Below are 57,671 nucleotides of genomic sequence, written 5' to 3' on the forward strand. Positions count from 1 at the left end.
ACGGTGGATGCCTTGGCAGCTGGAGGCGATGAAGGACGTAGGAGCCTGCGAAAAGTCTAGGGGAGCTGGCACACAAGCTTTGATCCTAGAATGTCCGAATGGGGAAACCCACCTGTTTTACAGGTATCCATAACTGAATACATAGGTTATGGAGGCGAACCCGGGGAACTGAAACATCTAAGTACCCGGAGGAAAAGAAATCAACCGAGATTCCCTGAGTAGCGGCGAGCGAAAGGGGATTAGCCCTTAAGCTCTTTATGTTTTAGTGGAAGGTTCTGGAAAGTACCGCGATACAGGGTGATAGCCCCGTACACGAAAAGGCATTTAGAGTGAAATCGAGTAGGTCGGGACACGTGTTATCTTGACTGAATATGGGGGGACCATCCTCCAAGGCTAAATACTCCCAGCTGACCGATAGTGAACCAGTACCGTGAGGGAAAGGCGAAAAGAACCCCGGAGAGGGGAGTGAAATAGAACCTGAAACCGTATACGTACAAGCAGTAGGAGCCCTTCGGGGTGACTGCGTACCTTTTGTATAATGGGTCAGCGACTTATTGTCTGTAGCAAGGTTAACCGCTTAGGGGAGCCGTAGAGAAATCGAGTCTTAATAGGGCGTTTAGTTGCAGGCAATAGACCCGAAACCCGGCGATCTATCCATGGGCAGGTTGAAGGTTGAGTAACATCAACTGGAGGACCGAACCCACTAATGTTGAAAAATTAGGGGATGACCTGTGGATCGGAGTGAAAGGCTAATCAAGCCGGGAGATAGCTGGTTCTCCTCGAAAGCTATTTAGGTAGCGCCTCGCGTCTCACCCTCGGGGGTAGAGCACTGTTTGGGCTAGGGGGTCATCCCGACTTACCAACCCCATGCAAACTCCGAATACCGAGGAGTGCAATCGCGGGAGACACACGGCGGGTGCTAACGTCCGTCGTGGAAAGGGAAACAACCCAGACCGCCAGCTAAGGTCCCAAATACCAGTTAAGTGGGAAACGATGTGGGAAGGCCCAGACAGCTAGGAGGTTGGCTTAGAAGCAGCCATCCTTTAAAGAAAGCGTAATAGCTCACTAGTCGAGTCGGCCTGCGCGGAAGATATACCGGGGCTAAAACTGGTAACCGAAGCTGCGGATGCTCTTAGGAGCATGGTAGAGGAGCGTTGTGTAAGCCGTTGAAGGTGGATCGGGAGGTCTGCTGGAGGTATCACAAGTGCGAATGCTGACATGAGTAACGACAAGGGAGGTGAAAAACCTCCCCGCCGGAAGACCAAGGGTTCCTGTCCAACGCTAATCGGGACAGGGTTAGTCGACCCCTAAGGCGAGGGCGAAAGCCGTAGTCGATGGGAAACAGGTTAATATTCCTGTACTCGCTATTGCTGCGACGGAGTGACGGAGAAGGCTAGGCCAGCATGGCGATTGGTTGTCCATGTTTAAGGTTGTAGGCTGGGGACTTAGGCAAATCCGGGTCCCTAAGGCTGAGAACTGATGACGAAGCCCACTTGTGGGTGAAGTGGTTGATGCCCTGCTTCCAGGAAAAACTTCTAAGCTTCAGGCAATAGTGAATCGTACTCTAAACCGACACAGGTGGTCAGGTAGAGAATACCAAGGCGCTTGAGAGAACTCTGGTGAAGGAACTAGGCAAAATGGTACCGTAACTTCGGGAGAAGGTACGCCGGTTTTGGTGATGGGACTTGCTCCCTAAGCTGAGGCCGGTCGAAGTGACCAGGTGGCTGCGACTGTTTATTAAAAACATAGCACTCTGCAAACTCGTAAGAGGACGTATAGGGTGTGACGCCTGCCCGGTGCCGGAAGGTTAATTGATGGGGTTAGCTTCGGCGAAGCTCTTGATCGAAGCCCCGGTAAACGGCGGCCGTAACTATAACGGTCCTAAGGTAGCGAAATTCCTTGTCGGGTAAGTTCCGACCTGCACGAATGGCGTAACGATGGCCACGCTGTCTCCACCAGAGACTCAGTGAAATTGAAATCGCTGTTAAGATGCAGTGTACCCGCGGCTAGACGGAAAGACCCCGTGAACCTTTACTACAGCTTTGCACTGAACTTTGAGCCTACTTGTGTAGGATAGGTGGGAGGCTTTGAAGCAGTAACGCTAGTTACTGTGGAGCCGTCCTTGAAATACCACCCTGGTATGTTTGAGGTTCTAACTCTGGTCCGTTATCCGGATCGAGGACAGTGTATGGTGGGTAGTTTGACTGGGGCGGTCTCCTCCCAAAGAGTAACGGAGGAGTACGAAGGTGCACTCAGCATGGTCGGAAATCATGCAATGAGCATAATGGTATAAGTGCGCTTGACTGCGAGACAGACATGTCGAGCAGGTACGAAAGTAGGTCATAGTGATCCGGTGGTTCTGTATGGAAGGGCCATCGCTCAACGGATAAAAGGTACTCCGGGGATAACAGGCTGATACCGCCCAAGAGTTCACATCGACGGCGGTGTTTGGCACCTCGATGTCGGCTCATCACATCCTGGGGCTGAAGCCGGTCCCAAGGGTATGGCTGTTCGCCATTTAAAGTGGTACGCGAGCTGGGTTTAGAACGTCGTGAGACAGTTCGGTCCCTATCTGCCGTGGGCGTTGGAAATTTGAGAAGAGTTGCTCCTAGTACGAGAGGACCGGAGTGAACGAACCTCTGGTGTTCGGGTTGTCACGCCAGTGGCATTGCCCGGTAGCTATGTTCGGACGGGATAACCGCTGAAAGCATCTAAGCGGGAAGCCTCCTTCAAGATTAGATTTCCCTGACTCCTTGAGAGTCCTAAAGGGCCGTGGAAGACTACCACGTTGATAGGCTGGGTGTGGAAGCGTTGTGAGGCGTTGAGCTAACCAGTACTAATTGCCCGTGCGGCTTGACCATACAACAGAGATGGTTACTAACGACTAGCTAAGCTAGCGGATTGTGGAATGAAAGACACACAATGATCGCTTGCGGTGTATTACTACAGATTGTTTTACCGACTTATTTGGGGTTATCGCCGGTCACCAGACCGAGGCAAACAGCGATAACACGGCAGGCCAAGCAGATTGCTTATAAGACCAACGCCAACCCAAGCCAGTTTGCCTGACGACAATAGAGTTGTGGAACCACCTGATCCCTTGCCGAACTCAGAAGTGAAACGCAACATCGCCGATGGTAGTGTGGGGCTTCCCCATGTGAGAGTAGGTCATCGTCAGGCTTCTAATCCGAAAAGGGCCACCCAATAGGGTGGCCCTTTTTTTATGTGTAAAAATATTTACAGAAAAAGATAAGATGGGCTGAAGAAAATTGAGTTCTTAATTTGCTTGGTCAATCTTCTGGTTCAAGCTAGCAATACTTCAAATTAAAACTTAAATCCGGCATTGATCATCAATCTGAACTTGATTTTGTTTTCCATGACAATAACAAAGGGTTCGACTGCTAAGCAGGCGGGCTTTTTTTGGGTATGAAAGAAATATCAGCGAATTGCGATTGGGAATTAAAAATAAAGAAGGGGAGATTAAAAGCTTCTGCCAAATTTATTCTCTCAATAATGTTGCTGGATAATCAATGAAGCTTTCTTTGTCCTTTGTTTATGCTGAAGTAATAACTTGAGCTTGGTGTTTTTATAAGAAATTATTTGATCTAAATCTCATCTTGGCCTCATTTTTGTGAGACAGTCGTACAACATAGGCATAAAGAACTTGATTTTAATATAGCGATTCAGGATAGTCGCCCGTTGCCTTTTCTTGTGGGTTGAAGGGTTTTTATCTGCTCTTATACGCAACACGATAGAGGCACGTTAAGGCTTCTCACTTGTATGAGTGGTCGATGATAGCTAAAGACGTATTCAGCCGTGTCGGGGAAGACTATACATACCCAGTTTGGGCAGTGATGGCTGTTGCTGCCATTGGGCGCTAAAGATATTGAAGGATAGTTAGATGCACATTCTTACGCTGTACCAATCAATTTCGCGATGGTTTCTATTGCTGGCCATTGCAGTTTCACTAGCCGCCTGTGGTGGTGGTAGTGGTGGTAGCGATGACGGGGCTTCTTCCCCGGATCCAACTTCACCAGAAACAGACTCCTCTTATAGCATTACTGTAGAGCTACGTGACTTAGGTACGGATGAGTTGGTTGAAAACCCCAATCCAGAAGAACCTGTACGCGTCCATGTGACGGTAAAGAGTGACAATGGTGATCCTATTGCCTCAGATAACATAACCGTCACAACAACCTTGGGTGAGTTAAGTCCTAAAAGCGGAATAGTTAAGACCAATGACAGTGGTGTTGCCACTCTGGAACTGGATGTTGAAGGGCAGCAAATTGGCAGCGCTGGAGAGATTGTTGTTGCCTACGATAGCGTTAGTACAGACCAGGCACCCTACTCGCCACTACGATTTAGTATCGAAGAGCCTGCTTTGAAGCTTGGTTATTTGGATAATAATCAGCAGTTTGTGTCGGGTGCGCTGGAGATTCTTGCTCAGAACCTATCTTCTAAGGGGACTACGCCAGTTAGTGTTTATGTACAAGGTCCTGACGGCAATCTTTATTCTAAGAGGATGCAAGTAGAATTTTCCAGCAATTGCAGCTTGAGCCAACCAGCAGTAGCTACTCTTGATTCTCCGGTTACCACAACGGAAGGTAAGGCAACCTCGACCTATACTGCCGAGGGCTGTGAAGGTCAGGACAGTATCACTGCAGCGTTAGCGGCTTACCCAAGTATTTCCGCCATTGGTCAACTTACTGTAATGCCTCCAGAGGTAGGCTCCATTGTGTTTGTGAGTTCTCAGCCTGAGGTAATTCATATTCAAGGCTCTGGGGGCTATGAGACCTCTACAGTAAGTTTTCAGGTCTTTAGTAAGGAAGGCCTACCAGTGAGTGGGGTTGAAGTTAACTTCTCTTTGAAGCAGGGGGATGGAACTGTAAATCTCGCAAGCAGTTCTGGAACGACCAATGCAGAGGGTGAAGTGAGCACCGTGGTTTCTTCGGGAAATGTAGCTACATCAGTTCGCGTGATGGGCTCACTTACTGATGAAAACGGAGCGTTTTTTAGTGCCGTATCTAGTGATCTGGTGGTCTCAACTGCGATCCTTGATCAGGATTCATTTTCTTTGTCTGCAAGCACCTCGAACCCGGGAGGAGACCGCGTTGATGGTGTAACAACGGAACTCACTATTAGGGTTGCAGATAAAAACAATACTCGTGCGGATGGTACCGCAGTATCCTTTACAACAGAGTACGGACGTATTGAAGGATACTGTACTACCGTAGATGGAAATTGTTCCGTAGTTTGGAATAGTCAGAGCCCCCGTGGATCTCATGATAAGGTTCGAACAATTGAGAATACGAGATGTCTTGCCACCGGCCTTATGAATGCCCCCTGTCCGCTAACTGATGATTATCCAGGTGGCCTAGGACAGCCCTATGGTGGACGATCTACTATCCTGGCCTATGCCTTGGGACAGGAGTCTTTCACTGATGCGAATGGTAATGGGCTGTTTGATACTGGCGAGGCGTTTGTAGATTTACCGGAAGCATTTTTAGATCACAATGAGGATGGCGCTTTTGGTAACTCCAAAACTGTTGGGAGTTGCTACCCTGATTGTCCTGAAGCAGGCGGTGATGAGGATTTGCTTATCCCATTGAATAATAATGAGCGTTACGATGGAGGTAATGGTATTTATAACGGCCTTAACTGTTCTGCGGCGGCCGAAACAGAGGGAACCTGTTCTAAAGAGCTAGTTCATGTACGTGCAGAGCGGGTAATCCAGGTCGCGGGAGAGGAGCCCTATGGAATATTTGCTACGGATGAGGGTTTCTTTGACGAACCTAGCATCGATGTTTCTGTAGGTGGTTCTAAAACATTTGGCTTCTATCTATCTGATATCTATAACGGTCCCTTGCCTTTTGGTACGAAGGTAGAAATTGAGTCAGACAAATGCGAGGTGGAGCCAGAGGTAGCTGCGGTGGCAAATACTTCAGACTATGGACCAAGTCAGGTCCCTATCACGATCAATGTTCCGGATGATGCAGAGAGAGGCTCTGAATATGTAAAAGTTAGAGTCACTGTCCCGGCTGCTGAAGGAAGCTCTGGTAATGACATTACTAGGTCCTGGCAGTTTAAATGCACTATTAATTAGTTCAGCTCGTCTCGAGAAAGGGTTGAGCGCTAAAACTAATTTTGACACCAACCGGGCCACATAAGTGGCCCGTTTTTTTCACTAGTAAATTTCAGGCCCGTAGAGACCGATGTTTTATTTTTTGTAGTGAGTGGCCTGAATAGATACTTTTGCGGTTTGGATAATGATTAGAAAGCTTGGGTCCTCTAGAGAGTACTGTAAATGAGTAAAAGTATAATCAATCCTTTCTGCCGTGTTTGTGAATATCTTATAAGTTAAAAGCTATAACTCAGAAATATTTTACGAATACACTCAACTGTTACGTTAATTTTTCATTCTCAGGGTTATCCATAGGATGGATGACCACATAAACTGCACATGCAGCCAGGACAATAGTTTAGTGCAGGAAGTTGACATGTCTGTGAGGGTTGAACTCTAAATCTATTTTCTACTTGATCAGCCCATAACTGCTAACGGCAGTAATTAAGATGGCAAATGGGATAATTTTACGAACTGCAGTTTCAGTTCCTTGAGAATTCATCATAAAGCTGCCATCACCCATCACCCATCACCCATCACCCATCGCCGACAGTGCTCTACGCTCGGGGTAGGCCAGTTTGATATCAATAGCACCAGGTAGGACAAAGGCCATGGTGGTAGGCCCACTAGGAATTAGGACGGCTGGGTATAGGGACGTGATCCATATTTTCACTACGCCAGTGTCTGAAAGTACAATACCATCTGCTTGCAGCGTATTCTTAAATGTCTGCGACCACCGTTTGGGATTTTATTGGATAAGCATTGGAGACTTTGCCATTGTTAATTTATCTGAAAAGAAGTTTTTGCATTTTGTAATCTTCGCTGACCAGACTTGGCTTTTGTATATTTGCTCAACTTTTGTAAAGAAAGGGGGTGTTGGCTTCTATACCATGGCTAATGTTAAAGTAGGTGTCAGCATCTGCTGGGGAATTATGGATATAGATAATTTTTTCTGCACTTGGGTTTATACGAAATAGGGCATCTCCTGCAGCTCATAGTCAACAAAGATAACAGCATCGGTAGTATCAAATCCAAAATTGACATAGTCGTGAACTATAAAGTCCATAACTCCTAGTGAGTTTGGATGGTCCTCTGGTATTGTGCCTTTTTCAGGGAATGTACTGGCGACAGCCATATTTAGATCCTCGGAGAATTGAATCTAAGCATTTTAGGTGTTGGCTTGAACTGTTCCATGACCTACAAGGATAAGAGGTCTTTTGGTGCTGTTTAATATTTCCATCGAATTTTAGATGTTTGCGATTGGTGGGGTGGGATTTAGTATGGTGTCAACAAGCAGGGCCACTTATTATTAGGTGCCACCATATCTACAATGTCTTCGGGAACACACACAGATAATAGGCTCTTGGTTGATCTTCCTGTGAGGTTTTGAAAGCTGCACGTATGAGCTCGGAAGTGGATTCTGGATTTATCATCATTTTTGATGAGTTGGTGATGAGCCCAAGCATCTTTATTAGAGCAATATATTGATACGTTTCTTTATAAAGCCCGTCGATACCAGCTTTAGCACTGATGGGAACGAGAGGCGTGCTATCCGCTTACGTATCGGCGATTTCCACTGGCATATTAGTAGCTTCTGGTCCAAGTGTTCCATAGCAGACACCGGGGTTCCCAGTTGCCAGGCCATACATAACTGTCATAAATAAATTTGCAAGCTGGAATCTGGCCAGATTTTCAATAAATGTCGATCAGTTTGTAGATGTTATCTGAAGACGCTGACAGTGATGGCGTTTAACTTTACCGTCCTATTAGGTGCCGCGCCCTAAAGAAATTGTTGATGGATAAATGAATAAACATCTCAGTTTTAGGGTGATTTTGGCGCTTATTTTGTAATTATTAGGTCGTGGGCTAGGAGCTTGTTAGGATCGACATGGGAAATGGGGAATTATAGTGAAAAAAGTTAAATTACGATTCCGAATGATTTTACTAATGAGTTTTGCATTTGTTTTTTCTTCATGTGGAAAAGACGAAAGAAAGGCTGCGCTAAATGCTAAACTAGATGTCGACTCTGAAGTGGTGGCGCGTATTGGTCGTAATAATATTACATTACAGGATTTGGATAATGATTTACAGCTGGCTTTTTATGATATTGCAGAGCAAAAATATAATTTGCGTTTGGCTAGGCTGAATGCCTTGGTGAATGAAAAAGCTAATTTCAGCTCGAAGAGGGGTGATATAGAGATTTATCTGAAGTTGCCCGAGCCGCCACGAATTCAATTGCCCGAGAGTTCTAAATTTATTAGGGGTAATCAGGATGCTCCAGTCACCTTGGAGATGTATTGTTCTTTCCAATCTCCACATTGCAAAGCGATACAGCCTGTAATACGTCGTCTACTAGAGGTTTATAAGGGGTGGGTTCGTCAAACGCACTTTGATTTTCCGCTTAAATTTCATCGTGAAGGAATTCAAGCTGCATCTGCAGCGCGTTGTGCGGCGGTGCAGAATAAGTTTTGGGAGTATCACGATGCCTTGTATGTTCTAACTCCTGAGTTTGATAGTGATACTTACCTTCAGTTGGCCAAGCAATTGCAATTAGATATTCATCTTTTTGAAGATTGCTTATCCAGTGATAGCCCAAAAGATTCCGTAGTAGGGTCCCGGGATCGTGCACTAGATCTTGGTCTTAAAAATGTACCGGTCATTTTTATTAATGGGTTGTATCTGAAAGGGATGCGTAACTTTGAGCAGTATGCTTTTTGGGTGGATAAAGAACTGCAATCTATGGGGATAAAATCAAAAGAAAAGTATAGATGGAAGGATAGCGAAACGATTGATGATAGAAATTTGCCGACTACCAGATTGCCACTAATGTTACTGGGGGTTAGCGAATCAACTGTAGAAGGTAAGTCGAAAGCTTTGATTGCAGTAAAGGAAGCTACTGCGGAGTATTTCAGTGCAGGGCAAAAAATTTCAGACAATATTTTATTGTTGCGCATCCACTCTAATTTCGCAGTGATAGAGAGTAGAGGCGGACTGGAAAAGTTACCCTTAAAGGGGAGAGAGGGCGCTGAGGTTTTACTCACCTACACTCATGGACAAAGTGAGGAGTTGAAGCGACGTATAGAGCAGCCATTGGGCCCTGGAACCCGCAAGTTGATAGCCTCTTCTGGTGTGCTGACTCTAGGGCAGGCTTGGTTAAGTCGTCACTTGGAGCAGCGACAGGCTTTGGAGGCTAAGTTTACCGAGGCCGAATTGGAAGTTGAGGGACACCATTTGATGCGACTTGAAGGTGTCGCAGATAATGAGTTCTTCACTGCCTTGGGTTTTCAAGAAAATGATGTATTACTGAGAGTGAATGATAGTTGGGTACATAGCGGTCAAAATAAATTGTGGGATGCGCTTTCTAGTGGCCAGCTTATTGATGTGGTCTTTATGAGAAAGGGACTACCACAACGTATACAGTATGTAGTTGAAGAGTTTAGCTACTTTGAGAAAAATTCAAACACAGAAAGAGAATAGTTTAGGCTGTGAGATAAACTTGGGCACTCATGAAAGCTCTAGTCAGAGAGCCCAATGTTCACCGATTAGGGAAGTTATTTACTTATCGGGATTACCCTGCCAAAAGATATCGGCAACGATATTTTGGCCTTGTACACTGGGATGGAAACAGTCTCCACCACCCACATCGTCCTTTCCAAACTGGAAAGTCCCAGCATTTACCTCATCTTCACCAGTGTATTCCGCTATAACCTCAACACCATTAACACCATTGTAACTTTCGGCTTCTTCGGCAAGAATCTCGTTGTAACGCCGCTGGGCTGCAGTAATCGCATTATAGCGGGTGGTGAAGTCCTCTCCGTTCATGATACCGCCGTTGGTTGCAATTCGGCAGATACCAAATGTTGACCAAACGTTTTCACAGTCTACTCGGGAGTTTTCCGCCTGCTTTTCCAGGCCTGCTCCACGAAGATCCTGTACCCTAGGTACAGATCCGAGCAGAATGGTGGAGCCATTGGGAAGGCCGTCGACGAGTTTATCCAAGCCGGCTTGAACAGCTGAGCGCCATTCATTGTCGGTATATAGTGGGTTATTACAGTTGGCTGGATCGGCACAATCTCGGTTGCAGATGTCATTCCCGCCAAGAACGATTTCAACATGATCTGCCACATTGGTTTGTGCCAAAATGCGATCGGCCTGCACTGCAAAATTCTTATTACCTCCACGCATCTCGGCACCGGATTCAGCCGCTTTTTTATTTGCAGCGATATTGGGTGAAATAATTTTATATCTATCGTAAATACTTTCTACAGAATTATTGTCACCATCAAACCAAGAGTGTTCCGGTTGATCTCCACCCAGGAGGCAAAATAGGTCCCAAAAATACTTATTGCGTGTACAGTCTGCACCGAATGCCATGGTAATGCTGTCTCCTGCAGCGACAGATTTTGACGGGGCTGCCATCACTGATGGCAGCGACATAACACTTAAAAAAAAGACTGCTATAACTCCGTATCTTTTCCACATTGTGATTTCTCCCACACCGACTCTCGTCGTAGATAGTTATTGTTTTAAAGCTATATCGGTGAACCTGAGGAGTTTAGGTTGGTGGGTGAGAGGTGCTACTGCGAATACGCCAGACTATCCGGTCAGATTTTAATAAGTTGAAGCATGTTGAAATTCTGTCGTCGAGAACATTAAGTGATTTTGGTTTCACTTCAAATGATGGTTGTTGTCAGACCTAGATACGGCTCTTTGATAGACCACCTATTCATATTCGATGGCTTCCTCTATACTGCGCATTACTTGTCGGAGTGCCTGTGGGCTGAGATCGCTGTTGCGAGATCCGTTGAACCTGATCGGGGTAACCCCCGCGTAGGGAACAAGATCTGAAGTCGCCTGTTTTTTTACAGTTTGGCGTCTTTTCTCTTTGTAAGTGCCCTGGATGCTGCGACCTTTAAATTCCCAAGTTTTAAGGTTACGCATGTCTGAGATCATTGAACAATCCGGTAAAGCCGGAAAGTCCTCCCGCGCTGCCAGTCGCGATTCCGCTAAAGAATTTCTTGAGAATCTCACGGTTCAGTCTTTTCCCAATTCTCGCAAGGTGTTTTTGCCTGGTGAAACCCCTGGTATCCAGGTTGGCGCTCGCCAGATTTGTCTTGGGGATAGTGTGGTAGGTGGAGATGCCGATAATCCTATTCTAGAGCCCAACGCGCCTCTCACCGTATACGATACCTCCGGGCCATATTCAGAGCCCAATTTTAAAGTCGATGTACGCCAAGGTCTGCCCAAGCTACGCAAAGGCTGGATAGAGGCACGAGGAGATACTGAACAGCTGGATTCCCGCCAGGCGGCCTATAGTCAGCAGCGTATGGCGGCCCAGGGACTGGATCACATTCGCTTCGAAAAGCTTCCCAGTCCGCGCCGAGCCAAGCAGGGAAGTAATGTATCGCAAATGCACTATGCCCGCCGTGGCGTTATCACGCCGGAGATGGAGTTTGTCGCAGTCCGCGAAAATATGGGACGCGTAAAGTTAGCGGCGGAGATGAGTGAGAGTGAATACCAAAAAGCACGTGATGGTATTTACATCCCGGAACAAATCACGCCGGAATTTGTTCGTAGGGAAGTTGCAGAAGGACGCGCAATTATCCCAGCGAATATCAATCACCCGGAAGTGGAGCCGATGATTATCGGGCGCAACTTTCTGTGTAAGGTGAATGCAAATATCGGCAATTCCGCTGTGACCTCTTCCATTGAAGAGGAAGTGGAAAAACTGGTTTGGTCTACCAAGTGGGGGGCAGATACGGTAATGGATCTGTCTACCGGAGCCAATATCCACGAAACTCGCGAGTGGATTCTGCGCAACTCACCAGTCCCCATTGGTACCGTACCCATTTACCAAGCATTGGAAAAAGTAAATGGAATTGCTGAAGACCTCAACTGGGATGTTTTCCGAGATACCTTGATTGAGCAAGCGGAACAGGGAGTGGATTATTTCACTATTCATGCCGGTGTGCTCTTGCGCTATGTACCACTCACAGCCAAAAGAATGACCGGGATAGTGTCTCGTGGTGGTTCCATCATGGCGAAATGGTGTCTCGCTCATCACAAGGAGAATTTCCTCTATACCCACTTTGAGGAAATCTGCGAGATTATGAAAGCTTATGATGTGAGCTTTAGTCTTGGTGATGGCCTGCGTCCGGGCTCCATCGCCGATGCCAATGATGAAGCTCAGTTCGGTGAGCTGCATACGCTGGGTGAATTAACCGAAGTTGCCTGGAAGCACGATATACAGACCATGATCGAAGGCCCTGGCCATGTGGCTATCCATAAGATCAAAGAAAATATGGATGAGCAGTTGAAGCACTGCCACGGTGCCCCCTTCTATACTCTTGGCCCATTAACGACAGATATTGCTCCCGGTTACGACCACATCACTTCCGGCATCGGTGCAGCACTTATCGGCACTTATGGTTGTGCCATGCTCTGCTATGTGACACCGAAAGAGCACCTGGGCCTACCCAATAAAGAGGATGTTAAAGAGGGTCTGATGGCTTATAAGATTGCGGCCCATGCCGCAGACCTGGCCAAGGGGCATCCATGGGCACAGAAGCGCGATGACGCTCTGTCAAAAGCCCGCTTTGAATTTCGCTGGGAAGACCAATTCAATCTCGGTTTGGACCCGGAGCGCGCACGCTCTTATCACGATGAAACCCTGCCGAAGGAATCCGGCAAGGTAGCGCATTTCTGCTCCATGTGTGGGCCTAAATTCTGTTCTATGAAGATTACTCAGGACGTGCGTGATTACGCAGCCAAACAGGAGGCGGAACGCGGGATGGAAGAGATGGCAGTTAAATTTAAGGAAATGGGCAGCGAGATTTATCACAAGGGCTGATCGGGTGTTGGGGGAGGGTAACTCCCCCAGCATATTAGAAATACAGTGATGTAAAAGGAGCTTGCTATCGCTGGTATCCAATTGGAATTGTGAAGATAGGTAAGCTGTGTCAAACGAAACCAAAGCCAAAGTGGCTATTGCCGGTGGCGGCCTGTTGGGGCGATTACTCGCCTGGAGGCTCTGTCAGCTTGATGTAGATATTACCCTGTTTGAGGCCGGTAACTTATCGGAATCAAAAGGTGGAGCCTGTTGGACAGCTGCGGGAATGATCTCGCCTTTATCGGAGCTGGTACATAGTAATAAACACATTTATAGCCTGGGGTTAAAAAGCCTTGAGCTTTGGTCTGAGTGGGTCCGGCAGTTGGAGGAGCAGAGCGGGCAGGACGTGGAATACCGCCGAGCGGGCTCAGTCCTGGTGGCGCATGGCAAGGATAAAAGCGAGCTGCTGCAATTTCTGCGGGAACTACAGGGTAAGCTTGGCGAGTCTGCCAGGGGGCAGCTGGAGCCACTAGATAGCAATACTTTAGCGAAATTAGAGCCCTCCTTACATGGCTTTGAGCAGGGGCTTTACCTGCGGGGTGAGGCGGATATCAATAATCACCGCCTATTGCCTGCGTTACTCAGGGTGTTGCACCGAGGTGCTGTCACTCTGCGAGAGCACAGCAAGGTAAATTGCGAAGCCGGGTATATCTCTGTGAACTCGGAGCGCGAACAATTTGATTGCGTGATCGACTGCCGTGGTCTCGGTGCCAAGGGACAGATTGAAGGCTTGCGCGGCGTCCGTGGTGAGGTGATGGTGGTGGAATCCCGGGAAGTGGTTTTGCAGCGTCCAGTGCGCCTGCTCCACCCACGCTATAAGCTCTACGCTGTACCCCGTAGCGATGGACGCACCGTGATTGGTGCCACGGAAATTGAGAGCGAAGACCAGTCGCCCATTTCCGTGCGCTCCAGTATGGAATTGTCTTCTGCGCTTTACTCCCTCAACCCGGCTTTTGCCGAGGCTCGTATTGTTGAGACCCGCGTAAATTGTCGCCCCGCCACTATGGATAATATGCCTTATATCCACAGCGAGGATGGGCTGATTAGGGTGAATGGCCTTTACCGTCACGGTTATCTTTTAGCGCCGGCAGTCGTGGAGCAAGTGGAGAATCAAGTGGCACAACAACTGTTACAGGTGGCTTGATGCAGGTACTAATTAATGGGGAAACACAGAGCCTTGAATCCCCGCTAAAACTCTCTGCGCTTTTACAGCAGCTCGGCTATCGCGGAGAAACGTTTGCCGTTGCGATCAACGGTGGATTTATTCCCCGTACGGAATATAGCAATACACAGATAAATAACGGCGATAGCCTGGATATTGTTGCTCCGGTAGTGGGGGGGTAAAGGTGAGCGATCTATTAACACTTTACGGAAAAACATTTAACAGCCGGCTTTTGGTGGGCACCGCTCTGTATCCCTCCCCAGCGATTATGCGCGAATCCGTGCAAGCCTCAGCTTCGGAAATTATTACTTTGTCTCTTCGCCGGCAAAATCCGGCACAGCAGCAGGACAATCGATTTTGGGATTATATTCGCGAGTCCGGTTGTCAGTTGTTGCCCAATACCGCCGGTTGTAAATCGCCGCGAGAAGCGGTGGAGCTGGCAAAAATGTCCCAGGAAATTTTCCAGACCGATTGGCTCAAGCTGGAAGTGATTGGTGATGATTACAATTTGCAGCCAGACCCCTTTGGTCTGGTAGAAACTGCGCGGGAATTAATTCAGTTAGGCTTCAAGGTTTTGCCTTATTGCACAGATGACCTGGTTCTGTGTCGAAAACTTTTGGATGTGGGTTGCGAGGTATTAATGCCCTGGGGGGCTCCCATCGGTACTGGGCAGGGACTACTCAATAAATATAACCTGCAAACACTGCGCGAGCGCCTGAGTGATGTACCGCTTATTATTGACGCGGGAATCGGTGCGCCATCACAGGCGGCAGAAGCACTGGAGATGGGCTTTGATGCGGTGTTATTGAATACCGCGATTGCAAAAGCCCAGGATCCGGTACTGATGGCTAATGCTTTTAAACTGGCTGTGGAATCCGGGCGCGCCGCCTTTAATGCCGGCTTGATGCTCAGGCGTCAAACTGCCAGCCCCAGCACCCCCACCCTTGATATGCCTTTCTGGCAGCAGGCAGAGAGCATATTGCAGGATTAGTATTTTTATGCGCGATCAACTCCAATTGAAAAAGCCAATTGTCTGGACCATTGCCGGCAGTGACTCCGGCGGTGGCGCCGGCATTCAGGCGGACCTGCTGACTTTTGCCGACCTCGGCTGCTATGGTTGCAGTGCTATCACGGCCAATACTGCACAGAATACGGTGGAAGTTACTGCAATTAATGCAGTTTCCCTAGAGGTCTTGGGTTCTCAGTTACAGGCTTTACAGCGGGATCTATTTCCTGCCGCAATTAAAATCGGTCTGCTAGCGAATGCTGAACAAGTTGTTGCGGTGGCAGATTTCCTGCGCCAGCTGCAAGCGGTGCAGCCGGTTCCGGTTATTTACGACCCGGTTGCAGTTGCTACCAATGGAGCCGGGCTCACTGAAGGAAGTATTACCGCAACGGTGTTGGCTCAGTTGATGCCACAGTGTGATCTGGTCACTCCCAATTTACATGAATTGGAATGGCTTACCGGAGCCAGTGTCACGGGTGCGGAATCTATTGTGCAGGCTGCGCGTCAGTTGCACGCCCACGGCGGTACCGCAATTTTAGTTACCGGCGGCCATACGCAATTGCGTGCGGGAGAAGTTGCCGACTTACTGTGGGATGGTGGAAAAGCCGATTGGTTTATTGGCCGGGAAGTGTCCAGTACAGGCACACATGGCACTGGCTGCACCCTGTCCTCCGCTATTGCCGCTTGCCGCGCTTTGGGCTACCCGTTGAGAGATGCCTGCGTTGTGGGTAAAGCCTATGTTCAGCGGGGTTTGCGCCGGGGAAATAATGCACACATCGGCGCTGGTGCCGGCCCTGTAGGCCACTGTGGCTGGCCCCTGGATTTAATCGACTTCCCGGAGATTCTACTGCCCGGAGAAGAGCGTGCGTCGGATTATGGCTTTGATACTGTCCGACCTCTTGTTCGAGGGTTTGCTGAAACAGATACTCAAGCATTGGGCTTATATCCGGTTGTGGATACGGTGGAGTGGTTGCAGCGCCTGGCTGAGCTGGGGGTGCGTACTCTACAGTTGCGAATAAAGAATCCGGGTGGGGACCTGCGCGCACAGATTGAGCGTGCAGTGGCTATTGGCAGGACGTATAACCTGCGCCTGTTTATCAATGATTACTGGCAGTTGGCGATTGAGTGTGGCGCCTACGGTGTGCATTTGGGCCAGGAGGATTTGCAGGCTGCTGATCTGAGGGCAATTCAAGCGGCAGGATTGAAGCTGGGTATCAGTACTCATGGCTTCTATGAATTACTGTTGGCCTACCGTTATCGCCCCAGCTACTTGGCGATTGGTGCAATTTATGCGACCAACACCAAGGATATGTCGGATCAGTTGCAGGGCGTGCAGAAACTTGCGCGAATGGCAGCACTATTGCCCGATTATCCACTCGTGGCAATTGGTGGTATTAATATGCAACGGGCCAGTGAGGTTATCGCTAGCGGTGTTGGCAGTATCGCCGTGGTCAGCGCTATTACTAAAGCGGAAGATTACAAGCAGGCGGTTGCCGATTTTAATGTCCTGTTGAAAGGAAAGCATGCGGAAGTAGAGCCATGTTAAGTAGTAAGGAATTACAGCGTTACAGTCGCCAGATAATGTTGCCCCAAGTGGGTGAAGAGGGGCAGAAAAAGCTGTCTTCTGCGCGAATTATGATTGTTGGTTTAGGTGGGCTCGGCAGCCCGGCAGCGATGTATCTGGCCGCAGCCGGTATTGGAGAGCTGCACCTGGTAGACGGTGATCATATCGATCTCTCCAATTTACAGCGCCAGGTTTTGTACAAAACCAATCACCAGGGAAAATCCAAAGCCATGGTGGCTGCACAACAATTGGCTGCAGCCAATCCAACTATTCGCATTCACCCCCACAGCCAAATGGCGAATGAATCCTGGCTGGGTGAGCAGGTAAAACAGGTGGATCTGGTGTTGGACTGCACCGATAACCTGGAAATCCGCCATACGATCAACCGGGTTTGTTATCAGGCAAGGTGTCCGGTGGTAATGGCATCGGTGCAGGGGTTTTCCGGCCAGCTGATTAGTTTTGATTTTTCTGAAGGAAATGGCCCCTGTTATGCCTGCCTGTTTTCGCCCCAGGAGCTGGCTGAAGTGCAGAACTGCGCTACAGCAGGGGTGATCGGTCCTGCATTGGGGGTCGTTGGCAGTATGCAGGCTCTGGAGGCCATGAAGTACCTGATGGATTTGCCGGTATCGAGCTTGAATAAATTGCACTTAATCGAGACGGAAACCTTAGCTCTGCAAACTTTGCAGCTGCCGAGTCATAGTAATTGCCCGGTTTGTAATACCTAGCTAACTTTGTTTTCTCTTAAATTTTCCTTTCCGTAGATTGATACAGTGCTAGCACTATAAGTGTATGCATAACCAACATGTTTTATTTATTTTTTCTTTTTGGCGGATTAATTAACTTTTCAGTTTGGACACACAGTTGTTCCAGGGCAGGATACCGCTAGATTCAAGGCATGTTCCGAGTTAGTTGCCAGGATAAATATGTTTGTCTTTTTAGTGTCTTATAAACTTGGCTCGGCTATATAGATAAGCTATCAACCCGATAGCTTGTGGTAAAACCATAAAACTATCAGAATGGCAGTGTAACCATTTCGGTGGCAAAGTCTTGGAAGAGGGATTTGTTTAATGAAAAAAATTGATATTGGTATTAGTGAAAAGGATAGGGAAAAGATTGCTGGCGGCCTCAAGCACTTGCTGGCGGATAGCTACACTCTATACCTGCAAACGCACAACTTCCATTGGAATGTTACCGGGCCATTTTTTCGTGAACTGCACCTGATGTTTGAGGAGCAGTACAACGAACTGGCTACGGCGGTAGATGACATTGCAGAGCGAATTCGCACTTTGGGTGTTTCTGCACCGGGCACCTATCAGGCTTTTGGACAGCTGAGTTCTATTGAAGAAGTTGTAGAAGTTCCCGCAGCAGAAGATATGGTGAAAATTCTCACCAAGGGCCATGAGCAGGTAATAAAAACTTGTCGCGATGTATTAAAGGCCGCGCAAAAGGGCGAGGATGAATCGACTATTGCCCTGGTATCTGACCGTATGCGTGTGCATGAAAAAACTACCTGGATGCTGCGCGCTACCAGTAGTAAATAGTTACTGGCACTCTGGGTAAATTACTATTCTGTAGTGGCTATTGCCCGGTGAGTAATTCCAGGAAAGCGCTGGCGGGTGCAGAGAGGTTACCGCGGCTTTTAAATAGTGCGCCAACTTCTTGCATTACCGCCGGCGCGGTAAGAGGCAAGCAGATTAAACCGTACTCTCGCATTTGTGCCTCACAAAGGCTTGGTACAGCACTGATTCCCAAGCCCGCTCTGACCAGCTGCCCGATAGTACTAAGCTGGTTAGCTTCACAAATATATTGAGCAGCTTGTCCACACTGGTCAAAGGCAGTATCCGTCCAGCGTCGCACTGCCGATCCACGGTTCATCGATATAAAAGGATGAGCGGCCAAGTCGCGCCAGCGTACGGCCTTCTTTTCCGCCAATATGTGGTCTTCTGGCATTATTGCGATAAAACGGTCGTGTTCAATGGGTGCGAACTCCATGCCACCTAGTTCGTCCGGGCGAAAGCTAATGCCCAGCTCCGCGCGTCCCTCCTGTACAGATTCTACAACCCGCTCCATAACCACATCTTCCAGCACAATATTGATTTGTGGATATGTCAGGTGAAAGTTAGCTAATAGAGCGGGTACTCGGTTTAAGGCGAAAGCGGGGATAACTGCCAGTTGCAGTTGTCCACGTTCCAGGCGGAAGCGCTGCTGTATAGCATCCAGTGATTGATCCCAGCTGTTAAGTAGTTGCTCCGCACGAACCAGGAACTCACGCCCTTCTGGGGTCAAGACCAGTTGGCGGCTATCGCGACTAAATAGAGGCCCTCCAGCGGCCTCTTCCAGATTGCGGATAGCCACGGAGAGCGCCGGCTGGGAAGTGTGTAACTGGGCACTGGCCTGCGCCAGACTGTGGCTGCGGGCTACAACAACGAAGGCGCGAAGCTGTTTAATGGTGGCGCTCACTATGGCTCCGGATGCATTCTATGAATGTTAAGTTTTATTTAATAAACCATCGAAAGATTAAAATAGTTTAAAGTTGTCGGGCAAGGCATGATTGCCGCTTTCGCCCTGGCGAAGGTCAAACAATCACCAAGAATAATGAATCTACAAGGTCTGCTGAGATGAAGGACAACGCACAAGCCCTTTGGCAACCGAGCCCCAAGGCCGTAGCCGCCACCCAGATGGATGAGTTTCGTCGCCTGGTTAATGTGAAACACCAGCTGCAGCTTGAAGACTACAGTGCGCTTTACCAGTGGTCTGTAGAAGAGCGTGAGGTCTTCTGGAGCGACTTATGGGATTTCTGTGAAGTGCAGGCCAGTGCGCGTGGAGAAGAGATCTTGGGCCGCGACAACATGCCGGGTGCTGAGTGGTTCCCCGATGCACGACTCAATTTTGCCGAAAACCTGCTGCGCTACCGCGACGATAAGACGGCTTTGGTTGAGCGCCTGGAGAATGGCAGCCGCCGCCAGCTCAGCTACGCGCAGTTGTACGGTCGGGTAGAACGCTTGGCTTCAGCCCTGGCGAATCAGGGCATATCCGAAGGGGATCGTGTAGCTGGCTTTATGCCGAATGTGATGGATACCGTAGTGGCGATGCTGGCAACCACCAGCCTTGGCGCTATATGGACTTCCTGTTCGCCGGATTTTGGTATCAATGGCGTGTTTGATCGTTTCGGCCAGGTAGAACCGAAGGTGCTGATCGCCTGCGAAGGTTACTTCTACAACGGCAAAGTGATCGATTCCCTGCCGCGATTGCGCGAGATAGTGGCCCGTATCGACTCCATTGAGAAGCTGGTAGTGGTGCCTGTTGCCCGCTCGCAGGAAAAAGCGGCTCAGGTACTAGCAGCAGAGCCGCTGGATAAAGCGGTGTTGCTACAGGAGTTCGAAGCCACAGCACCTGAGCGCGAGCTTACCTTTGTTCAGACCGCTTTCGATCACCCCCTATACATCATGTATTCCTCAGGAACTACTGGGGTGCCGAAGTGCATTGTGCACGGGGTGGGTGGCACCTTGCTTCAACACCTGAAGGAGCATCGCCTGCATTGCGACTTGCGTCGTGAGGATTCCCTATTCTACTTCACCACCTGTGGCTGGATGATGTGGAACTGGCTGGTAAGTGGCTTGGCTTGTGGTGCAACCCTGGTGCTGTTCGATGGCTCTCCCTTCTATCCAGAGGCTAGGAGCCTGTGGGATATGGCGGATGAGGAGGGCATCAGCGTATTTGGCACCAGTGCCAAGTATATCGCCGCCTTGGAAAAGAGCGGCTGTAAGCCCCGCGAAAGCCACAAATTGGAGAAGCTGCGCGCGGTACTGTCTACAGGCTCGCCACTGGCTCATGAAGGCTTTCTATATGTCTACCGAGATATAAAGGAGGATCTGTGCCTGTCTTCTATTTCTGGAGGCACGGATATTATTTCCTGCTTTGCCTTGGGTAACCCTGCGTTGCCAGTTTATGCGGGGGAACTTCAGTGTCGAGGATTGGGCATGGCTGTGGAAGTCTGGAATGACGATGGCAAGCCGGTAACTTCAGAGAAGGGGGAGCTCGTGTGTGCCAAATCTTTCCCTTGTATGCCGATCGGTTTCTGGAATGATCCCGATGGGGCGAAATATAACAGCGCCTACTTCGAAAATTGGCCGGGAGTTTGGGCACACGGCGACTATGCAGAAATTACTACCCATGGAGGAGTGATTATTTACGGTCGTTCCGATGCGGTACTGAATCCCGGTGGCGTGCGTATTGGTACTGCCGAGATCTATCGCCAGGTAGAGAAAGTTGAGGAGGTGCTTGATAGCATCTGTATCGGTCAGCAGTGGCAAGACGATGTGCGGGTTGTACTGTTTGTGGTGTTGCGCGAGGGCGTAGAGCTGAATGATGATCTGGTGCAGAGAATCCGCTCCACCATTCGCGCTAATACGACCCCGCGCCACGTACCCGCCAAGGTGATTCAGGTGGCCGATGTTCCGCGTACTATTAGTGGAAAAATTGTTGAGTTGGCGGTTCGCAATGTCGTGCACGGTAAGGCGGTTAAGAATAAAGAAGCCCTCGCCAACCCAGAGGCTCTGGCACTCTATGAAAATTTGCCAGCCTTGGCGGAAGACTAAAGAGATTAAGGGGGGAGGGTGCGTAGACGGACGTCATTTTGTTTGACTCGGTTCTGCGCTACCCTTGCCCTGTAGTAATACCAATAAATTCAAGGCAGAAGAGCAAGTATGGTTACCTATCTCTACTGGGCAGCGGTTATCGCTCTGGTTATTCTCTCCCTCTTTGCTGGCAGCCGCATGGGCAGCTTGAAAATTGGCGCCATTGTGGCTGCAGTTTTCTTCTTTGCAGGCTGGCTGGCTTATTACTTCCACTATGAACAGGTCTTTGTAAAACGCTTCGGTGGTGTGATGCGTATTTCTGTACCTGACGGTTACCGGCATATTGGCGCCACCTGGAAAGAGGATAACCTCTGGATCGAGAACTACGACCCCAAAACCAATCAATGTATTTTTACTGAATACTCCAAGGGCAATATTCTCGAGGGGCGGGTGATTATCAAAGACTGTAATCCGTTACTTGGCAGCCCGAGCACTAGCAGCCAGCCATAAACCATTTGCTTTCTCTCCGCCGGCGATTAAAACGGGGCTATTAGCTATATCGTCTCTCGTCGGCAAACTCTATCCGGGCAATATCTGTACCGGGTCATTATCAGGTGTGAAGGGATGGATACCCGGGAGTATGCGGACTAGCCGCCGTAGTCAACGGATTAATATTTTGCGAGTTCTATTTGCCTTCCTGCTTGTCGGTTTTGTATTACTGCCCTTCCAGCAGGCTGTAGCCATTCCTTTTTTTTCAAAACTTCCAGCTTTTTCACTGTATGTGCAGGGCGACCCGCAATTGCAGGAAAAATTGACTAAAGAGCTCAATGAGTTGCGTAAGAATAGTAGCGCCCTTGAGAGTTATGAAAACCTGCGGGATATCGCTCATTATGAGCGTGGAAATCTGGAAAAATTACTGCGCGCTGAGGGGTATTACGATGCTACTGTACGGGAATCGGTGCAGGGTAGTGAAATTATTTACCAAGTATTTCCCGGTCCTCAGTATTTGATTAAGAGCCTGGATATTGAAATGCCCGCGAATCTGCGGGCGGGCTTTCCCGGCTTGCCTATTTCTATCGGCGATCCATTACAGGCAGATGAGGTACTCGAAGGTGTGCAGACCATCACCAGATACCTTAATGAAAATGCCTGTCTGCTCAATGTCGATGTTACCTATCAAGCTACAGTGATTCACCAGGAGGCAGCTGCACGTTTGGTGTACCGTGTGGCACCCAGTCCAGAGGTGTTGGTGGGTGAGGTAGAAATCCTTGGTGCCACTTCTGTTGAAGATGACTATTTGCGCAGTAAGTTGAATATTAACCCTGGAGATTGTTTCAGCCGCAGTAAGCTGGATGCGGCTCAATTGCGTTTATTGCGCACTAATTTAATTTCCAATGTAACTCACCAGATATCAGAGCCCTATAACGGGCTGGTTGATGTCATCTTTATTGTTCAGGAGCGCAACCACCGCACTATTACTTTGGGGGTGGGGTACACCTCTGATGAGGGCCCCGGTGTATCTGCCAGCTGGGAACATCGTAATATTTTTCACCGTGGCGAAAAGCTGGAAGTGGAGAGTAAAGTGAATAAGGTCAAGCAAACTCTAGAGAGTAAGTTGACCATACCGCGTTTTTTTAGGGATAAACAGCGCTTTACTGCGAGTGTGGCCTTAACCGGTGAGGATGTAGACTCCTACAGTTCCAAGGCCTTAACCCTTAAGGGGCTGGTATCGCGCAAGCTGAGTAAGCACCGTACCATCAGTGGCGGGGCTGAACTGAAATTCAGCCGTGTGGATGAAAAAGTAGATGGTGCTGTGGAGGATGGGGACCCGGATGAGAATTATCATTTATTGGCGTTCCCGTTGGGTTTTAAGTTAAACACAACAGATAAGCCTCTCGATGCTCGTCGTGGCGCCACCACAGCACTGGAGATTAAGCCCTATGTGGATCTCAAAAATAACAGTACTTCATTTGTCAAAAATATCCTGCAGTTGACCGCTTATAAAACGGCGCAATCGGCGCGCTATGAACCAACTTTAGCATTGCGTATCAAGGCCGGCGCCATTACTGGTGCACCCAATTTGGAACTGCCGGCGGATGAACGCTTTTATGCAGGTGGGGGTGGTTCAGTACGAGGCTATGGGTACCAGGAGTTGGGTCCACGTATTGTTGAAATTAATGAGGACGGCCAGGAATCCCTGTCCGATGCGATCGGTGGGCGCGGCCTCAGCGAAATATCAATCGAAGGGCGTTTCCGCTTTAGTAAAACTTGGGGCGGAGTCCTGTTTCTCGATGGAGGAAATGCCTATGAGAATCCACGCCCTAACTTCTCTAACCTCTTCTGGGGGGCGGGATTTGGTGTTCGCTACAATACCTCCTTCGCTCCTATCCGCTTTGACTTAGCCTTTCCTCTGGATAGGCGCGACGGAGTAGATGATCACTACCAGGTCTATGTCAGCCTGGGGCAGGCATTTTGATGTCCAGATGGAGTGTATTGGCTCTGGGCTTTGCTGGCGCACTGCTAGGTTTTTTGCGAGGCTTTTTGCGGGGGTTGTGGCGTTCCCTCGGAGCCGGGGGCTACCTGATCACGGGTCTGTTGCTATTTATTCTGCTTTCATTAATTTACTTTCTAGGCACAGAGCAGGGGCGGGTTAATTTGACCCGCACGGCTTTTTACGGTGCAGAACAGGTAATCGATGGCCTTACGATTGAGGCTGAAGGGATTGGCAGCGAGCGCCTCGGGGCCTGGTTTTTTGAACGTCTTCGGGTCGATTTTGAGAGCAATACCCTGGCAGAGGGAAGCCAGCTGGAGTTTCAGCTACAGAGTTTTTCCAGTAATCCAGTCAATATTGAGCGTATCGCCGCCAAAGATTTTCTGCTGAATCTCGATGTGCTGGATGAATTACTTAAATCCTTGACTGAAGCAGAGCAAGAAACTGCACAAGTAGTAGAGGATGAGGCGGACACAGTAAAAACTTCCAGCTGGGAAGCCCTGTTGCCGAGTTTTCGCTTAGGAGAGTTAAAGCTTGAGCGATTGCAGTTAATTAGCAGCAAAGTCAGCGATATTCCAGCGCTCTCTGTATCCGCTAATAGCCTGTATCGCTGGGAGGGGCAGCCCACTCAGTTGCAGCTGGAAGTTCGCGAGTTAAAAGGTGGTGATCTGCAGTTTATTGCCGAGGGGCGGGAGCAGCAGCCGGGGCGGTTTGTTCTGGACTTTTCGGCCAGTGAAACAGCTCAGGGCTTTGTGGGTCGCCAGCTACACCTGCCGAAAGGGCAGGCGTTGGATGCACGTGGCAAAATTGCTCTGCGCCGTCGCGATGAGCAGGTACAGATCGATATAGAGTCTATTTCCATTCCACTTTACCAGCATCAATTGGCATTGACCGGTAGCTTGCTAATTGACCTTTTTCCCTGGCGCATTCACTCCGAAGGTATTTGGTTGCAGGTGGATGGGCGGCGCAGCACTGTTTCAGGCAGTATTGGTGCAAATGAGATCAGTGCTGAGCTTCACCTCAACCGCCTGCCAATTACCCTCTCCCGCCCTTGGCAAGATGTATTACACAGCGGCTGGTTTAGTGCTGATTTAACCCTATCCGGTACACTGCCACTACCCAGTATCTCTGGTCAGATTGAGCTGAATAGTCACTATCGGGAGCAGCCACTGAGTCTGCTGGGTGAGGTGAATACTGATCAGGGGGTTATTCTGTTGGAGTCCCTTCGACTGGCGTTTGCCGGTGCGCAAATTCGTACGGCGGGCGCTATTGATACCGACAACAAAGCTCTGGACATCAATGTAGCGGCGCAAGAGCTGGGGGTTGAAGAGATTCGTCGATTGCTATCTGCTTTACCGCAAACAGAAGCACTAAAAATCCCCGATGACTTCTCTGGGACCCTGCATCAACTTCAGCTACAGATAAAAGGGCCATGGGACAAGCCGGTTTTTGATGGGGATGTGAGTGCTGTTACCGCTTACCGAGGCCTACAAAATGAGTTGACGGGCAAGGTGAAGGGTAATTTACAGGGGCTGACAATTACTGATCTGAGCTTGGTGGGGGAAAAGCTGAATGTATTCGGTGGCGGCTCGGTGGATATCGAGGCAAAAACACTGAATTTGCAGCTGCATTTGGATATTCGCAACCTCAGCCCTTATGAAGATCTCGGATTTGTCTCTGCACAGGGGGTTAGCCTGGGTTTAAAGGGGCTGCTGGGTGTCGAGGGCCCTTGGTCTAATCCCTACTTGAATGCCAGCCTGGAATCCGATGGTCTGGTTCAAGAATACCGCTATAACCTGAAAGGTGATGCCAGCGGAAACCTGGAAAAAATTGACCTGCAAGGCTTGCGACTGGAACTCTTTGCCAACGGCACCATGAACTACTTTGGTTCACGACAGTTTCAGGGCCCGCAATCGCCAGTGATTATCCCAGGTATCGCCAAGGGCGCGGTACAACCTGAGCAGAGCGCGAGTCGCCTGACAGCCCTGGCCGAGGAAGCACAGCGTCTGGGGAAGCAGGGCGTCGTATTGGTGGAGGCGCAGGGAGTAATTGAGCCTAAACGGGACCAGCTCCAGGTGGGAGTGAATGTGCGTAACTTACCCTTGAGCTTGGTGGAAGTGTTTGGAGCAGTATTGCCCAGTACTATGGAGGGTGAGCTGAGTCTGGATGGAGAAATTAGTGGGGCGCTTACTAACCCGGAGGTAAGGGCCAGTGTGCTGGCGCAGGGCGGTTACCGCTATGAGCCCTGGGTGCTGCAGGGCGCTCTGGATTATGCCGATAAGAGTTTGATTGTTGAGGGGCTGGAGTTTTTGTGGGCGGGACGTAACCAATTGTCGGTCCATGGCAGCCTCAATGAACAACGTCTGGACCTGCAAGTTTTAGGTAGGGCTTCTCTGGAAGATCTCTCCCGTGAGGTAGCATTTAATATCCCCGATCAAGGGGATATCTCCCTGCATGCGAGTATCACCGGTAGCCCACGTCAACCACAGCTTGAGGGCGATCTGCGTCTCAGCGGCTATATGCCAGGCAGGGAAAAAGGGCGGGTTCAGGTACAGCCGCTCTCTATGGCCCTGGAGTGGTATACCGAGGGCGGTGAGTTGCAAGTGTCTCTGGTAGCTGATCATGGCAATCGACGCGCAGTAGATAGCAGCGCTAGCCTGCTTATTACACCCATAATGGAGCGATTGTTCGCAGATAACCCATCTGGACCTATAAGTGATGTTCCCCTGCAGTTGGTCAGTGATGGTACTGCAGACTTGTCTGTGGTTGCGGAGTTTATGGACCCGAGGGTGAATGTTATGCGGGGCCTGTTGAGTTTCTCTGCTGATGGTGCAGGCACGCTTGGCGAGCCCCGGCTCAATGGTGCGATAGAACTCAGCGGGGCCAGCTATGAGCACCGGCCCAGTCACACGCGCATTGCCGATATCGATTTTTATATGCGCCTTACACCAGAGGAATGGCGTATTGAGCGTGGCAGTGCCACTGTTGTGGATGGCGGTACGATTAACCTGGGAGGAGCGGTGTTCTTCCCTGAGCAGTCACCGCCACAGATGAGCCTCAGTTTAAACCTGAATAGAGCACACTTGTTAAATACTCCGGGGGTGCGCGGTGCCATCTCGGGAGAGGCAATTCTGTCCGGCTCCAGCCAGGATGCGGAAATTACCGGGCGCTTTACTTTACGTCCATTAGCGGTACAGATTGAACAGTGGATCGGTAGCAGTGTTCCGGAAATCCAGGTGGTAGAAGTCCAGGTGGATGGCCCGCAAGTGGAGCGCGCTCCACCGCTACTTAGTAAGATTAACCTGGGAGTGGAAGTGGTTTTAGACCAGCAATCTTATGTGCGTGGTCTGGGGCTTAACTCCCAACTGCGTGGTCAGGTGGATATTCGTGGAACTGCGGCCAAACCCGAGGCTTCAGGAAAACTGACCATTGTGAGAGGTAGCTTTGATCTACTAGGTAAGAAATTTAATTTGCAGGAAGGGGAGGTACGCTTTGAAAATAACGAAGTGGCTGTATTTGTCGAGGGTGTTTACAAATATAGCGACGGTGAAATCACTGCAAATATTTCTGGTTCTGCAACCGATATGAATATTACTTTCAGCTCTGATCCCTCAGCTTCCCAGGATGAAATCTTAGCTCAGCTGTTGTTTGGTAAGTCCTTGTCAGATATTTCTCCGTTGCAGGCGGTGCGTTTAGTGAGTGTGGTTCGCAGCTTGCAAACCGGACGCGCTGTGTTAGACCCGGTAGCCAAAACCCGGGAATTGTTGCGGCTGGATACTCTGAATATTGAGCAAGAGGAAGGTGATGAGGGGGATGAGTATGCTCTGAGCCTGGGAAAATATATTACCAACCGCATCTATGTAGAGTTGCAACGTAGTACCGATCCCCTAAGTCCCTGGCAGGCAGAAATGCAGATAGAGATAGGCGATGACCTTAATCTGGAGTTTAAAACAGCGGACGAGGGCGATAGTGGCTCCGGAAGTGTGGAATTGCAGTGGAAGAAGGATTATTAATTTGCGACGGCTAAAAGTTATCAATAAGAATGAAAGGGCTTGCTTTCGACTTGGCGGCTGATAACTCGCTTTATTTAAGTCTTTTCGTAAAAAGAACTTTTGGCTGGATCATAGAATGATTCAATTATTTTATCGGTTTTTTGAGATTTTGATATTCTCAAAGACTATATAAATGGCTGAATTGCTCTCTTTTTGCTTTTTTATGGGGAGTGGTAAGGGATGTTCAGAGTTGAGCCTACTCTTTAGAAGGCCTCAAGTGTTTAGTGATTAGCATATTTGTAACCTCTAAAGTGCAGCCCTCTCTTGGTGGGTGATTAACTCCCCAGTTGTCAATAACGATCATCATCGACTCATCAAAAATAGTCGGGCCTTTCTCGCGGTAAGCATGCCAGAGTTGATTAGTGTTTTCACACTTTGTCGCCGAAGGGGCACACACTCGAATGTCCCATTGATAAGTGCCGCTTTTGGGTCCTGAGAGAACTTGGCTTGAAGTAAAAGTGATATGCTGGCTAGTGCCACTATCGACTCTGATGGCGCCATGTTGGTTGATCCACTCTGCCTGCTTGGGGCGACCTCCCCAATTGGAGGCTAGGTCACCGGGGCCATTGGGGCCCATTGTTTCTACAAAGTCCACTTCTCGTTCCCCGCCGCTCCAACATCCCCCTGATTCTCCACACCAGGGGAACATGTATACAGCAATCCATTCGGTTGGGTTACATTTTCCCGCAGGAATAGAGATCTTGAAATCTATCGCAGCAATTTCCTCCATCTGTATGTTTTTATTGCCACATTGGACAGCTGTGGTATAGGCACAAGCCCCCTTGCTATTGCGCCGCATTATGATCGTTGCCGATCCGTCGATACTACTGGGTTGGAAGTCAATTTGGGTGCACCTATTGTATTGAGCAACCTTATCATCCTGATGGTTAAATAAGGGTTGGCACTTAATAGGCGAATTGGCTGATGCGGTGTGGGGCAAAAAAAGAATAAAGGCTCCGAGGATTGGCAGGGCTACTTTTGGCACGATTTTTATTCCAGAAGGAGTTGGAAACTATTCAGATATTGGTAGCAATCAGGGGAAGTTATACAAGAATGGTATTGATTGTAGAACAGGCTAAGGTAGTTGAGCATTACCCTGTGGGAAGCCCATGGCTCAAATTTATATGCTTGATCCTATTCAGGTAGGCCCTTACTTGAGGATGCCATCTTTGATTGCTCCCTCTAGCATGCTGCTAATCTCAGACCAAAGTTCTTCACTACCCTTTCCAATACGTGCGTTTAAAGAAAATATTTGATCCTTGGTGATGCCGTATTGTTTCCAGCTGTGTCCCTCACCATAAATGTTATGTAGTAGGGGAGGGATTCGGTCAATGGCCTTGGCAAATCGGGCGTCAGCCGTTTCTCCAGACTCGAATTCCTCCCATAATTTCATCAATTCTATATTCATACTTCCAGGTAATAATGATAATAGTCGTTCTAACCCTTTCTTTTCTTTAGTCTTTGCCTCGTTTGTTTCACTTGAGTAGATTATGGTATCCCCTGCATCAATTTCCCCAAGATCATGTATTAGTAGCATTTTTAAAACCCGGCTTATATCAATTGGGTCATTTGAATAATCTTTCAAAATTAGCGCGCATAGACAGACATGCCAGCTGTGCTCTGCGGAATTTTCGAAGCGATTCAATCCCACTGGTTTTGTTTTCCGTTGAACGTCTTTGAGCTTCTCTATTTCGATAATAAAGCTAAGCGCTTTCTCAATTGCTTCCATTGATACTTCCTGGCATTAGTTTTCTGGAATTATGCTCGATATCATTTTTCTTTTATAAGCTGCCACTAGCTTATTGTATTTCTATGTTGAATTTAACGAGAAAGAGTTATAGCCCTGGAGAACTATCTGCTTTTCCTCCGACCAGTGTTGCTGGGTCCAGTCGGTAGAAGCGGCTCAGTTCCCTGTAGAGCTCTGGGTGTAGGGAGCGCATAGCAATGGGGATGGTGTAAAAGCTCTCAGTGGCTACAGCAAAAAATTCAGCGGGCGATTGGGCTCCATATAAATCCAGCACGGAAGGACTGTCACCGGGGAGCTGGCCAAATTCAGCTTTTTGGCGCAAACGATGGAATTCCTGGCTCATCACCGCAGCCCAATTGTCGCCATCGTTGGACTTCTCAAAGAGTGGGCGGCCATCAAAGTAGCCATCTTCCTCATCCACTTTATGGGCAAATTCATGTAAAGCGACATTGTGTCCTCGCTGAGGGAACTCTAAATCTTCCTCCAAATCACCCCAGGAGAGCACTACGGGGCCGCGATAGTGTGCCTCGCCTTCCCGTGCGCTGTGCTTGTGGGTCTCTATATAACCCTCTCTGTGAGTTTCCTGGGCAACGTAAGTGTCAGGATAGAGTAGTAAGGTGTAGAGGTTGGGGTAACACTCGTTTTTACGACCCAGCAGTAGAAGGCATGCATGGGCGGCGATCGTGACTTTCATTTTTTCATTCACTTGTAAGCCTTCACAGCCGACAAATTCTTTGTCATGAAGAAAAAGTGCGATATTCCCACGTAGTTCTTTCTGCTGGCCACTATTTAGATCGTGATATAGAGGAAGCGCTTCCTTGAGAAGCTGTAACTGCTCCTGAGTCAATACTTGTGCACGTCGATAGTTGATGCGCCAGCGGCGATAATGAATCGGTATTAGCCAAATTGCCAGGGCGAGCAGGATAATTGCAATAAAAGCGCTCATAGATTATGTGCCTGCTGTTTGGCTGAATTATTCTCGTCTATTGAAAAAGTTTCACAGGTCGTACCTTGGTGGTACTTTATTTGTTTCTGCCGTTTATTGAATATCCAAATAGAGGGTAGCTTGCAGAACTGGTAGGGATTTTCCTGCCGATCGTTGTGTGCGGTCCGATAAAGACGTAACCGAAGGGGGTCGGAGAGTGTTATGTATTTATGATCTTGACTGTGAGCTATCCACTTGCAGTTTTTCTCCATCTGTACCATTGAGGCTATCGATTTAACATTAAAGCTGCGACCAGGCTTTCTTACTTCTCGAAACTCAGTGTTCAATTGTGAGTCTAGGATTGTCAGATTATTGCGATCATCTGTATTGTGTAGAGTTCTTTTATATTTAGTGAGTTGTTTCTGAATCGATACCATACTGGCTGGCCTTTGCTTCAGTCTCTTTGGGATTCCAGCGGGGGGTATAAACCTAGTTGAGCAAAATACAAGTTTGACTTTGCAGTTCTCAGGAAAAAGATTGATGTTGAGAGTTTTCCAATAGGGGTCTATAGCCATACCGCTTTACTATTTTCTGAGTTGGGGGGATTACGTGCCGTTTTCAAGTTCTTTGGCTAGAAAATATGTCTGGCATAGGGGGTGGCTGAGTATAAGTCTGTTTCTATGGTGGAAAGATGCGACTTGATAAATAGCTATTCGGTGTCAACACTTAGGGCGTCTGGGTGATTTTTCTGTCGCTTTGGAGATGGTTATGCGTATGCGCTCCGTTGTTGTTTTTCTCGGGTTGATGTTCGGTGTTCTTGTTCAGGCGGTTGCCCAATCGGGCGGCACACCCTTAAAGGTGGCAATAGCTGGCGATGCTCCCCCCTATGTGATCAACAATGCTACCAGTGGCTTGGAGGTCGATATTGTACGGGAAGCGCTGCCTGGGTATTCGGTGCAGTTTGAACAGATGGGTTTTGCAGAGACAGCCCCAGCCCTTGAGCAGGGTAAAGTACAGGCAGCTGTTAATGTGATGAAGAAAGATGATGGTCTTTTTTACTCTAATAACATGATCAGTTTTGCCAATTACGCGATTACCAAAGCTACCGATAAAATGAAAATTGATAGCATTGCTGATTTGGCCGGTAAGAAGGTGATTACTTGGCAGGGAGGGCCTATGGATTTAGGGCCGGAATTTGAAAAGATGTATGGACCCAATGGTACGCAGCGCCAGAATATTATTCAGGCTCCAACAGCCCCCGATCTTGTTGCTCAATTTTGGAAAATGAAAGACGTGGTGGCGGTTGTAGATATGGAGCTGTTTAAGCATTTGAGTAATAAAATGGGACATAAAATGGATCAGGTTAATCTTTTCCCGATCTTCGTTCCAATGACCGATTTCCGTGTAGGGTTCCGTGATCAGAAGGTGCGCGATGATTTCAATAGTGGGCTTGCCAAGCTGTGCAGCAGTGGCCGCTATCAGGAGTTGTTGAAGAAATATGATGTTGTACAAAAGGAGAACATCTGCAAGTAAGCAGGTGTGAGAATCTCCGTATTGTACGGCGAGTGAAGGGGCCTCTGTTGTTATCAAGGCCCTTTCAATTTTTCAGGGACTAGCCAAGCTCGGCTATCTTGCCAGCTAACTTAGCTGAAGGTTGTTAGCTATAAGGTAGGTAAAAAGTCAGAAAAATAAAAAGGGCCTGTAACTTGCGTTACAGGCCCTTTTTGTATGGCGCGCTCGGGAGGATTCGAACCTCCGACCGCCTGGTTCGTAGCCAGGTACTCTATCCAGCTGAGCTACGAGCGCGTTATGGGTGCGAACTATAGTCAGTTGATTTGCTTAAGTCAACTGCTTTTAAGGAAAATCCTTTAAAAATCCGCAACTTATCGAACTTTTTCGCCCCTTGGCGCAGGGCCAGAGAGTTCGACAGGGCGCGAATTTTGCCGCGTGGAACGAGAGTTTGCAAGTTCTTTTTAACAATAGTTGTTACAGGCCTTTAGGTGGGGTTGATTGAGACCGCTGAGCGCCGCCCTCGTTCGTTAGCCCGAGGCTTTATGGGCCTATACATATGCCGGCTCAGCATAGTTGGCGGAGAACTATACTGATTGTTCCAGCATAAAGGGACTGCGCTTCAATTTTTGGATAGTAGGCTACCCCAATATCAAAGAGATCTTATGGCAATGGCGGATGAAGATGAGAAAGGGAAGAAGTTACCTGCCGAGGAGCCAGGTTCCCCTCTCTCTGGCCAGTCTCAGCAGAGTCCACTTGGTTGGCTGCAGTATGTCGTACTCCTTTTCCTGGTGATCCTCACTCTTCAATACTGTTCGAATGGGCAGTTTGGTTCAGAAAGAGAGGTTTTATCTTACAGTGACTTTAAGAGTGCGCTAAGCAAGGGGGAAATTGCCAGTGTACTTTTTGAAGGACAACGTATCACCGGAGTCTTCAAACAAGTAGCCAGTAAGCAGCCCGAGGGAAAGAGTGAGACTAAAGATAAAGCCCAGAAGCCAGAAGAAAAACGCTTTGAGACGACCATACCCCCGGTGCAGGACCCAGAGTTAATGCCCTTACTGGAAAAGCAGCAGGTAATAATTGAAGCGGAATCATCCCAGGGCGGATTTTGGCAAAGGATGGCGATCTTGCTGTTGCCGTGGGTTTTGATAATTGCCTTGCTGGTTTGGTTGGGGCGCCGGATGCAGGCCCGAATGGGCGCCATGACCCCAGGCAATCCATTCAGTTTTGCCCGGTCACCGGCCAAACGCTATGAACGCAGTGAATCCGAAGTGACTTTTGCTGATGTGGCTGGCCTTGCCAATGCCAAGAGGGACTTGCAAGAAATAGCCGGATACCTAAAAGACCCTGAACACTACCGTAAACTCGGGGCAAAGATTCCTCGCGGTATTCTGCTGATGGGCCCCCCAGGTACAGGCAAAACATTGATGGCCAAGGCTTTGGCAGGAGAGAGTGATGCTCCCTTCTTCAGTATCAGTGGTTCGGAGTTTATAGAGATGTTTGTCGGTGTCGGGGCATCGCGGGTGCGGGATATGTTTGCTGAAGCCAAGAAAGAGGCTCCCGCAATCATTTTTATCGATGAAATTGATTCAGTAGGGCGGGCGCGCGGCACGGGTCTGGGAGGGGGACACGATGAACGTGAGCAAACCCTGAATCAGATTCTCGGCGAGATGGACGGCTTTGATCCCCAGGAGGCGGTGGTTGTGATAGCGGCAACCAACCGTCCCGATGTGTTGGATGCGGCACTGCTTCGCCCTGGACGCTTTGATCGCAAGATCACCCTGGATTTACCGGATAGGCCTGCTCGAAGGGACATCCTAAGTATTCATACTAAGAATGTCCCACTACATGGGGAGGTCGACCTGGAGCGCTTGGCTGCCTTAACGGCGGGTTTCGCCGGGGCGGACTTGGAAAACCTGATTAATGAAGCCGCGTTGTTGGCGGGAAGGCAAAATAGGACAGCCGTGGATATGGATTGTCTGCTACAGGCCAGGGACAAAGTAGTACTTGGTGGCGAACGGGAAGTGATAATGGGGGAGGAAGATCGAAAGACGGTTGCCTATCACGAGGCTGGCCACGCCCTCACTGCGATGCTACTACCCCATGCCGATCCGTTGGAGAAAGCCACTATTATTCCCAGGGGACACAGCCTCGGGGCAACAGAACAGATTCCACTAGAAAATCACCACAACATGAAAGTGAGCTACCTGCGTGATCGCATCGGTGTGATGTTGGGGGGTAGGGTGGCTGAGCAGGTCGTGTTTAATGAAGTCAGCAGTGGGGCAGAGTCCGATTTGAAGCAGGCCACCCGCTTGGCCCAGCATATGGTAACGCACTGGGGTATGAGTCAGAAACTTGGACCCGTGGCCTTTCGGCGCGGGGAGGAGCATATCTTTCTTGGTAAGGAAATGGCGCAGCAAAAAGATTTCAGTGAGCATACTTCTGAGATCATAGATGACGAAGTCATTGCCCTGGTCAGCGCAATAGAGGCGGAAGTCCAGAATCTTCTACAGGGCCATCGCAAGGAGCTTGATGCCCTGGCACAAGCGCTACTAGAAAAAGAAACCCTCGATGCTTCTGAGATGCATCAAGTAATCACACTTGGGGGCAACGCAGACTCTTGATCTGCAAGCGGTTAAGGGACTGGGTGCATCCTAGCGCTGCATTTGCAGTTGACGAATTGATAGGGCATTGCTCGGCTAGCTTGCCAGAGGGTCGTTTGCGATCTACTAATAAGGTGAAAATAATTTGTTATTTCTGGCAATAAAGTGGCCGGACTTAATGGTCAAATCCACTTTTGTATAAAGTGGAGAAATTTGTAATTAGTGTCACACTTTTTTAACAGAATATTCAAAAGTACCATTTCTCAGTATCCGCACCCAGAAAAATCTAGCCTATTAACCGAGTAATTTTGCTGACTGCTAGGTCTTTTATGTTGAAGATGGCGAAGTTTGAGCCTGTATTTCGCCGTTACTGCATTTTTTAAATTCATCAAGCTAGATTTAACTCACGCCTTGGCTGCTCTTAACAAAAATAAATTTTGATTCCTTACTTTTTAAGGGGAATTTTGGGTGTGGGCGAGTTAAAAGTTCGCACTTAAATAGTGCATGTTTAGTTCTTTTTTTTAGTCAGGATTTAGTTTTTCCTCTTCCAACGAACTTTCCAGACTAATTGAGTTATTTTTATCGTTATCCGCGATAAATAGACTTCCACCGGGCGTGGCTAGCCTGTAATCTGTTTGAGTCACAGAAAACATGCGAATTCTGTGCCTCTTTATCAGCGCGGTCTTGGATCGGAATCCCGCAAAGTCGGAATCTCCACAGAGAGAGTAGAGCGGCGGGATAAGGCAGTACCGATTGCGATAAGTCCGTTGTTGTAGATAAAAACAATAAAACAATGGAGAGAAAACATGGGAAGTCCGTCAAAACTTAAGCAGCACTCCGCTCTGCTTTCCGCCTGTTCTGTAGCGACTCTTTGGTTGGCCAGTGGTGCGACCCCCAGCTTTGCCGCTGAGGGTTCGGTAGGTACTCTAATGGAGGAGGTGCAAGTCACCGCCCGCAAACGCGCCGATGCAGAAATCCTGCAGGAGGTTCCCGTAGCGGCCACCGCCTATTCTGGCGATCAGTTAGAGGCTCTGCACACCAAGGATCTGCAAAGCCTTTCCTTCAAAATGCCCAATGTTCAATTGGAAGATGTGGGCACGGTAAAAAATACCGCAAACTTCACGGTACGCGGCCTGGGTATCAATAGTTCTATTCCCTCTATTGATCCTACCGTCGGTGTGTTTGTGGACGGTATGTATCTGGGTGTGAACGCCGGTGTGGTGACCGACCTGTTCGACCTGGAAGGTGTTGAAGTCTTGCGGGGTCCACAGGGCCTGCTATTTGGCCGCAATGTAACTGGTGGTGCAGTGGTCATAAAGACTGCCCGCCCCACGGATGAATTTTCTACACGCTTTAAAATATCCACCACCGACAATCTCGATACAGTCGCAGCCGGTTCCATTAACGGCGCCATTTCCGATACGGTCAACGGCCGTTTAACGGTTTATTACAACGACGACCGCGGATGGTTCGAAAACGTTGCCACTAACAACGACAATGCCGGCGCTTCCGACAGCTGGTTTATTCGGCCAAGTTTTAGTATCCAGCTGAGCGACACAGCGGAGCTATTGGTGCGTATGGAGCACGGCCGTATGGATTCAGATGGTGTGGTGGCGCAGAACCGCGGTTATGAGCCCTATTTCGAAATAACCGATGATGGGGTTGTCCCTTGGGGTAGTCCTACCCAGATAGCCGCCTCATTAGGCATTGATGACTGGGATAATGGCAAGGACTCTTTTGAGGTGGCCCAAAATGAGGAAGGTTACCAGAAAGATGAATGGAGCCAGATCATTACCGAGTTCAATAAGGATGTCGCTTTTGGTGATGGCACCATTACCAATATTCTCGCCTGGCGTGAGTATGAGGCTCACGGACTGGGTGATATCGACTCTCTACCGGTCACGCTGTTTCATGCAGATTCCAGTGTGGACCAGAGCCAGCTCAGTAATGAATTGCGTTACTCCGGCCGTTTTGGTCGCACCGCATTGACCACCGGTGTTTACTGGTTTAGCCAAGACGTCACCTATTTGGAAAATCGACTTCTGTTTCAGGGGTTATTCGATTGGACTGGGGGCGGTAAGCAGGACCACAGTACTTATGGCGTATTTGCCCAGGCGGATATCGACCTAAATGAGGCTTGGGTTTTGACCTTGGGGGGACGCTACTCCAGTGAGAAGAAAGATGCCAAGATAGCCTCTATTCCTCTAAATACCTGCACCCTCAGTGGTTGTACAAGTTACGACTTTAAGGATAGCGAGAGTTGGAATGCCTTTACGCCCAAGGTTGGCTTGCAGTGGAGCGTCTCTGATGATACCCAGCTGTATACCTTCTGGACCAAGGGCTTCCGCAGTGGTGGTTACAACTTCCGCAATGCTGGTATTAATCCATTAACTGGAGGGCCTTATACTCCACAGGCTACCGATCAAGAGGAGCAGAGCAGCTTCGAGATTGGCGCCAAAGTGGATTGGCTGGATGGGCGTCTACGCACCAATATGGCGGTTTTCCACAACACTATTGATGATATGCAGCGCGAGGAGAATCTTCCGGATCCATTCAGTGGCGTTGCGCAGATAATTCGCAATACCGCCGATGCAACCATCCGCGGGGCCGAGTTGGAGGCTATGGCGGCCCTTAGTGAAAATCTGCTGTTTACCTTTAATGTTGGCTATGTTGACGGTGACTACGATAAGGTGCTGGGTGATCTGAATGGCGATGGCCTTGTAGATAGTACCGATCTCGGTCTAGAGATTCCCCGTCTGGCCCCCTGGACCTACGGTGTGGGCTTTATCCACGACTTGCAGTTAGGCGCCTACGGCACCCTGACTTCTCGTATGAATTTTAATCATCGAGACGAAGCCCCTTACACCGATGATAACCGCGGCATGTTGTCAGAAGTGGATATGCTGGATTTCAGCATCGGCTATACCCCGGACAATGGTAGCTACACCGTTTCATTATTCGGCAAAAATATGCTGGATGAAATGGCGGAGGGTAACAATACCCAGTTGCCTTACAAAATGGGTGGAGTGGGTGCCAGTTTCACACCACTGAATAAAGGGCGTGTAATGGGAGTGGAGTTCCTATACGAGCTCTAATTGCGGGACTTACCATTTGAATTAATTGAGATATTGGCTCTCAGTTAATGCATTTCTTGGCCGGGCCACTTGCTTACAGGATCTTTCGGTGATTTGTGCAAGTGTTCCCGGCCACATTGCTTTTACCCTCCTGTAATTCCCTCCTATTAGCGGTACAGTAGTGCTCAATATCTCTCTGATGGTTTCAGGGTTTGTCGCCATCACTGAATCGGGTTGTGAAGAATTTAAAGGATAAAGGAGCGAATAATGCGTGCTATTGATCTACCGGAATATGGAGGCCCCGAGGTCATGCAGTTGGCGGACCTGCCCAGACCGGAGGTCGCCCCAGGTGAAGTGTTGGTTGAGGTAGCTGCCGCTGGTGTCAATCGTCCCGATATTGTTCAGCGCAATGGTCATTACCCACCGCCTCCAGGTGCCTCTCCTATTCTTGGGCTTGAAGTTTCCGGTCTGGTGGCCGCAGTGGGTGAAGGCGTTGAACGCTGGCAAGTTGGCGATAAGATCTGTGCCCTAACTAATGGGGGCGGATATGCGGATTTTGTGGCGGTTCCAGAAGGGCAGTGCCTACCAATACCCGGTTCTTTATCTATGGTGGAGGCTGCGACATTACCGGAGACTTTCTTTACGGTTTGGGCCAATGTATTTGATCGGGCTCGTTTGCAAAGTGGAGAGATCTTCTTGGTACATGGTGGTAGCTCGGGTATTGGCACCACCGCTATTCAGTTGGCACACCAGCTGGGGGCCAGGGTTTTCGCCACAGCCGGTTCCGCAGAAAAATGTGTGGCTTGTGTGCAACTCGGCGCCGAGCAAGCAATAAATTACCGGGAAGAAGATTTTGTGCAGGCAGTAAAAGAAGCTACTTCAGGACATGGAGCGGATGTGATTCTGGATATGGTGGGTGGCAGCTACATTGATCGTAATATTCAAGTGGCTGCGAATGATGGCCGTATCGTGAATATCGCCTATCTGCAGGGAGCCAGAGTCGAAGTGAATATGTTACCGGTGATGTTGAAGCGGCTTTCCCTTACCGGCTCGACCTTAAGGCCAAGATCCGCACAGGTTAAGGCCAGTATTGCACACTCTTTGGAATCACAAGTTTGGCCATTAATAGAAACTGGTAAAATTCACCCTCAGATTGCTGCGCGCTTCCCTTTGGAGGAGGTTGCCGAAGCACATCGGCTTCTTGAGTCTGGCAAGATCGTTGGGAAAATTGTGCTCACCTTGTGATCTTTGGAGAATCTACGTTATCAGCTTATGGAGCGGAGTAATTGGGTATCTGCTGGATAACCCCCTCTGGGGTGTGGAGTGGTGAGCAATAGCTGATACCCGGTGCTTTCTGTAGGGGCACAGCTACACTGGCATCGTCGCTCATCATTTCTACATAGGCCTTGTAGAGATTGCTGATGTTACGCACATATTGCACGGGCTCCGATCCCCGTACATAGCCATAACGCGCACGCTTAAAATACTGGGGCTGGGCCAGCTTTAACATCGCTACTTCTACATTGTCGAACCAGACGTTGGGGTCTAGGCCCAACTGTTTGGCGAGGCGCTGTGCATCGAGAAGGTGGCCATAACCAGCGTTGTATGAGGCTAGAGTGAACCAGAGCTTGTTTACCGTGGGCAGGGAGGGGTTAAACCGGTCTCTGACCCAGTCCATATATTTTACACCGGCTTTAATGGCGCGCTCAGGTTCAAACAGCGGGGGTGGAAAGCCCATTTCCTCTGCGGTTGCCGGCATTACCTGCATCAAACCTTGCGCACCAACCGGTGAAACCGCTTTCGGATTGAAATTACTTTCCTGCCACATTTGTGCAACGATCATGCGCCAGTCAAAATCATATTTATAAGCCGATTCTTTTACCAGGTCATCATAAGGGGAGAGGTTTTCCCCTGGTATTATTCGGGTGCTAACCCTCTGCATAAAGCGTTTGTTGGGCTCAAAGTAGGCCGCATACTGTTTTTTATACTTCGCAGTTTTTCTATAGCCCTCGATAAATTTATTGAGGTTCTTCAGTAGATGCCAGTTCTGGCGTAGAACCAGCCAGCCTTGGGGCTGGGGGTCTCCGAGTAACGTACCTAGTACCAAATTGGGCTGTACTGAAGCCTCAATTTTTGCGCGCCCAGAATTTGAAATGGTGGCATCGATTAGACCGTCCGAGATCAAAGAGAAAATTTGTGATTGGGACATATCCGGCGGTGCAACCTGAACTTCTACGTCAATACCTGCGTCTCGCAGAGTTTTAGCTGTGTCAATAAAAGAAGAGTAGGCACGTAGAGTGAGTTTTCGGCCGCTCAGGTCCTGAATTTTTTCGATTGGGGGTTTATTTTTGCTACTTATGATTTGCTCTGCCGACTCTACATAGGGCTTGGTGAATACCATCCCTTGTGGCTCATAGGATGGGGTGATATTGAGTTCCGATCCGGCAAAATCCCCGCGTCCGGCCCTGAGCCAGTCCGCTAAGCTCTCTTCATACGGCACCACAATAATTTGTAACTGCAGTTTGTGTTTGTCTGCGAAGGCTTTTGCCAACTCATAGTCAAACCCCATTAACAGACCTTTCCAAATAAAGTAGGTCGTGGGGCCGTTATAAGTAAGCAAGCGAATAACGCCAGATTTTTTAATGCCCTTCCAGTCGGTGATGCGCTCTTCCTGGGCCTTCACCAGATTTCGAGTAATAAAGTTATCCACGGTGGAGTTGAGTCGCTTAGTGTCTTTGCGCATTCCCCAGGCGATATTCTGCATCTCGCTAACATAAGCCCCTAGGCGTAAGTCGTCTCTGTAGTTGCGTAAATCCTCCGCAGAAAAGTTTTCGAGAATCGCGACCCGATTATTTTTCATATTGAGCACATCAATCAAACCATCGCGATTACCGTGAATAACAAATTCACGCACAGAAAGTTTTGCATCAGGATATTTGGCAATTAATTGCTGCGCAGCTTCTATATTGGCAGAGCCCTGCGGAACAATTAATTCAACATCGTTAAGTTTGCTCGGGTCGCTAATATCTGGTCCGGAAGGGCCTGTAACTAGCTGCAGGCGGGATTGACGCATGGGGACGCTGAAATCAATGATTTTCTTGCGCGCATCGGTCACTGTTAGGTTATAGGCAATGACATCAGCTTCACCTGCAATTAGCATTTCTACTGCTTTGTCGGGGGTTGGGGCCTTAATCCACTTGGCCTCCAGCTTTAATTGGTCGGCGAGTTTATTTCCCAGCTCGAAGTGACGTAGGCTGACTACTCCGTCTCTAGGTAATAGGTTTTCCGCTGCTCCGGTCAAGTTCACGAAGCGGATGGTGCCGTGTTTTTTTATTTCCTTGAGGTCTCCGGTTTCAATGTAATTGACCTGTTGTTCTTTTGCAGGAATAACAGTAGGACTTTTTTTCTCCTTGGTTGGGGTATTTGCCTGAGGGCTACTTTCTGAAGAGGCCGTAGGTTGTAAAGTACCTGACTTCTCTGAATCTTCGGGTACTTTTGGGGAGCATCCGGCAAGTGCGAGAATTAGTATAAAAAAGTATAAAAAAATCCAGCAATAGGGGCTGATAGCTTTATAACGGCACCTCATAGATAGCTCCAAAAGCTCTCTATGTGTGGATTATAGTGTCGTGCCTCTTCAGCCCATTTTCTGGTTTTAGTGACTGATGTTCTCTACCTTGGCGGAAAAGTGACCCCGGGCCAATTGAACTTCAATTTCCTGGTTTATTTCGAGCGTGTGGCTGTCTTTTAGAGGTTTACCTTGGGAATCCTTGGCAATAGCATAGCCGCGCTGTAAAACAGCCAGTGGGCTCACATTGTGAAGTAACTGTGCTTGGTGGTTGAGCCTGTCCGCTTTTTGCTGCAAAAGGCGCTCAGCCGCGCGTTGCAAAGTGCTTTGCACAAATTTCAGCTGTTCTCCTTTTTTCTGTAATTGCCTCTGGGGTTGGTAGTGGGTAAAGGCCCGCTGAGCTGCTGCCAATTGGTTGCGGCGCTGCTGAATTTGCTGCTGGCCTGCGGCCAATAGGCGCATCTCCAGGTGGTCCAGGCGTTGCGAGCGGTTTTGCAGTTGTTCGCGCGGGTGGCGTAAACGATTACGGCTCAACATAATTTTCTGCTGTAAGTGGCGAACCTGCTGCTGTATGGCCCTATATAATCGAAGCCTGCTATTTTCCAGCTGTTGATATAACTCAGCGGCATTTGCACTGGCAATTTCCGCTGCTGCTGAGGGGGTGGGTGCGCGTAGATCGGCAGCCAGATCGGAAACTGTCGTGTCTGTTTCGTGGCCTACCGCAGAAATTGTGGGAATGGGGCAGGTGGCCAAGGCTCGCGCAACAACCTCCTCATTGAAAGGCCAGAGATCCTCCAAAGAGCCGCCGCCACGCCCCACGATAAGTAGGTCGTGGCGACCGCTGCGGCCAGCTTTTTCAATAGCGCCGGCGATTTGTTGCGCCGCTCCCTGGCCTTGTACAGCCACTGGCCAGAGTTCAATTCGCGCTCCAGGGTGGCGTCGACCCAATACATGGATCATATCGCGAATCGCGGCACCAGTCGGGGAAGTGATAATGCCAATATTGGTGGGCAAATAGGGCAGGGCGCGTTTTCGGGCGCTGTCGAATAGCCCTTCGGCCTGTAATTTGGTTTTGAGTTGTTCCAGTTGGCGCATCAGGGCGCCGAAGCCGGCTTCCTCCATATGTTCCACGATCAACTGGAATTCACCGCGGCCCTCATAGAGGCTAACCCGTGCGCGGATCAGCACTTCGCGGCCGTTTTGTGGGCGAAAAGCCACACTGCGGTTGCGCCCGCGAAACATGGCACAGCGCACCTGGGCGCGGGCATCTTTCAAGCTAAAATACCAGTGGCCGGAGCTGGGCACAGTAAAATTGGAGATTTCCCCGCTGATCCACAGTAGTGGAATGCTGCCCTCCAGCAGCTGTTTCACCTCCCGGTTCAAATCGCTTACCGACAGGACACTGCGTTTGCTGTTGGGAGTTGCTGGGCTGGATTGCATCTGTGCCTCTCATGTGAAAACTGGCGGAGCAATATTGCAGTATCCCCTTTATAGGTAAAGTGCTTTACTCGTTAAATCCGATTTTCTATGAAATGCCATTTGCGCTTTTATTCCTGAGAGGTATAATCGCGCCGATACCCAATCCCGCCTATTCGAGGTTTGAGTGTCAACAATGTCTGAATCCAATCTGCGCATCGCGCGCGAAGCCCTCACTTTCGACGACGTCCTACTTGTGCCCGGTTATTCCGAGGTGACCGCCAAGGATGTCAGCCTTAAAACCCAGCTGTCCCGCAATATCACCCTGAATATTCCCATTGTCTCCGCTGCTATGGATACAGTGACGGAAGCGCGCCTGGCAATTGCCCTGGCACAGGAAGGTGGTATCGGCATTATTCACAAGAGCATGTCCATTGAAGAACAGGCTCTTGCGGTGCGTGCGGTGAAAAAATTTGAAGCCGGTGTGGTAAAAGACCCGATTACGATCGAGTCGGATGCCACCGTGCGTGAATTGATCGCCCTGACAACCCATCACAATATTTCCGGTGTTCCGGTAATGGATAAAGGAGATCTGGTGGGTATTGTTACCAGCCGCGATGTTCGCTTCCTTACCGACCTGGATGTGAGTGTTGCCAGTGTCATGACGCCAAAGGAGCGCCTGGTAACTGCACACGAAGATGCTTCTTCTGATCATGTGCGCGAATTGCTGCACAAGCACCGCATCGAGAAAGTACTCGTTGTGAACGATGATTTTGAGTTGCGTGGCCTGATTACCGTTAAAGACTTTAATAAGGCAGAGCAGTACCCAAACTCCTGTAAAGATTCCGATGGTCGCCTGCGTGTTGGCGCATCAGTGGGCACTAGTCCTGACACCGATGATCGCGTAGCGGCTCTGGTAGAGGCCGGTGTGGATGTTTTGGTTGTGGATACTGCCCACGGCCATTCCCGCAACGTGATTGATCGCGTGCGTCGTATTAAGGAAATGCATCCTCAGGTGGATGTAATTGGTGGCAATATTGCCACTGGTGACGCCGCGCGCGCATTGGTTGAAGCTGGTGCGGATGCGGTGAAGGTAGGTATTGGCCCCGGCTCTATTTGCACCACCCGAATCGTGACGGGTATCGGTGTGCCCCAGGTAACGGCAATTGCTGAGGTTTCCGCTGCGCTTAAAGGAACAGGGGTACCTATGATCGCCGATGGTGGCATCCGCTATTCCGGTGATATTTCCAAGGCAATTGTTGCGGGTGCTTCTTCCGTAATGATGGGCTCTATGTTTGCCGGTACCGAAGAGGCGCCGGGTGAGGTGGAGCTATACCAAGGGCGTACTTACAAGTCCTATCGCGGTATGGGCTCCCTCGGTGCCATGGCGCGCACTCAGGGCTCCTCCGATCGCTACTTCCAGGATGCCAGCAAGGGCGCTGAAAAACTGGTCCCGGAAGGTATTGAAGGGCGCGTCCCTTATAAAGGCCCTCTGTCTGCCATTGTGCACCAGATGCTCGGTGGCCTGCGCTCTGCTATGGGGTATACCGGTAGTGTGGATATTGAAACCATGCGCACCCGTCCAGAATTTGTGCGGGTAACTGCCGCCGGCATGGGTGAGTCCCATGTACACGATGTGCAGATTACCAAAGAGGCGCCCAACTACCCGGTGGGCGGACGCTAAGCCTCTCGGTGAACAACTTTCAGTAGCAAGCCGCAAACGGACCTTTCAGGTCCGTTTGCCGTTATTTATTCTGTTAATGAGTCAATCATGAGCCAAGATATCCACTCCAGCCGAATTCTGATCCTCGACTTTGGGTCCCAGTACACCCAGTTGATCGCCCGCCGTGTGCGCGAGCTGGGTGTTTTTTCCGAAATTCGCGCTTTCGACATGAGCGAAGAAGAGATCCGCGAATATAACCCGAAAGGTATTATCCTGGCCGGTGGGCCCGAGTCTGTACCGGAAGAGGGCTCTCCCCGCGCGCCAGAAGTGGTTTACAGCTTGGGCGTGCCTGTTCTGGGGATTTGCTATGGCATGCAGACCATGGCACACCAGCTAGGTGGTGCCGTACAGGGAAGTAACGTCCGCGAGTTTGGCTACGCCCAGGTAAAAGTAGAGGGCACTTCCAATCTGCTGCGCGATATCAAAGATCACCTCAACGATGAAGGTGAGGCGCTGCTGGATGTATGGATGAGCCACGGCGATAAAGTCGTGCAGATGCCGGAAGGCTTTGCGCTGATGGCCTCCACCGATTCCTGCCCTATTGCTGGTATGTACTCCGCTGACAAGAACTTCTTTGGGGTACAGTTCCATCCGGAAGTGACACATACCCTGCAGGGTATGCGCATCTATGAACACTTTGTCATCGACATCTGCGGTTGTGAAAAGCTCTGGACCCCGGCCAATATTATCGAGGACTCCATTGCTAAAGTGCGCGAACAGGTGGGTGATGGCAAGGTATTGCTGGGTCTCTCCGGGGGTGTCGACAGCTCTGTGGTGGCGGCACTGCTGCACAAGGCTATTGGCGATCAGCTGACCTGTGTTTTTGTGGACAACGGCTTGTTGCGCAAAAATGAGGGCGATCAGGTGATGCAAATGTTTGCCGACAATATGGGCGTGCGGGTTGTTCGCGCCGATGCGGAAGAGGATTTCCTCTCACGTCTGGCAGGTGTGGATGAGCCTGAAGCCAAGCGCAAAATTATCGGCAATACCTTTATCGAGATTTTCGATCGAGAAGCGTCCAAATTGCAGGATGTGAGGTTCCTGGCTCAGGGTACTATTTATCCAGATGTGATCGAATCTGCCGCCGCCAAAACGGGCAAAGCCCATGTAATCAAGTCTCACCACAACGTGGGCGGCTTGCCGGAAGATATGCAGTTTGAACTGGTGGAACCACTGCGTGAGCTGTTTAAAGATGAAGTGCGCAAAATCGGCCTGGAGTTGGGCCTGCCTTACGATATGGTTTACCGCCACCCCTTCCCGGGACCGGGCCTGGGCGTTCGCATTCTCGGCGAGGTAAAGAGAGAGTACGCCGATATCTTACGCGAGGCAGACGCCATCTTTATCGAGGAGTTGCACAAGGCTGATTGGTACCACAAAACCAGTCAGGCATTTGTGGTATTCCTGCCGGTGAAATCGGTTGGTGTGGTGGGCGATGGCCGCCGCTATGAATATGTAGTGGCGCTTCGAGCCGTGGAAACCGTGGACTTTATGACGGCACGTTGGGCGCATTTGCCCTATGAGCTGATTGAGAAGGTCTCCAATCGCATTATTAATGAGATAGAGCATATCTCCCGTGTGGCTTACGACGTATCGAGCAAGCCACCGGCTACCATCGAGTGGGAGTAAGCGCTTAATCTCACTTCTTTAAATGGGGCGCTTGGCGCCCCATTTCTCTATTTCCCCCGCCAAGCGTGCCACTTTCCACAGCTGAGCTCTTTACTTCAAATGGCGCTTAACTGGTGCGCACGTCTCTCGCTTTTATCTTGTAATTCACTGTAACTCGTTGATTTTTTGGGCGTTTCAAAAGCTGGTCATTTTTTCTTCAGATTGTCACATTGGCGCAACCATGGGCCTTTGCGACAGGGAAAGAATAGTTATCCTCAGAGATATCCACAGAATCTGTGGGTAGCCACTCTTCGAGAGGGGGGGTAGTTGGTAATTAGGGGGTTGAAAGAGAAAGAAGGGGCACCTTTTGCACAGAGATGCCCTGGGCGGATTAAAGTTGGCGCCGGAAGCTGATCAGTGCCGCAGTAACCGCTACGTTGAGGCTCTCCACACCATTTTGCATGGGGATACGCACTAGCTCGTTACACTGCTTGGTGACCGCATCGCTAACCCCGCGGGTTTCATTGCCCAGAACAAAAATAGTTGGTTTGTTACCGGGAACCTCTGCAAGGGTCATTGAGGCATGGGAGGACAGGCCACAGATACGTGCGCCGGAATCGCGAAAATCGCTTAGTGCATCGGCCAGGGTGTTGCACCGTAGTATCTGGGTTTTAAACAGAGTGCCGGTGCTGGCTTTGATCACCAGCGGGTCAATCTGTGCGCAGCCCTTTCTCGGCAGGAGAATACCATCCACACCGCCGGCACAGGCTGATCGGATAATCATGCCGAGATTTTGTGGATTGGTAATACCGTCCAGCGCTAAAAGTTCGTAGGTCTTAGCCTCATTCTTGGGCAGGAAGGCTTTGTAGTTGCCGTAGTTGGGTAGGGCCAGATCCAGCGCTACACCCTGGTCCTGGCGAGAATTTTTCGAGATGCGGGAGAGTTCTTTCCGATCCAAGTAGGAGATTTCTATCTGGCGCTCCTCGGCCAGAGACTCCATTCGACTGATCAGCTGGTCGCGTCGGTTGCTGCTAGCCAGGTGCAGCTTGTGTACCGGAAGTTCTGGGTCTTCCAGTGCTTCGAGCACCGGCTTGCGCCCATAAATAGTTAGTAGGCTGTCGAAAAAGGCCCTTTTTTTTAGGTATTCAGAGGAGTCTTTCACCGCATTGGCTCGCTCAGTAGTTCGATCAATTTGGCCGCGCTTTCATCTGAAAGCTGGCCCCGCCGCGCCAACTCTACACAGGCGAGGCCCAGTTGGCGATAGTGGTGCGCGAGTTCCGGGGCTGTCGAGGTTAAGTCTTTCAGCTGGTTGGCTACCGTTTCCAGGTCGCCCCGGGCGATCGGGCCGGTGAGAGAATTCTCCGGCCCAAGAACCATATTGTTCTGTGCAGTCTGCAGAACAATCGGCTCCAGTAACTTGAGGGCACTATCGCGGTCGATACCCGCCGCAGCGAAACTGCTCAGGCTGAGATCTATGAGTACGGTGAGGTAGTTGCACGCGATCACCGAACCCGCATGGTATAGAGACTTGTGCTGGGCTTCGATGTTGAGTATTTCACAGCCTATGGCAGTGAAAGCTTCCTCTAAAGCCTTTGTTGCAGAGCTTTCGCCCTCTAGGGCGACGCTACTGCCGGCGAAACTGTCGAGGGAGCGCAGCGGATCGGCAAAGCTGTGCACCGGGTGGGCGCTGGCGATAGCGGCAGGGTGTAGCACTTCGAGCACTTGTGAGCTCAGGGCGCCACTGCAGTGGAAGGCAGCTATGTTTTCGCGTTCGCCAAGGTGGTTGGCGAGGCGTGCAGCTGTTGCGGCAATCTCGCTATCGCTGCAAGCGATTAGCCAGAAGTCTGCGGGCTTCATCAATTCCAGCGTGGCTACTGCGTGCCCGGCGCCGATAAACTCGGCGGCGGCCTGTGCGCTATCCCGGCTGCGATTCAAAATCGATTGAACCTGAAAAAAACCGGTCTGTTGCCACAAGCGCCCGAGCGTTTTCCCCAGGCGCCCGGCACCAATAATGTTGAGTGTCTTCATTAGTTGCCGGCGAGGCAGTCCAGGTAAGCTTTAACAGCATTCTCCAGCCCCATACCGATGGCGTCTACGGTGAGGGCGTGGCCGATTGAGACTTCCTGTAATCCCGGCAGGGTGCGATAGCGGGGCAGGTTGACCAGGTTCAGGTCGTGGCCCGCATTTACCCCCAGTCCCAATTGGCGTGCATGCTCGGCTGCGGCGCAGTGAGCGCTGAAGATATCTTCCAGTTCCGCGCTCTGTTTTGCGGCTGCTTCTGCATAGGGGCCTGTATACAGTTCAATGCGATCAGCACCCACATCCTTGGCCAGGCTGATCTGCTCAAGATCCGGATCCATAAACAAGCTAACTCGGACACCGGCGTCCTTGAGTCTGGCGATCAGGGGGACCAGGCGCGGGCCATCGAGTTTGAGGTTGAAGCCGTGATCGGAGGTTAGCTGGTCGTTGCTATCGGGGACCAGGGTGCACTGATCTGGTTGGGTTTCCAGTACTAACGGCATCAGGCCGGGATAGTCCCCCTGGTGCAGGGCGAAGGGATTGCCCTCAATATTGAACTCAATACCCTGGCGATCGCGGCACAGTGCAGCCAATTCGCGTACGTCATTGGGGCGGATATGGCGCTGATCTGGGCGTGGGTGTACGGTGATACCCTGCGCACCAGCATCTAGGCATATCCGACCGTGGGCAGTGACATCGGGGAAGTTACCCTCGCGGGAATTGCGGATCAGGGCGATCTTGTTGAGATTAACACTGAGAGCGATCACAGCTTATTCTCCCTTGCTGTTGGTGGCGACGGCGTTGTCACCGGTGTCTATACGTTTGGCCTCAAGGATGCGGATGGGCGTGTTGGGGGCGCTTGGGTGCTGTCGATAGAGGCCCCTTGGCTGCTCTACCATCTTTTCCACAATATCCATGCCGGCAATCACCCGGCCAAAAACGGCGTAGCCGGGTTTGTCTTCTTGGGCGTCGAGCCTGGTGTTATCGACCAGATTGATAAAAAACTGAGAGGTAGCGCTGTCTGGGTCGTTGGTTCTTGCCATGGAGAGAGTGCCGCGCAGGTTTTGCAGGCCGTTGGCGGATTCGTTGACGATGGGGTCTTGGGTTTCCTTTCTCTGGAAATCGAAAGTAAATCCGCCACCCTGAACAACGAAGCCCGGTACTATCCGGTGGAAGATGATCCCATTGTAAAAGCCGTTATCGGTATAAGTAAGGAAGTTCTGTACGGTGACCGGAGCTTCTTTGGCGAAGAGTTCGATCTGAATAATGCCCAAGTCGGTTTTAAGTTCCACACGCGGGTTTTTGGCCAATGCGGGAAGGGCAAGGGTTGCACAGAGTAGCATTGCAAATAGTTTACGCATCATCCTAAGTCCTTTAGGTTTTACGGCGGTGTTTCGACACAACCGCTTTTGAGTTGGATGTAGGGCTTGGGGGGATATCACTTCCCCCGGGGCTCAATAGTATGCGATTTCGACGAGAGTGGGCGAAATCAGTTCGCCCACTCTGAGTGGCGCTTGCGCGGGCGTAGGTGCGGGGCAATCATTGCAAGGAGGGCGCCCAGAAGTACAGACAGAGCGCCATACATATACCACTTGTGGCTTTCACTGCCGGATAAGCGCTGAATTTCCGCTTCTGCCATGGTCTTCTCCTGCTTGAGTAGTTCGTGCTGGTGCAGGAGTTTTTGGTGGCGCTCATTGAGTGCCAGGGCATCTGCCGATAACGCCTTTAGGGTTTTCAGCTCGGCTGCGAGAGTCTGGCTCTGTTGCTGGGCGGACTCCAGGGAGCTACTCAGCTTGCTATTTTCTTCCTCCAGGCGGCGGACTTCCCCACCGAGGTTGCCTTCCATTTTCTCAAAGCGTGCCAGGTTTGCTTCCGCTTGTTCCAGCTTGAGTTTGGCCACTGGGTCGGAGACCAGGTATTGGCGCCTCACCCACCCCTCTGTGCCACCCTGGGTGCGCACGCGGGTCCACCCCTCTTGCGGGGCATCTTCGAGAACACTGAGCTGGGTGCCGCTGGGCAAGCCGCGGTGCAGGATACGAAATCCATTGCCTTTACCGGCGCGCATGGGCACATGTAGCTGGTCGGTGATATAGCGAGTTTCGGCGGCGGCAGTTGCCGGGACTGCGTTGAGCAGTGTGGCGGCGATCAGGCCGCACAATAATTTCTTCATTGCGATACAGCTTGTGCTTGTTGTTATTAGGGCAGTACTAATTTGAATGGCTTGACAGAAGTTGAAGCGTAGACGCCAGCAGCCACATAGGGATCGCTGTCGGCCCAGGCCTGAGCTTCCTCAAACGATGGAAATTCGGCAACCACTAGGCTGCCGCTAAAGCCAGCCTCACCGGGTTCTTCGCTATCAACGGCGGGGTGTGGGCCTGCAACCAGCAGGCGCCCCTCGTCTTTAAGACGGTTGAGTCGGGCTAAATGGTCTGGACGCGCTTTTTTGCGCAAAGGGAGACTATCGCTAACATCTTCACTGATGATTGCGTACCACATTGTGAATTTTGCTCTTGTTAGTTGATCAGGAAATTTTGTTATTGGGCAACCATGACTTCTTCCAGCTTCAGCCCGGTAAGCTTGCCGATACGGGAGAAGAGGAAAAAGAGAACCAGCATTAAAATAATGGTGGCCGGCAGGGCGATCACCGGATAGCTGAGTGCGGTCATTTTACCCAGTTCCTCATTGAAGGCTTCCGTACCCGGAGGGCTCTGTAAAATAACTTTCGCCAGTACGTAGTTGAGTACTGAGGAGAGGAAAAAAGAGGCGGCGATCATCCAGGATGCCTGTTGTAAGGTGCGCTCAAAGGCACCCTGGTTGCCTTTGTTGGCGAGACTTTGGGCGATCTTGGCGGTATCCAGTATCTGGTCGTTGTACAAAAGTGTCTTTACCAGTGGCCAGCGGGTGTAGAGGGAGGCAACGGTGGCGATACCCAGCAGCCCTGGAATGGCGGCTTCTTTAATGGCGATATACTGCGGATCCAACTCCAGCAGGCTGATACCACCGGTGAGCAGGATGCTGATAGTTCCCAGGGCGGAGAAGAAGTTGACCTTACCAGAGCGAATGAGGTCGCGCAGTCCGTAGCCGAGAGGGAAAGCCAGTGCGACCACTAGAGCCCATTTGGTGCCGAGCCAGTCGTCCCCGGAGAGTTTGGTCAGGACCAGGGTGGGGATAACGATGTTGAGAAGCAGGTTGCCGAGCAGGCCCTCTTTCTTCTTGGGCTTCTGTTGGGCTACTGGGGTGGTCGAATTCGTTTCGGTCATACTCAATTCCGGTGATAATGCCCGCGGGAAGCTGGTTGAGAGGTCATATTGCAATGGCCCTCAAGGAAAATCGCTTCCCCACTGACAATACTGCTGTCAGACTCCGGTTCCTCGTGGCCGCCAAGGGAGACCTATGGTCCGGGCCCTATCCTTGAAAACACCGGTTGCGAGTAGGACAGCGCCACCGGATGATTGTTCCAAATAATAGATACTGCGACTTTTAACCCCTAGAGAGAGTGAGAGCCTGCTGTTGAGTTTCCTGCCAGAAGATCTGAATACAGACCTTGTAGACCTTCACTGCCACAGTACCGCTTCCGACGGTATTTTAAGTCCTGCTGAGCTGGTGTCGAGGGCGAAATCTCAAGGTGTGACACTGATGGCACTCACTGACCACGATACGGTGGATGGTGTAGCTGAGGCACAGGCGGTTGGTGACCAATTAGGCATCACCGTGATGACGGGGATCGAATTCTCCAGCCTTTGGGGGCGGCGCTCCGTCCATGTAGTTGGATTGAATGTTGACCCGGCAGCCGAGTGCTTGCGGCAGGCAATTGCCCTGCGCGAGCGATTGCGCCAAGAGCGCGCCGAGCGGATTGCCGAACGTCTAGAGAAGCGCGGTTTTCAGGGCGCTTTGCAGGGGGGGCGTGCGATTGCCGGTGATTCCGTACTGGGGCGGCCGCACTTCGCCCGTTGGCTGGTGCAAGCCGGGCACGTTGAGGACACAGCGCGGGCATTCAAACGTTATCTGGGCGCCGGCAAGATCGGCGATGTGCGCGTGGAGTGGCCACAATTGCAAGAGACTGTAGAAACTATACAGTCTGCTGGTGGTGCGGCAGTGTTGGCACACCCTCTCAAGTACAGTCTCACTCGAACCCAATTAATGCGTCTGCTGATAGAGTTCTACCGCAGTGGCGGGAATGCTATAGAGCTGCTCTGTGGCCGGCAGAACCCCACGCAGACCAGAGAACTGCGCACCCTCATGGCGTTGGCCGTTGGCGATTCCTGCAAAGCTCCATTGTTGAGCTCTTTGGGGAGTGATTTCCACCAGCCGGAGCAGCCCTGGAGGGAACTGGGCTGTGTGCGTTTACCCGAAGACGTCGAGCCGGTGTGGAATCTGTGGCACACTCTGCACCGGGATCGATCCGGGGAAGCAGTATCTGCCTGACGGTGTGAATTTTCACATCACACCAGAGGGGGAGTCGGCATTGGTCGAACCCTAATCCCCGGCGGGTATCAGAGCCCGCCGCAAGAGGTTTCAATTGATTAAAGCTTGGGGGCTTTGTGGCGCAGTTCTTTCAAATTCATCCGGACAATCCTCAAGGGCGGCTGATCAGTCAGGCCGCAGATATAGTGACTAGTGGTGGGGTGATTGTTTATCCCACTGATTCTGCCTACGCGATAGGCTGCCGATTAGGGGAGAAGCTAGCGGTTGAGCGGATTCGCGCCCTGCGTCAGCTGGATAAAAATCACAACTTTACCCTGATGTGTCGCGATCTTTCCGAGTTAGCCACTTACGCCAAGGTGGATAACCAGATGTTCCGCCTGCTAAAGAACCACACCCCAGGCTCCTATACCTTTATTATGCCGGCCACCGCAGAGGTGCCTCGCCGTCTAATCCACCCCAAGCGCAAAACCATTGGCATTCGCGTGCCCGACAACCCCATTGCTTTGGAGTTGATTGAGGCGGTGGGTGAGCCGTTGATGAGCTGCAGCCTGATTATGCCTGGCGATACGCAGCCGCTGACCGACCCCTATGATATTCGCGACACCCTCGAGCACCAGGTGGAGCTGGTGATTGATGGTGGCTTTTGTGGAATGGAAGCGACTACGGTAATTGACCTGACAGGCGATGAGCCCGAGCTAATTCGCCAGGGCTGTGGCGCCACAGATGAAATACTGGGCTGATTAGCGCCTCACTGGTGTATAATCGGCCGTTTGCGATTTTGAGGGTGGGGCAGGGTGTCCAGTGAAGAACTAATAGCCGAGGTGGAGGAACAGGTACTCGCCGATGTTGCAGCTACCGAATCTGCCGCCCCTGCTGATTCGCCCACGGAAAACCCGCTCTCCGAGGAGAGCGAAGAGGGCGACGGCCCTCTCGCACTCGTGTTGGGGGAGGCATTTACCGACCTGCCCCCAGATCTCTTTATTCCACCAGATGCTCTGGAAGTTATCCTGGAAGCCTTCGAAGGCCCACTGGATCTGCTGCTTTACTTAATCCGCCGCCAGAACCTGGATATTTTGGAAATTAACGTCTCGGACATCACCCGCCAGTATATGGCTTATGTGGAGATGATGACGTCGATGCGTTTTGAGTTGGCGGCGGAATACTTGGTGATGGCGGCAATGCTCGCCGAGATCAAGTCGCGCATGCTGTTGCCGCGCCCGCCAGCAGCGGAAGAAGAAGAGGGTGAGGACCCTCGCGCTGCACTGATTCGCCGCCTGCAGGAATACGAGCGCTTCAAAACTGCCGCCGAGGATCTCGATGAAATACCGCGCATGGGCCGCGATATCCATCAGGCGAGTGCCGAAGGACCGGACCGTAATATTACCCGGCCCGACCCAGAGGTGGATCTCAAGGAGGTATTGGTTGCGCTGGCGGATGTGTTGCGCCGCGCCGATATGTTTGAGAGCCACCAAGTGGAACGCGAAAAGCTCTCTACCCGCGAACGTATGACTCAGGTGCTGGATCAGATCCGCCACGGTCAGTTTGTGCCGTTCGTGAGTCTGTTCACCGCAGAAGAGGGGCGCCTTGGAGTGGTGGTGACTTTCCTAGCGGTGATGGAGCTGGTCAAGGAGTCCCTGGTCGAGCTGGTGCAAAATGAAGCTTTTGGGCCCATTCATGTGCGTGCAGCTAGCCAGGGTAATGTAGCCGGTGATGATGAACTTGACGAAAGTACAGATGACTCCTACGCAGGAGAGCCGGGGGAAGCACCCCAGTTTTCCGATGCCGAGAGTGCCTTGAGTCAAGACTTGAGTGATCAGGAGTCACATTCTGAAGGGCAGGTGGAGCCCAGAGAAGAAGAGTTGGAACAATAAGATGACAATCGCTCCGGAATTACTGCGCAGAATCCTGGAGGGTGCCTTGTTAGCTTCGGCTCAGCCCCTCAGTGAGGAAAAATTGTTGTCCTTGTTGGACGAGGAGGAGCGCCCCTCCGCCACAACCCTACGGGATGTGCTCGGTGAGATTGCCGAGAGTTATGCTGGGCGCGGTTTTGAGCTGAAAAAAGTTGCCAGTGGTTGGCGCTTCCAGGTGCCGGAAGATCTGGCCCCCTGGGTGAACCGCCTATGGGAGGAAAAAGCGCAAAGGTATTCCCGCGCAACTCTGGAAACATTGGCGATTATTGCCTACCGTCAGCCGGTCACCCGTGGGGATATTGAGGAGATCCGCGGGGTTGCGGTCAGCTCCCAGATAGTGAGAACCCTGTTGGATAGAGGTTGGATCAAGGTGGTTGGTCACCGAGATGTGCCCGGTAAGCCCTCCCTCTACGCGACCACCAGGGATTTCCTAGATTATTTCAATCTGTCCTCCCTGGATGACTTGCCCACTTTGGCTGAAATCCGTGATATCGAGAGCTTGAATAAGATTCTCGAATCAGAGGGGCTCCCCCCCGAGGAAATCGCGGCTGCACTCGCCGCTGAGGGAGAGGAACTTTCAGAGGGCGAGCAGGTGAGTGTGGAAACGGAAGAGGAGGCCGGCGCACTGGAAAGTGAGGAGCAGGAGGAATCTGAAGATGCGGAAACGGATACCGATGCTGAGGAGGACGCCCGGGTCGCTGCAGCGCTTGAGGAAATCGCTGCGGAGGCCAATATACAGCTAGAGACCGAAGCTGCCGAAAGTGATGATGTGGCAGTAGCTGAGTTATCCACAGAGGCGCAAGAAGAGATCAGGGATGAAGCGCCGGAAGATGAATGGGAGTTGGCGCAGGCGCAGTCTGAAAGCCCAGAGGCTTCTGAGCCTCTGAGTGTTGACGCCGAGGAGGAGTCAACTCCGGAAAAAGAACATGAAAGCGAAATTGAACAGGACGACGACGTTGGGGAGCCACAAACCCCTATCGCGGCAACACTGCCCAAAAGCAGCCTGTTTGGTGATATCGACACTGAGGCTGCAACCGATCAAGAGGAGCCGGGAAGTAGCGATGTCGATGAAGATTCCCAAGAAGTAGTGCAAGCGGAAAACACCACCCCATGAGTGATGGCACCTCGCCAGCAGGCGAAAAATTGCAAAAAGTATTAGCGCGCAGCGGCCTTGGGTCGCGGCGTGAGATGGAGCGCGCGATCGATGCGGGTCGCGTGACCGTTAACGGAAAAGTAGCGGAACTCGGCGAACGGGTGACCGGTGCGGATCATATTGAATTTGATGGCCAGGGCTTGCCCTCCAGCGGGGAAAACCGCTGCCGGGTAATCCTATACAACAAACCCGTCGGCGAAATCTGCTCGCGCCACGATCCGGAAGGGCGCCCCACGGTTTACGACCGCCTGCCCCGGCTGAAAACCGGCCGCTGGATATCCGTTGGCCGCCTGGATTTCAACACCAGTGGTCTGCTGCTGTTTACCAATAGTGGCGAGCTGGCCAACAAGTTGATGCACCCCTCATCGGTGATTGATCGCGAATACCTTGTGCGCATCCAGGGAGATGTGGATGAGGAGATGAAGCGACGCCTGCTTAAAGGGGTGCTATTGGATGACGGCTCCGCGCGCTTTACCGATATTGTTGAAAGCGGCGGCGAGGGTAGAAACCGCTGGTTTTACTGCGTGGTGATGGAGGGACGCAATCGTGAGGTGCGCCGTTTGTGGGAGTCCCAGGGGGTGCGCGTGAGCCGCCTCAAGCGGGTGCGCTATGGCAGTGTATTTATTCCATCCCATGTGCGTGTGGGCCAGTGGATTGAGATGGAGCCCAGGGAAATTGACGACCTGTGTATCACCGCCGGTCTGCCCAAGCTGGGCCAGCGACCGCTAACCCAGGGGGAAAAACAGAACCTGGAACGCCAGAGGCGCAAACTGCGTAAGTCACCGGTACCGGCGCAGCGTCGTAATAAGTCCTGATACGGTTACGTTTTTTTACGAAAAAGCCCGCATTCTGCGGGCTTTTTCGTGCTTGGGTGCTAGCTTTAGCCTACGGCTGGTTCTCTTTTTGCTCTTCATTTTCAGGAGTTTCTCCAGCCTCTTCCTGCTGTTGATTCTGCATCTCAGACTGTACGCCCTGCGGGCCACCACCCATGGCGTCGTCGACATCGGAGGGAATATCGGACACCGAATTACTGGTGTCATTAGTCTCCTCCTTATTGGCTCCCTCGGTTTTGGTACTGGACTCCATCAGTTGCTTGAGCTTTGCCAGTCCTTGTTCGTAGGACTCCCCCACCATTTTCTTGATGGCCAGCCCCATCCAGCGCTCCCTTGGGCCGCCACCGGTATCGGTATTAAAGCTCCAGACAACCTGGGTGCCGCCGTTTTGGGGCATTAACCTGAACTCCGCGGAGGCTTCACTGCCGTCACCAAAATTAAGCTTGTTGAGTACTGTTGAGTCCGGCGTGCTGGCGATGATGGTCTGGGTTCCGCTGCCCTCATTGGAGTTTTCGCCATGCCAACTCATGGTTGCCCCCACCCCCGTTTCTGGACCGCTGTATTTATATTCCATGGCGGGATCTATATGCCGCCAGGGGGACCAGCTGTTGAATTTTCGATAGTCGTTGACGTAGGGGAATATGGTTTGGGGTGGTTTGTCGATGTAGATACTGCGCTCCAAGGAGACTTCTCGGGGAAACAGATAACCGGCTAGGAGTAGTAGTATCAGAAATACGAAGATATAGAGTATCCAGCGCATAGCGGGGCCCTTTGCTATTTTCGGGATCGCTGACCCCGGTTGCCGGCGAATAGCCGGCACTAGTCAAGGTTATAGCAGTTCCTCTGCGGTTTAATCGTCGCTGAGATGGATAAGTGGCAGCTTGATCTCGACACAGAGGCCGGCACCGGGTTGATTGCGCGCGGTAATGCTGCCACCGTGGTGCAATATCGTGCGCTGGGCGATAGCCAGCCCCAGCCCAAAACCACCACTCTCGCGAGTGCGGGCACTATCTGTACGGTAGAAGGGGCGGAAAATGGCTTCTAGGTCGGATTCTTCCACGCCGGAGCCAGAGTCGATTACAGAGATGCTGCAATTGTCTGTGGACTCCTGCACCAGTACCCGCACCAGTCCGTGGCTGGGGCTGTATTTGATCGCATTGCGCAAGATATTCTCCAGCGCTGCGGTCAGGGAGCTGCCGCGAGTAGCGACAAGCAGCTCTTCACCACTGACGCTCATATCAAAGCCGAGATGTTTATCCGTCGCTTCGATCTGCAGGTCGTCGATCAGCGCTGCGAGTAAAC

General features: G+C 50.7%; 40 protein-coding genes, 1 tRNA gene, 2 rRNA genes, 2 pseudogenes and 1 riboswitch (2 of these 46 running past the window's edge). Of the genes and pseudogenes, 26 read left to right on the forward strand and 19 right to left on the reverse strand.

Features of this window, described 5'->3' with window-relative positions; translation table 11 throughout:
* The 3 genes from ACJJI0_RS00020 to ACJJI0_RS00030 form a co-directional block, all read left to right on the forward strand.
* A 23S ribosomal RNA gene (locus ACJJI0_RS00020) occupies positions 1-2,861 on the forward strand (it extends 20 nt beyond the left edge of the window).
* 203 nt (positions 2,862-3,064) lie between these two features.
* Positions 3,065-3,180: ribosomal RNA gene (rrf, locus tag ACJJI0_RS00025) — 5S ribosomal RNA — on the forward strand.
* Between the two features lie 721 nt (positions 3,181-3,901).
* Positions 3,902-6,103, forward strand: coding sequence for an Ig-like domain-containing protein (locus tag ACJJI0_RS00030; protein ID WP_444884138.1), 2,202 nt, complete (start codon positions 3,902-3,904; stop codon positions 6,101-6,103).
* A 427-nt stretch (positions 6,104-6,530) separates the two neighbouring features.
* Here ACJJI0_RS00030 and ACJJI0_RS00035 read toward each other — a convergent pair.
* Together ACJJI0_RS00035 and ACJJI0_RS00040 are read right to left on the reverse strand one after the other, a co-directional pair.
* Positions 6,531-6,794, reverse strand: a pseudogene (locus ACJJI0_RS00035) (thiamine pyrophosphate-dependent enzyme).
* A gap of 291 nt (positions 6,795-7,085) precedes the next feature.
* The gene (locus tag ACJJI0_RS00040) at positions 7,086-7,280 is read right to left on the reverse strand and encodes a hypothetical protein (protein WP_444885896.1); all 195 of its coding nucleotides are present in this window, start codon (positions 7,278-7,280) and stop codon (positions 7,086-7,088) included.
* 749 nt (positions 7,281-8,029) lie between these two features.
* On the opposite strand from ACJJI0_RS00040, the gene ACJJI0_RS00045 reads away from it, so the two are divergent.
* The gene (locus tag ACJJI0_RS00045; RefSeq protein WP_444884139.1) at positions 8,030-9,598 is read left to right on the forward strand and encodes a thioredoxin domain-containing protein; all 1,569 of its coding nucleotides are present in this window, start codon (positions 8,030-8,032) and stop codon (positions 9,596-9,598) included.
* A 78-nt stretch (positions 9,599-9,676) separates the two neighbouring features.
* On the opposite strand, the gene ACJJI0_RS00050 is transcribed toward ACJJI0_RS00045, so the two are convergent.
* Complete coding sequence (locus ACJJI0_RS00050) at positions 9,677-10,603, reverse strand: SGNH/GDSL hydrolase family protein (protein ID WP_444884140.1); 927 nt, start codon at positions 10,601-10,603, stop codon at positions 9,677-9,679.
* Between the two features lie 273 nt (positions 10,604-10,876).
* Positions 10,877-10,975: riboswitch (TPP riboswitch) on the forward strand.
* A gap of 85 nt (positions 10,976-11,060) precedes the next feature.
* Here ACJJI0_RS00050 and thiC point away from each other — a divergent pair.
* The 7 genes from thiC to ACJJI0_RS00085 all read left to right on the forward strand — a co-directional run bounded on the left by thiC (position 11,061) and on the right by ACJJI0_RS00085 (position 18,283).
* Positions 11,061-12,971: a phosphomethylpyrimidine synthase ThiC gene (gene thiC, locus ACJJI0_RS00055; RefSeq protein ID WP_444884141.1), complete on the forward strand. Its 1,911-nt coding sequence runs from the start codon at positions 11,061-11,063 to the stop codon at positions 12,969-12,971.
* A 106-nt stretch (positions 12,972-13,077) separates the two neighbouring features.
* Positions 13,078-14,154 (forward strand): glycine oxidase ThiO, encoded by a 1,077-nt coding sequence (thiO, locus tag ACJJI0_RS00060; RefSeq protein ID WP_252082747.1) that lies wholly within the window; start codon positions 13,078-13,080, stop codon positions 14,152-14,154.
* Positions 14,154-14,354, forward strand: a complete 201-nt coding sequence (gene thiS / locus ACJJI0_RS00065) for a sulfur carrier protein ThiS (protein ID WP_108734077.1) — start codon at positions 14,154-14,156, stop codon at positions 14,352-14,354. Before thiO ends, thiS begins: the two co-directional genes overlap by 1 nt.
* Positions 14,355-14,356: 2 nt before the next feature.
* Positions 14,357-15,163 (forward strand): thiazole synthase, encoded by an 807-nt coding sequence (locus ACJJI0_RS00070; RefSeq protein ID WP_252082745.1) that lies wholly within the window; start codon positions 14,357-14,359, stop codon positions 15,161-15,163.
* 7 nt (positions 15,164-15,170) lie between these two features.
* Positions 15,171-16,724: a thiamine phosphate synthase gene (gene thiE, locus ACJJI0_RS00075; protein ID WP_444884142.1), complete on the forward strand. Its 1,554-nt coding sequence runs from the start codon at positions 15,171-15,173 to the stop codon at positions 16,722-16,724.
* Positions 16,718-17,467 (forward strand): HesA/MoeB/ThiF family protein, encoded by a 750-nt coding sequence (locus ACJJI0_RS00080; protein ID WP_444884143.1) that lies wholly within the window; start codon positions 16,718-16,720, stop codon positions 17,465-17,467. Before thiE ends, ACJJI0_RS00080 begins: the two co-directional genes overlap by 7 nt.
* A 342-nt stretch (positions 17,468-17,809) precedes the next feature.
* Entirely contained in the window at positions 17,810-18,283 is a 474-nt protein-coding gene (locus ACJJI0_RS00085; RefSeq protein WP_444884144.1) for a Dps family protein, read from the forward strand.
* A 37-nt stretch (positions 18,284-18,320) separates the two neighbouring features.
* Here the strand turns inward: ACJJI0_RS00085 and ACJJI0_RS00090 are convergent, their stop codons facing one another.
* A complete protein-coding gene (locus ACJJI0_RS00090) occupies positions 18,321-19,202 on the reverse strand; it encodes a LysR family transcriptional regulator (protein WP_444884145.1) in 882 nt (293 codons plus the stop codon).
* A 158-nt stretch (positions 19,203-19,360) separates the two neighbouring features.
* On the opposite strand from ACJJI0_RS00090, the gene ACJJI0_RS00095 reads away from it, so the two are divergent.
* The 4 genes from ACJJI0_RS00095 (at position 19,361) to ACJJI0_RS00110 (ending at position 27,823) form a co-directional block, all read left to right on the forward strand.
* The gene (locus tag ACJJI0_RS00095) at positions 19,361-21,340 is read left to right on the forward strand and encodes an acetoacetate--CoA ligase (RefSeq protein WP_444884146.1); all 1,980 of its coding nucleotides are present in this window, start codon (positions 19,361-19,363) and stop codon (positions 21,338-21,340) included.
* A gap of 108 nt (positions 21,341-21,448) precedes the next feature.
* Entirely contained in the window at positions 21,449-21,829 is a 381-nt protein-coding gene (locus ACJJI0_RS00100; protein WP_252082736.1) for a hypothetical protein, read from the forward strand.
* Between the two features lie 130 nt (positions 21,830-21,959).
* The gene (locus tag ACJJI0_RS00105) at positions 21,960-23,795 is read left to right on the forward strand and encodes an autotransporter assembly complex protein TamA (protein WP_444884147.1); all 1,836 of its coding nucleotides are present in this window, start codon (positions 21,960-21,962) and stop codon (positions 23,793-23,795) included.
* Positions 23,795-27,823, forward strand: coding sequence for a translocation/assembly module TamB domain-containing protein (locus ACJJI0_RS00110; RefSeq protein ID WP_444884148.1), 4,029 nt, complete (start codon positions 23,795-23,797; stop codon positions 27,821-27,823). The genes ACJJI0_RS00105 and ACJJI0_RS00110 overlap by 1 nt, the downstream gene beginning before the upstream one ends.
* A gap of 235 nt (positions 27,824-28,058) precedes the next feature.
* Here the strand turns inward: ACJJI0_RS00110 and ACJJI0_RS00115 are convergent, their stop codons facing one another.
* The 3 genes from ACJJI0_RS00115 to ACJJI0_RS00125 form a co-directional block, all read right to left on the reverse strand.
* Complete coding sequence (locus ACJJI0_RS00115) at positions 28,059-28,661, reverse strand: hypothetical protein (RefSeq protein WP_444884149.1); 603 nt, start codon at positions 28,659-28,661, stop codon at positions 28,059-28,061.
* A 351-nt stretch (positions 28,662-29,012) separates the two neighbouring features.
* Positions 29,013-29,591: an HD domain-containing protein gene (locus ACJJI0_RS00120; protein WP_444884150.1), complete on the reverse strand. Its 579-nt coding sequence runs from the start codon at positions 29,589-29,591 to the stop codon at positions 29,013-29,015.
* Positions 29,592-29,697: 106 nt separating this feature from the next.
* Positions 29,698-30,555 carry a M90 family metallopeptidase gene (locus ACJJI0_RS00125; RefSeq protein ID WP_444884151.1) on the reverse strand — a complete coding sequence of 286 codons (858 nt, stop codon included), beginning with the start codon at positions 30,553-30,555 and terminating at the stop codon, positions 29,698-29,700.
* Between the two features lie 753 nt (positions 30,556-31,308).
* Here ACJJI0_RS00125 and ACJJI0_RS00130 point away from each other — a divergent pair.
* Positions 31,309-32,067: a substrate-binding periplasmic protein gene (locus tag ACJJI0_RS00130; RefSeq protein ID WP_444884152.1), complete on the forward strand. Its 759-nt coding sequence runs from the start codon at positions 31,309-31,311 to the stop codon at positions 32,065-32,067.
* A gap of 196 nt (positions 32,068-32,263) precedes the next feature.
* On the opposite strand, the gene ACJJI0_RS00135 is transcribed toward ACJJI0_RS00130, so the two are convergent.
* Positions 32,264-32,340 (reverse strand) — tRNA-Arg (locus ACJJI0_RS00135).
* A gap of 368 nt (positions 32,341-32,708) precedes the next feature.
* On the opposite strand from ACJJI0_RS00135, the gene ftsH reads away from it, so the two are divergent.
* From ftsH to ACJJI0_RS00150, 3 genes are all read left to right on the forward strand, one after another.
* Positions 32,709-34,667, forward strand: coding sequence for an ATP-dependent zinc metalloprotease FtsH (ftsH, locus tag ACJJI0_RS00140; RefSeq protein ID WP_444884153.1), 1,959 nt, complete (start codon positions 32,709-32,711; stop codon positions 34,665-34,667).
* Between the two features lie 785 nt (positions 34,668-35,452).
* Complete coding sequence (locus tag ACJJI0_RS00145; protein WP_444884154.1) at positions 35,453-37,741, forward strand: TonB-dependent receptor; 2,289 nt, start codon at positions 35,453-35,455, stop codon at positions 37,739-37,741.
* Positions 37,742-37,987: 246 nt separating this feature from the next.
* Positions 37,988-38,965 (forward strand): NAD(P)H-quinone oxidoreductase, encoded by a 978-nt coding sequence (locus tag ACJJI0_RS00150; protein ID WP_444884155.1) that lies wholly within the window; start codon positions 37,988-37,990, stop codon positions 38,963-38,965.
* Positions 38,966-38,990: 25 nt separating this feature from the next.
* On the opposite strand, the gene ACJJI0_RS00155 is transcribed toward ACJJI0_RS00150, so the two are convergent.
* Entirely contained in the window at positions 38,991-41,306 is a 2,316-nt protein-coding gene (locus ACJJI0_RS00155; RefSeq protein ID WP_444884156.1) for a transporter substrate-binding domain-containing protein, read from the reverse strand.
* A gap of 66 nt (positions 41,307-41,372) precedes the next feature.
* The gene (gene xseA, locus ACJJI0_RS00160) at positions 41,373-42,725 is read right to left on the reverse strand and encodes an exodeoxyribonuclease VII large subunit (RefSeq protein ID WP_444884157.1); all 1,353 of its coding nucleotides are present in this window, start codon (positions 42,723-42,725) and stop codon (positions 41,373-41,375) included.
* A gap of 172 nt (positions 42,726-42,897) precedes the next feature.
* Between xseA and guaB the strand changes: the two genes are divergently transcribed.
* On the forward strand, positions 42,898-44,385 hold the full coding sequence (gene guaB / locus ACJJI0_RS00165) for an IMP dehydrogenase (protein WP_444884158.1): 1,488 nt from the start codon (positions 42,898-42,900) through the stop codon (positions 44,383-44,385).
* An 87-nt stretch (positions 44,386-44,472) separates the two neighbouring features.
* Entirely contained in the window at positions 44,473-46,050 is a 1,578-nt protein-coding gene (gene guaA / locus ACJJI0_RS00170) for a glutamine-hydrolyzing GMP synthase (protein WP_444884159.1), read from the forward strand.
* 370 nt (positions 46,051-46,420) lie between these two features.
* Here the strand turns inward: guaA and rlmB are convergent, their stop codons facing one another.
* The 7 genes from rlmB to ACJJI0_RS00205 form a co-directional block, all read right to left on the reverse strand.
* Positions 46,421-47,191, reverse strand: coding sequence for a 23S rRNA (guanosine(2251)-2'-O)-methyltransferase RlmB (rlmB, locus tag ACJJI0_RS00175; RefSeq protein WP_444884160.1), 771 nt, complete (start codon positions 47,189-47,191; stop codon positions 46,421-46,423).
* A complete protein-coding gene (locus ACJJI0_RS00180; RefSeq protein ID WP_444884161.1) occupies positions 47,188-48,057 on the reverse strand; it encodes a Rossmann-like and DUF2520 domain-containing protein in 870 nt (289 codons plus the stop codon). The genes rlmB and ACJJI0_RS00180 overlap by 4 nt, the downstream gene beginning before the upstream one ends.
* Positions 48,057-48,815, reverse strand: a complete 759-nt coding sequence (locus ACJJI0_RS00185) for a pyridoxine 5'-phosphate synthase (RefSeq protein ID WP_444884162.1) — start codon at positions 48,813-48,815, stop codon at positions 48,057-48,059. The genes ACJJI0_RS00180 and ACJJI0_RS00185 overlap by 1 nt, the downstream gene beginning before the upstream one ends.
* Positions 48,816-48,818: 3 nt before the next feature.
* On the reverse strand, positions 48,819-49,409 hold the full coding sequence (locus ACJJI0_RS00190) for a peptidylprolyl isomerase (protein ID WP_444884163.1): 591 nt from the start codon (positions 49,407-49,409) through the stop codon (positions 48,819-48,821).
* Positions 49,410-49,537: 128 nt separating this feature from the next.
* Positions 49,538-50,218 carry a TIGR04211 family SH3 domain-containing protein gene (locus ACJJI0_RS00195; protein WP_252082703.1) on the reverse strand — a complete coding sequence of 227 codons (681 nt, stop codon included), beginning with the start codon at positions 50,216-50,218 and terminating at the stop codon, positions 49,538-49,540.
* 26 nt (positions 50,219-50,244) lie between these two features.
* Positions 50,245-50,544, reverse strand: coding sequence for a YciI family protein (locus ACJJI0_RS00200; protein ID WP_444884164.1), 300 nt, complete (start codon positions 50,542-50,544; stop codon positions 50,245-50,247).
* Between the two features lie 38 nt (positions 50,545-50,582).
* The gene (locus ACJJI0_RS00205) at positions 50,583-51,308 is read right to left on the reverse strand and encodes a VC0807 family protein (RefSeq protein ID WP_252082700.1); all 726 of its coding nucleotides are present in this window, start codon (positions 51,306-51,308) and stop codon (positions 50,583-50,585) included.
* Positions 51,309-51,558: 250 nt separating this feature from the next.
* Between ACJJI0_RS00205 and ACJJI0_RS00210 the strand changes: the two genes are divergently transcribed.
* The 5 genes and pseudogenes from ACJJI0_RS00210 to rluB all read left to right on the forward strand — a co-directional run bounded on the left by ACJJI0_RS00210 (position 51,559) and on the right by rluB (position 56,351).
* Positions 51,559-52,473 carry a PHP domain-containing protein gene (locus ACJJI0_RS00210; protein ID WP_444884165.1) on the forward strand — a complete coding sequence of 305 codons (915 nt, stop codon included), beginning with the start codon at positions 51,559-51,561 and terminating at the stop codon, positions 52,471-52,473.
* A gap of 116 nt (positions 52,474-52,589) precedes the next feature.
* Entirely contained in the window at positions 52,590-53,213 is a 624-nt protein-coding gene (locus tag ACJJI0_RS00215) for an L-threonylcarbamoyladenylate synthase (protein ID WP_252082697.1), read from the forward strand.
* A 72-nt stretch (positions 53,214-53,285) separates the two neighbouring features.
* A pseudogene (locus ACJJI0_RS00220) lies at positions 53,286-54,167 on the forward strand (segregation and condensation protein A); the annotation flags it as partial.
* A 178-nt stretch (positions 54,168-54,345) separates the two neighbouring features.
* Positions 54,346-55,497, forward strand: coding sequence for an SMC-Scp complex subunit ScpB (scpB, locus tag ACJJI0_RS00225; RefSeq protein WP_444884166.1), 1,152 nt, complete (start codon positions 54,346-54,348; stop codon positions 55,495-55,497).
* Positions 55,494-56,351 (forward strand): 23S rRNA pseudouridine(2605) synthase RluB, encoded by an 858-nt coding sequence (gene rluB / locus ACJJI0_RS00230; RefSeq protein WP_252082694.1) that lies wholly within the window; start codon positions 55,494-55,496, stop codon positions 56,349-56,351. The genes scpB and rluB overlap by 4 nt, the downstream gene beginning before the upstream one ends.
* A 70-nt stretch (positions 56,352-56,421) precedes the next feature.
* Here the strand turns inward: rluB and ACJJI0_RS00235 are convergent, their stop codons facing one another.
* Together ACJJI0_RS00235 and ACJJI0_RS00240 are read right to left on the reverse strand one after the other, a co-directional pair.
* Complete coding sequence (locus ACJJI0_RS00235) at positions 56,422-57,129, reverse strand: SRPBCC family protein (protein WP_252082693.1); 708 nt, start codon at positions 57,127-57,129, stop codon at positions 56,422-56,424.
* A 90-nt stretch (positions 57,130-57,219) separates the two neighbouring features.
* On the reverse strand, positions 57,220-57,671 hold the 3' portion of the coding sequence (locus tag ACJJI0_RS00240) for an ATP-binding protein (protein WP_444884167.1). The gene runs 925 nt beyond the window's last position; 452 of the gene's 1,377 nt are visible here — the last part of the coding sequence; the start codon falls outside the window, past its right edge; its stop codon occupies positions 57,220-57,222.

This window comes from Microbulbifer mixtoriginis (SeqCode), from assembly GCF_052466695.1.

Bases quoted from the DNA above. Each gene is read 5' to 3' on its own strand.
- ACJJI0_RS00030 (WP_444884138.1), top strand. From the start codon at position 3,902: ATGCACATTCTTACGCTGTACCAATCAATTTCGCGATGGTTTCTATTG.
- ACJJI0_RS00050 (WP_444884140.1), bottom strand. From the start codon at position 10,603: ATGTGGAAAAGATACGGAGTTATAGCAGTCTTTTTTTTAAGTGTTATG.
- thiC (WP_444884141.1), top strand. From the start codon at position 11,061: ATGTCTGAGATCATTGAACAATCCGGTAAAGCCGGAAAGTCCTCCCGC.
- thiS (WP_108734077.1), top strand. From the start codon at position 14,154: ATGCAGGTACTAATTAATGGGGAAACACAGAGCCTTGAATCCCCGCTA.
- thiE (WP_444884142.1), top strand. From the start codon at position 15,171: ATGCGCGATCAACTCCAATTGAAAAAGCCAATTGTCTGGACCATTGCC.
- ACJJI0_RS00080 (WP_444884143.1), top strand. From the start codon at position 16,718: ATGTTAAGTAGTAAGGAATTACAGCGTTACAGTCGCCAGATAATGTTG.
- ACJJI0_RS00085 (WP_444884144.1), top strand. From the start codon at position 17,810: ATGAAAAAAATTGATATTGGTATTAGTGAAAAGGATAGGGAAAAGATT.
- ACJJI0_RS00095 (WP_444884146.1), top strand. From the start codon at position 19,361: ATGAAGGACAACGCACAAGCCCTTTGGCAACCGAGCCCCAAGGCCGTA.
- ACJJI0_RS00100 (WP_252082736.1), top strand. From the start codon at position 21,449: ATGGTTACCTATCTCTACTGGGCAGCGGTTATCGCTCTGGTTATTCTC.
- ACJJI0_RS00105 (WP_444884147.1), top strand. From the start codon at position 21,960: ATGCGGACTAGCCGCCGTAGTCAACGGATTAATATTTTGCGAGTTCTA.
- ACJJI0_RS00110 (WP_444884148.1), top strand. From the start codon at position 23,795: ATGTCCAGATGGAGTGTATTGGCTCTGGGCTTTGCTGGCGCACTGCTA.
- ACJJI0_RS00115 (WP_444884149.1), bottom strand. From the start codon at position 28,661: ATGCGGCGCAATAGCAAGGGGGCTTGTGCCTATACCACAGCTGTCCAA.
- ACJJI0_RS00120 (WP_444884150.1), bottom strand. From the start codon at position 29,591: ATGGAAGCAATTGAGAAAGCGCTTAGCTTTATTATCGAAATAGAGAAG.
- ACJJI0_RS00125 (WP_444884151.1), bottom strand. From the start codon at position 30,555: ATGAGCGCTTTTATTGCAATTATCCTGCTCGCCCTGGCAATTTGGCTA.
- ACJJI0_RS00130 (WP_444884152.1), top strand. From the start codon at position 31,309: ATGCGCTCCGTTGTTGTTTTTCTCGGGTTGATGTTCGGTGTTCTTGTT.
- ftsH (WP_444884153.1), top strand. From the start codon at position 32,709: ATGGCAATGGCGGATGAAGATGAGAAAGGGAAGAAGTTACCTGCCGAG.
- ACJJI0_RS00145 (WP_444884154.1), top strand. From the start codon at position 35,453: ATGGGAAGTCCGTCAAAACTTAAGCAGCACTCCGCTCTGCTTTCCGCC.
- ACJJI0_RS00150 (WP_444884155.1), top strand. From the start codon at position 37,988: ATGCGTGCTATTGATCTACCGGAATATGGAGGCCCCGAGGTCATGCAG.
- ACJJI0_RS00155 (WP_444884156.1), bottom strand. From the start codon at position 41,306: ATGAGGTGCCGTTATAAAGCTATCAGCCCCTATTGCTGGATTTTTTTA.
- xseA (WP_444884157.1), bottom strand. From the start codon at position 42,725: ATGCAATCCAGCCCAGCAACTCCCAACAGCAAACGCAGTGTCCTGTCG.
- guaB (WP_444884158.1), top strand. From the start codon at position 42,898: ATGTCTGAATCCAATCTGCGCATCGCGCGCGAAGCCCTCACTTTCGAC.
- guaA (WP_444884159.1), top strand. From the start codon at position 44,473: ATGAGCCAAGATATCCACTCCAGCCGAATTCTGATCCTCGACTTTGGG.
- ACJJI0_RS00180 (WP_444884161.1), bottom strand. From the start codon at position 48,057: ATGAAGACACTCAACATTATTGGTGCCGGGCGCCTGGGGAAAACGCTC.
- ACJJI0_RS00190 (WP_444884163.1), bottom strand. From the start codon at position 49,409: ATGCGTAAACTATTTGCAATGCTACTCTGTGCAACCCTTGCCCTTCCC.
- ACJJI0_RS00195 (WP_252082703.1), bottom strand. From the start codon at position 50,218: ATGAAGAAATTATTGTGCGGCCTGATCGCCGCCACACTGCTCAACGCA.
- ACJJI0_RS00200 (WP_444884164.1), bottom strand. From the start codon at position 50,544: ATGTGGTACGCAATCATCAGTGAAGATGTTAGCGATAGTCTCCCTTTG.
- ACJJI0_RS00205 (WP_252082700.1), bottom strand. From the start codon at position 51,308: ATGACCGAAACGAATTCGACCACCCCAGTAGCCCAACAGAAGCCCAAG.
- scpB (WP_444884166.1), top strand. From the start codon at position 54,346: ATGACAATCGCTCCGGAATTACTGCGCAGAATCCTGGAGGGTGCCTTG.
- rluB (WP_252082694.1), top strand. From the start codon at position 55,494: ATGAGTGATGGCACCTCGCCAGCAGGCGAAAAATTGCAAAAAGTATTA.
- ACJJI0_RS00235 (WP_252082693.1), bottom strand. From the start codon at position 57,129: ATGCGCTGGATACTCTATATCTTCGTATTTCTGATACTACTACTCCTA.